This window comes from Micromonospora sp. NPDC050686 (assembly GCF_040654475.1).
GTDB lineage: Bacteria > Actinomycetota > Actinomycetes > Mycobacteriales > Micromonosporaceae > Micromonospora.
Genome location: NZ_JBFAID010000038.1, coordinates 1 through 57,671, shown reverse-complemented (window position 1 = coordinate 57,671; position 57,671 = coordinate 1). Strand labels below are relative to the sequence as shown.

At 74.2% G+C, this 57,671-nt stretch carries 49 protein-coding genes and 1 pseudogene (1 of these 50 running past the window's edge); 16 read left to right on the top strand and 34 right to left on the bottom strand.

Going from position 1 to position 57,671, the window contains the following annotated elements:
• The 5 genes from AB0H57_RS22395 to AB0H57_RS22375 all read right to left on the bottom strand — a co-directional run.
• Positions 1-38 carry the start of a trypsin-like peptidase domain-containing protein gene (locus tag AB0H57_RS22395; protein ID WP_357509376.1) on the bottom strand. It extends 829 nt beyond the left edge of the window, so 38 of the gene's 867 nt are visible here — the first part of the coding sequence; the start codon lies at positions 36-38; its stop codon lies off the left edge, out of view.
• Positions 39-65: 27 nt separating this feature from the next.
• Entirely contained in the window at positions 66-1,025 is a 960-nt protein-coding gene (locus AB0H57_RS22390) for a VWA domain-containing protein (protein WP_357509374.1), read from the bottom strand.
• Complete coding sequence (locus AB0H57_RS22385; RefSeq protein ID WP_357509398.1) at positions 1,022-1,999, bottom strand: DUF58 domain-containing protein; 978 nt, start codon at positions 1,997-1,999, stop codon at positions 1,022-1,024. Before AB0H57_RS22385 ends, AB0H57_RS22390 begins: the two co-directional genes overlap by 4 nt.
• A gap of 38 nt (positions 2,000-2,037) precedes the next feature.
• The gene (locus AB0H57_RS22380; RefSeq protein WP_357509372.1) at positions 2,038-3,087 is read right to left on the bottom strand and encodes a MoxR family ATPase; all 1,050 of its coding nucleotides are present in this window, start codon (positions 3,085-3,087) and stop codon (positions 2,038-2,040) included.
• Between the two features lie 231 nt (positions 3,088-3,318).
• Complete coding sequence (locus AB0H57_RS22375; protein ID WP_357509370.1) at positions 3,319-3,549, bottom strand: hypothetical protein; 231 nt, start codon at positions 3,547-3,549, stop codon at positions 3,319-3,321.
• A gap of 283 nt (positions 3,550-3,832) precedes the next feature.
• Here AB0H57_RS22375 and AB0H57_RS22370 point away from each other — a divergent pair, with 283 nt between their 5' ends.
• Positions 3,833-4,819 (top strand): endonuclease/exonuclease/phosphatase family protein, encoded by a 987-nt coding sequence (locus tag AB0H57_RS22370; RefSeq protein ID WP_357509368.1) that lies wholly within the window; start codon positions 3,833-3,835, stop codon positions 4,817-4,819.
• A gap of 4 nt (positions 4,820-4,823) precedes the next feature.
• Here AB0H57_RS22370 and cimA read toward each other — a convergent pair whose 3' ends face one another.
• The gene (gene cimA, locus AB0H57_RS22365) at positions 4,824-6,443 is read right to left on the bottom strand and encodes a citramalate synthase (protein WP_357509366.1); all 1,620 of its coding nucleotides are present in this window, start codon (positions 6,441-6,443) and stop codon (positions 4,824-4,826) included.
• A 337-nt stretch (positions 6,444-6,780) separates the two neighbouring features.
• On the opposite strand from cimA, the gene AB0H57_RS22360 reads away from it, so the two are divergent.
• From AB0H57_RS22360 to AB0H57_RS22345, 4 genes are all read left to right on the top strand, one after another.
• Positions 6,781-7,341, top strand: a complete 561-nt coding sequence (locus tag AB0H57_RS22360; RefSeq protein WP_357509364.1) for a peroxiredoxin — start codon at positions 6,781-6,783, stop codon at positions 7,339-7,341.
• Between the two features lie 2 nt (positions 7,342-7,343).
• Entirely contained in the window at positions 7,344-7,874 is a 531-nt protein-coding gene (locus AB0H57_RS22355) for a carboxymuconolactone decarboxylase family protein (RefSeq protein ID WP_357509362.1), read from the top strand.
• Between the two features lie 163 nt (positions 7,875-8,037).
• On the top strand, positions 8,038-8,502 hold the full coding sequence (locus AB0H57_RS22350) for a PRC-barrel domain-containing protein (protein ID WP_357509360.1): 465 nt from the start codon (positions 8,038-8,040) through the stop codon (positions 8,500-8,502).
• 75 nt (positions 8,503-8,577) lie between these two features.
• Positions 8,578-9,309, top strand: coding sequence for a tyrosine-protein phosphatase (locus tag AB0H57_RS22345; protein WP_357509358.1), 732 nt, complete (start codon positions 8,578-8,580; stop codon positions 9,307-9,309).
• A gap of 109 nt (positions 9,310-9,418) precedes the next feature.
• On the opposite strand, the gene AB0H57_RS22340 is transcribed toward AB0H57_RS22345, so the two are convergent.
• Entirely contained in the window at positions 9,419-10,519 is a 1,101-nt protein-coding gene (locus AB0H57_RS22340; RefSeq protein ID WP_357509356.1) for a branched-chain amino acid aminotransferase, read from the bottom strand.
• Between the two features lie 238 nt (positions 10,520-10,757).
• The gene (locus AB0H57_RS22335; RefSeq protein ID WP_357509354.1) at positions 10,758-11,789 is read right to left on the bottom strand and encodes a 3-isopropylmalate dehydrogenase; all 1,032 of its coding nucleotides are present in this window, start codon (positions 11,787-11,789) and stop codon (positions 10,758-10,760) included.
• 219 nt (positions 11,790-12,008) lie between these two features.
• Between AB0H57_RS22335 and AB0H57_RS22330 the strand changes: the two genes are divergently transcribed.
• The gene (locus AB0H57_RS22330; protein ID WP_357509352.1) at positions 12,009-12,881 is read left to right on the top strand and encodes an FAD:protein FMN transferase; all 873 of its coding nucleotides are present in this window, start codon (positions 12,009-12,011) and stop codon (positions 12,879-12,881) included.
• Positions 12,882-13,206: 325 nt separating this feature from the next.
• Positions 13,207-13,566, top strand: coding sequence for a hypothetical protein (locus tag AB0H57_RS22325; RefSeq protein ID WP_357509350.1), 360 nt, complete (start codon positions 13,207-13,209; stop codon positions 13,564-13,566).
• A gap of 115 nt (positions 13,567-13,681) precedes the next feature.
• On the opposite strand, the gene serA is transcribed toward AB0H57_RS22325, so the two are convergent.
• The 6 genes from serA to AB0H57_RS22295 all read right to left on the bottom strand — a co-directional run bounded on the left by serA (position 13,682) and on the right by AB0H57_RS22295 (position 21,824).
• Positions 13,682-15,280 (bottom strand): phosphoglycerate dehydrogenase, encoded by a 1,599-nt coding sequence (gene serA / locus AB0H57_RS22320; protein WP_357509349.1) that lies wholly within the window; start codon positions 15,278-15,280, stop codon positions 13,682-13,684.
• A 365-nt stretch (positions 15,281-15,645) separates the two neighbouring features.
• Positions 15,646-16,659, bottom strand: a complete 1,014-nt coding sequence (ilvC, locus tag AB0H57_RS22315; RefSeq protein WP_357509347.1) for a ketol-acid reductoisomerase — start codon at positions 16,657-16,659, stop codon at positions 15,646-15,648.
• Positions 16,660-16,738: 79 nt separating this feature from the next.
• Positions 16,739-17,254, bottom strand: coding sequence for an acetolactate synthase small subunit (gene ilvN, locus AB0H57_RS22310; protein WP_357509345.1), 516 nt, complete (start codon positions 17,252-17,254; stop codon positions 16,739-16,741).
• Positions 17,251-17,373, bottom strand: a complete 123-nt coding sequence (locus tag AB0H57_RS22305) for a hypothetical protein (RefSeq protein WP_357509343.1) — start codon at positions 17,371-17,373, stop codon at positions 17,251-17,253. The genes ilvN and AB0H57_RS22305 overlap by 4 nt, the downstream gene beginning before the upstream one ends.
• Before the next feature lie 3 nt (positions 17,374-17,376).
• A complete protein-coding gene (locus AB0H57_RS22300; RefSeq protein WP_357509341.1) occupies positions 17,377-19,263 on the bottom strand; it encodes an acetolactate synthase large subunit in 1,887 nt (628 codons plus the stop codon).
• Between the two features lie 188 nt (positions 19,264-19,451).
• A complete protein-coding gene (locus AB0H57_RS22295) occupies positions 19,452-21,824 on the bottom strand; it encodes a bifunctional diguanylate cyclase/phosphodiesterase (RefSeq protein ID WP_357509396.1) in 2,373 nt (790 codons plus the stop codon).
• Between the two features lie 129 nt (positions 21,825-21,953).
• Here AB0H57_RS22295 and ilvD point away from each other — a divergent pair, with 129 nt between their 5' ends.
• Positions 21,954-23,801: a dihydroxy-acid dehydratase gene (ilvD, locus tag AB0H57_RS22290; protein ID WP_357509339.1), complete on the top strand. Its 1,848-nt coding sequence runs from the start codon at positions 21,954-21,956 to the stop codon at positions 23,799-23,801.
• Between the two features lie 82 nt (positions 23,802-23,883).
• On the opposite strand, the gene AB0H57_RS22285 is transcribed toward ilvD, so the two are convergent.
• The 4 genes from AB0H57_RS22285 to AB0H57_RS22270 form a co-directional block, all read right to left on the bottom strand.
• The gene (locus AB0H57_RS22285) at positions 23,884-25,548 is read right to left on the bottom strand and encodes a SulP family inorganic anion transporter (RefSeq protein WP_357509337.1); all 1,665 of its coding nucleotides are present in this window, start codon (positions 25,546-25,548) and stop codon (positions 23,884-23,886) included.
• Between the two features lie 152 nt (positions 25,549-25,700).
• Positions 25,701-26,039: a metalloregulator ArsR/SmtB family transcription factor gene (locus AB0H57_RS22280; RefSeq protein WP_357509336.1), complete on the bottom strand. Its 339-nt coding sequence runs from the start codon at positions 26,037-26,039 to the stop codon at positions 25,701-25,703.
• A gap of 86 nt (positions 26,040-26,125) precedes the next feature.
• Positions 26,126-26,953 carry a hypothetical protein gene (locus AB0H57_RS22275; protein WP_357509334.1) on the bottom strand — a complete coding sequence of 276 codons (828 nt, stop codon included), beginning with the start codon at positions 26,951-26,953 and terminating at the stop codon, positions 26,126-26,128.
• A gap of 89 nt (positions 26,954-27,042) precedes the next feature.
• On the bottom strand, positions 27,043-28,275 hold the full coding sequence (locus AB0H57_RS22270) for a transposase (RefSeq protein WP_357509332.1): 1,233 nt from the start codon (positions 28,273-28,275) through the stop codon (positions 27,043-27,045).
• Between the two features lie 30 nt (positions 28,276-28,305).
• On the opposite strand from AB0H57_RS22270, the gene tnpA reads away from it, so the two are divergent.
• Both tnpA and AB0H57_RS22260 read left to right on the top strand, forming a co-directional pair.
• On the top strand, positions 28,306-28,734 hold the full coding sequence (tnpA, locus tag AB0H57_RS22265) for an IS200/IS605 family transposase (RefSeq protein WP_357509394.1): 429 nt from the start codon (positions 28,306-28,308) through the stop codon (positions 28,732-28,734).
• A gap of 443 nt (positions 28,735-29,177) precedes the next feature.
• Complete coding sequence (locus tag AB0H57_RS22260) at positions 29,178-30,197, top strand: LacI family DNA-binding transcriptional regulator (RefSeq protein ID WP_357509330.1); 1,020 nt, start codon at positions 29,178-29,180, stop codon at positions 30,195-30,197.
• A 33-nt stretch (positions 30,198-30,230) separates the two neighbouring features.
• Here AB0H57_RS22260 and AB0H57_RS22255 read toward each other — a convergent pair whose 3' ends face one another.
• Both AB0H57_RS22255 and AB0H57_RS22250 read right to left on the bottom strand, forming a co-directional pair.
• Complete coding sequence (locus AB0H57_RS22255) at positions 30,231-32,387, bottom strand: EAL domain-containing protein (protein ID WP_357509328.1); 2,157 nt, start codon at positions 32,385-32,387, stop codon at positions 30,231-30,233.
• 89 nt (positions 32,388-32,476) lie between these two features.
• A complete protein-coding gene (locus AB0H57_RS22250) occupies positions 32,477-32,803 on the bottom strand; it encodes a hypothetical protein (RefSeq protein WP_357509326.1) in 327 nt (108 codons plus the stop codon).
• 197 nt (positions 32,804-33,000) lie between these two features.
• Between AB0H57_RS22250 and AB0H57_RS22245 the strand changes: the two genes are divergently transcribed.
• The gene (locus AB0H57_RS22245) at positions 33,001-33,390 is read left to right on the top strand and encodes a PH domain-containing protein (RefSeq protein ID WP_357509324.1); all 390 of its coding nucleotides are present in this window, start codon (positions 33,001-33,003) and stop codon (positions 33,388-33,390) included.
• On the opposite strand, the gene AB0H57_RS22240 is transcribed toward AB0H57_RS22245, so the two are convergent.
• Positions 33,384-34,310: a 2-hydroxyacid dehydrogenase gene (locus AB0H57_RS22240; RefSeq protein ID WP_357509322.1), complete on the bottom strand. Its 927-nt coding sequence runs from the start codon at positions 34,308-34,310 to the stop codon at positions 33,384-33,386. The genes AB0H57_RS22245 and AB0H57_RS22240 overlap by 7 nt on opposite strands.
• Positions 34,311-34,422: 112 nt before the next feature.
• On the opposite strand from AB0H57_RS22240, the gene AB0H57_RS22235 reads away from it, so the two are divergent.
• From AB0H57_RS22235 to AB0H57_RS22225, 3 genes are read left to right on the top strand one after another with little or no spacing between them, the layout of a single operon-like run.
• Positions 34,423-36,273, top strand: coding sequence for a SpoIIE family protein phosphatase (locus AB0H57_RS22235; RefSeq protein WP_357509320.1), 1,851 nt, complete (start codon positions 34,423-34,425; stop codon positions 36,271-36,273).
• A 10-nt stretch (positions 36,274-36,283) separates the two neighbouring features.
• Positions 36,284-37,459, top strand: a complete 1,176-nt coding sequence (locus AB0H57_RS22230; protein ID WP_357509318.1) for a PQQ-dependent sugar dehydrogenase — start codon at positions 36,284-36,286, stop codon at positions 37,457-37,459.
• 58 nt (positions 37,460-37,517) lie between these two features.
• Positions 37,518-39,155: a metallophosphoesterase gene (locus AB0H57_RS22225; RefSeq protein ID WP_357509316.1), complete on the top strand. Its 1,638-nt coding sequence runs from the start codon at positions 37,518-37,520 to the stop codon at positions 39,153-39,155.
• A gap of 348 nt (positions 39,156-39,503) precedes the next feature.
• Here the strand turns inward: AB0H57_RS22225 and AB0H57_RS22220 are convergent, their stop codons facing one another.
• The 6 genes from AB0H57_RS22220 to ligA form a co-directional block, all read right to left on the bottom strand.
• Positions 39,504-41,861, bottom strand: a complete 2,358-nt coding sequence (locus AB0H57_RS22220) for a transketolase C-terminal domain-containing protein (RefSeq protein ID WP_357509314.1) — start codon at positions 41,859-41,861, stop codon at positions 39,504-39,506.
• A gap of 144 nt (positions 41,862-42,005) precedes the next feature.
• On the bottom strand, positions 42,006-43,499 hold the full coding sequence (gene gatB / locus AB0H57_RS22215) for an Asp-tRNA(Asn)/Glu-tRNA(Gln) amidotransferase subunit GatB (protein WP_357509312.1): 1,494 nt from the start codon (positions 43,497-43,499) through the stop codon (positions 42,006-42,008).
• A 314-nt stretch (positions 43,500-43,813) separates the two neighbouring features.
• Positions 43,814-45,289, bottom strand: coding sequence for an Asp-tRNA(Asn)/Glu-tRNA(Gln) amidotransferase subunit GatA (gene gatA / locus AB0H57_RS22210; RefSeq protein ID WP_357509310.1), 1,476 nt, complete (start codon positions 45,287-45,289; stop codon positions 43,814-43,816).
• Positions 45,286-45,591, bottom strand: coding sequence for an Asp-tRNA(Asn)/Glu-tRNA(Gln) amidotransferase subunit GatC (gene gatC, locus AB0H57_RS22205; protein WP_222953153.1), 306 nt, complete (start codon positions 45,589-45,591; stop codon positions 45,286-45,288). Before gatC ends, gatA begins: the two co-directional genes overlap by 4 nt.
• Positions 45,592-45,903: 312 nt before the next feature.
• On the bottom strand, positions 45,904-48,492 hold the full coding sequence (locus AB0H57_RS22200; protein ID WP_357509308.1) for a bifunctional diguanylate cyclase/phosphodiesterase: 2,589 nt from the start codon (positions 48,490-48,492) through the stop codon (positions 45,904-45,906).
• Between the two features lie 181 nt (positions 48,493-48,673).
• Positions 48,674-50,809: an NAD-dependent DNA ligase LigA gene (ligA, locus tag AB0H57_RS22195; protein ID WP_357509306.1), complete on the bottom strand. Its 2,136-nt coding sequence runs from the start codon at positions 50,807-50,809 to the stop codon at positions 48,674-48,676.
• 167 nt (positions 50,810-50,976) lie between these two features.
• Here ligA and AB0H57_RS22190 point away from each other — a divergent pair, with 167 nt between their 5' ends.
• A complete protein-coding gene (locus tag AB0H57_RS22190; protein WP_357509304.1) occupies positions 50,977-51,477 on the top strand; it encodes a type II toxin-antitoxin system PemK/MazF family toxin in 501 nt (166 codons plus the stop codon).
• Between the two features lie 46 nt (positions 51,478-51,523).
• Positions 51,524-51,868 carry a hypothetical protein gene (locus tag AB0H57_RS22185; RefSeq protein WP_357509302.1) on the top strand — a complete coding sequence of 115 codons (345 nt, stop codon included), beginning with the start codon at positions 51,524-51,526 and terminating at the stop codon, positions 51,866-51,868.
• On the opposite strand, the gene AB0H57_RS22180 is transcribed toward AB0H57_RS22185, so the two are convergent.
• The 7 genes and pseudogenes from AB0H57_RS22180 to AB0H57_RS22150 all read right to left on the bottom strand — a co-directional run.
• Positions 51,862-52,902 carry an ADP-ribosylglycohydrolase family protein gene (locus AB0H57_RS22180; RefSeq protein ID WP_357509300.1) on the bottom strand — a complete coding sequence of 347 codons (1,041 nt, stop codon included), beginning with the start codon at positions 52,900-52,902 and terminating at the stop codon, positions 51,862-51,864. The two genes, AB0H57_RS22185 and AB0H57_RS22180, sit on opposite strands and share 7 nt — an antisense overlap.
• A 37-nt stretch (positions 52,903-52,939) precedes the next feature.
• Positions 52,940-53,308 carry a VOC family protein gene (locus AB0H57_RS22175; RefSeq protein ID WP_357509298.1) on the bottom strand — a complete coding sequence of 123 codons (369 nt, stop codon included), beginning with the start codon at positions 53,306-53,308 and terminating at the stop codon, positions 52,940-52,942.
• Positions 53,309-53,347: 39 nt separating this feature from the next.
• Entirely contained in the window at positions 53,348-54,352 is a 1,005-nt protein-coding gene (locus tag AB0H57_RS22170) for a methionine synthase (RefSeq protein WP_357509296.1), read from the bottom strand.
• A 132-nt stretch (positions 54,353-54,484) separates the two neighbouring features.
• Complete coding sequence (gene mnmA / locus AB0H57_RS22165) at positions 54,485-55,558, bottom strand: tRNA 2-thiouridine(34) synthase MnmA (RefSeq protein ID WP_357509295.1); 1,074 nt, start codon at positions 55,556-55,558, stop codon at positions 54,485-54,487.
• Positions 55,559-55,596: 38 nt separating this feature from the next.
• Positions 55,597-56,772 (bottom strand): cysteine desulfurase family protein, encoded by a 1,176-nt coding sequence (locus AB0H57_RS22160; protein WP_357509293.1) that lies wholly within the window; start codon positions 56,770-56,772, stop codon positions 55,597-55,599.
• A gap of 71 nt (positions 56,773-56,843) precedes the next feature.
• Positions 56,844-57,011 (bottom strand): annotated as a pseudogene (locus AB0H57_RS22155) (class F sortase); the annotation flags it as partial.
• Positions 57,012-57,425: 414 nt separating this feature from the next.
• The coding region (locus AB0H57_RS22150; protein WP_357507483.1) for an electron transfer flavoprotein subunit alpha/FixB family protein at positions 57,426-57,671 on the bottom strand (246 nt) is incomplete at its 5' end.

Below are 57,671 nucleotides of genomic sequence, written 5' to 3'. Positions count from 1 at the left end.
GGCCCGCGGGGTTCACCCAGTCCGGTCTGCACGGCCATACTCGCTCCTCACGTGTCGGTTGCCGGTCAGGGCAGTCGGGAGAACCAGCGCATCGAGCCGGCGGCGGCACCCATGGCGAACACCAGCCCGAGGCCGATGAACCGGGCGGAGATGTCCTGGCGTTCGGTGCGGTAGCCCACCGAGCTGCCGATGTCGTCGTAGACGGCGCGCAGCTCCTGGCGGTTGGTGGCCTCGTGGAAGCCGCCGCCGGTCTCCTCGGCCACCGCCCTGAGGGTCTGCCCGTCGACCGGCACCTGGATGGCCCGGCCACCCCGGTCGACGGAGCCGGTCGGCGTGCCGAAGGAGATGGTGTGTACCGGCACCTTGACGCCCACCGCCGAGGAGGCCGCCTCCATCGGGTCCATGCCGGAGGTGTTGGCGCCGTCGGAGAGCAGGATGATCCGGGCCGGTGGCGGCTGCTTCGCGGCCTTCCCGTCCAGGCTCCGCACCGCGCCGAGCGAGGTGCTGATCGCCTCGCCGATGGCGGTGCCCTGCACCCCGGTCATCCCCTCGGCCAGCCGATCGATCCCCTCGTGCAGCGCCTCCCGGTCGGTGCTCGGCGGCACCACCACCGCGGCGCTGCCGGCGAAGGCGACCAGCCCCACGTTGAACTCGTCCGGCAGCCCGTCCACGAACCGCCGGGCCGCGTCCTTCGCCGCCCCCAGCCGGTCCGGCTCCACGTCGGTGGCGAGCATCGAGGTGGACACGTCCACGGCGACCATCACGGTGGCCCGTTCCCGGGGCACCCGGACCTCGGCGGTGGGCCGGGCGAAGCCGACCACGAGCAGGGCCAGCATGGCCAGGAAGAGTCCCGCCGGCACGTGCCGGCGCCAGGCGGGCCGGTCCGGCGCCACCCGGTCCAGCAGCCGCAGGTTGGTGAAACGGACCGCGTACCGGCTGCGCCGGCGCTGCATCCGGAGGTAGCCGAAGACCAGGGCGGCCACCCCGAGCAGCAGCCAGAGGCGGGCGGGTGACTGCCAGTTCACGCGGCACCTCCCCGGGCCGCGCCGGCCGGGGCGGTGGCCAGCCGGCGTTGGGCGTGCACGTGCCGGACGATGTCGGCGGTCCAGTCCCGGTCGGTGCGCAACGCGAGGTGGCCCGCACCGCAGCGGCGCAGCAGCCGGCGTACCTGGTCGCGCTGGGCGGTGGCCGCGGCCGCGTACCGCTCGCGCAGGCCCGGGTCGCCGGTCCACACCTCCCGCCGGCGGCCGGTCTCCGGGTCGGTCAGGGTGATCAGGCCGACGTCCGGCAGCTCCCACTCCCGCGGGTCGGTGACCTCCACGGCGAGCACCTGGTGGCGGGCGGCGAGCCGGCGCAGCGCCGGTTCCCAGGGGGCCGGGGCGGCGGGGTCGTCGGGCAGTTCGTCGAGGAAGTCGGAGACCAGCACGACCAGGCCGCGCCGGGTGGCCACCCGCTGCACCGCGGCGAGCGCGTCGACGAACCCGGGCGGCGGGCCGGCCGCGCCGGCCGGCTGGTCGGCGGCCGGTCCGCCGGTGCGCGGCGCGTCCAGCAGCGCGCGCAGCAGCCCGAGCAGATGGGTACGCCCGCCCCGGGCCGGGAAGCGGCGCAGCCCGGCCGGGCCGAGCACCTGCGCGCCGAGGCGGTTGCCGGTGCCGGCGGTGAGGAAGCCGACGGCGGCGACGGCGGCCACGGCCAGCTCCCGCTTGTCCAGCTCGGCGGTGCCGAACTCCATGCTGGGGCTGGCGTCCACCAGTAGCCAGGTGGTCAGCTCCCGGTCCGCGTCGACCTCCCGTACGTGGGGCACGGTGGTGCGGGCGGTGACCGCCCAGTCCATCCGGCGTACCTCGTCCTCCCCCGGCCGGTACTCGCGGCTGCCCGCGGCCTCGCTGCCGGGGCCGGGCAGCAGGCCGTGGTGCTGGCCGTGCAGCAGCCCGTCGAGCCGCCGGGTCACGGTCAGCTCCAGCCGGCGCAGCCGTTGGTTCGGGGTGAGCGCGGCCAGTCCCGGGCCGGCCGGCGCGGGCGGCGCCGGGCGGCGCCTCACGCCGCCGCCAGGTCGGCCGGGTACTCGGTGTGGACGGCGGCGACGCGGGGCGGCGGAACCGCCTCGACCAGCCGCCGGACCACGGTGTCGGTGGCCACCCCGTCGGCCACCGCGTCGAAGGTGAGCACCAGCCGGTGGGCCAGCACGTCCACCGCCAGCTCCCGGACGTCCTCCGGGATCACGTAGTCCCGGCCGCGCAGCAGGGCCTGCGCCCGGGCGGCGGCGACCAGGCCGAGGGTGGCGCGCGGGCTGGCCCCGTACGCCAGTTGGCCGGCCACGTCGGGCAGCCCGAACCGGCCCGGGTCCCGGGTGGCGAGGATGAGCCGCACCACGTACTCGGCCACCGCGTGGTGCACGAAGACGTGCTCGGCCCGGCGTTGCAGGTCGCGCAGCCGGGCCGGGTCGAGCACCTGGCGCGCGGTGGGCCGGTCGCTGCTCATCCGGTAGAGGATGGCCAGCTCGTCGGCGTCGCTCGGGTAGTCGACCACAACCTTCATCAGGAACCGGTCCCGCTGTGCCTCCGGCAGCTGGTAGACCCCCTCCGACTCGATCGGGTTCTGGGTGGCCAGCACCAGGAACGGTTCGGGCACCGGCCAGCTCCGGCCGCCGATGGAGACCTGCCGTTCGGCCATCGCCTCCAGCAGCGCCGACTGGACCTTGGCCGGCGCCCGGTTGATCTCGTCGGCGAGGACCAGGTTGGCCATGACCGGGCCGAGTTCGATGTCGAAGCTCTCCTTCGACGCCCGGTAGATGCGGGTGCCCACGATGTCGGAGGGCACCAGGTCGGGGGTGAACTGGATCCGGGAGAAGGTGCCGCCGACCACGGTGGCGAGGGTCTGCGCGGCGAGCGTCTTGGCGACGCCGGGCACCCCTTCCAGCAGGCAGTGCCCACTGGCGACGAGGGCGGTGAGCAGGCGTTCGACGAGCCGGTCCTGCCCGACGATCACGCGTTTGACCTCGAAGAGGGTCTGTTCCAGCTCGGCGCCGGCCGCATCGGCCTCGGCCGGGGTGGGCAGGCTGGCCAGGGTGTCCGAGATGTCCGTCACGGTGCTTGCTTCCCGCGCCGGACGGCGACAAACGTCGGATTGTCAGCGCCGGACCGGGCCGTTCACCGCCAATCCGCCGCACTTCCCCCGTCCGGGCTCGAAGGCCGCGAGGCGGTGCGGAAGCGGACGCGCGGGACGGTGAGCGCCGGCCCCCGGGTGGCAACGCCGACGCCCGTGACGACCTGCACGCCCTGCTACCGGACCCGGTGACCGGCGCTCACCGCCCGGGTGTCAGCTGTGGACCACCAGGTGGAAGCCCAGGTTCGCGGGCGTCCCGGCGGAGTTGTACGGCTGCACGTAGACCGCGTTCGGCGTGGGCTGGCCGACGGCGAGGCCCCTGCGCGGCGCGACCGAGGCCTGGCCGGGCGGCGGCACGTTGTCCGGGTCGAGGGTGCCGACCGTGCCGCTGGCCGAGACCACCGCCCACGCCACGGTGCCGGGGCTGGTCGACAGGGTGCTCACCCCCGACAGCGCGACCCGCGTGGCCGACGGGCCGGCAGAACTGCGGCGAAATGAGCGAGACGGCACCGGACAATTGCGAGAGAAAATTGCCTCCGCCCTGCGATTTCCAGGCACTGTGGCCAGGTGGGACGCCGCATCGGGAAAAGCCCCGAGTCTGCGGTCGACCAGGGCCCCAACAAGCACCTCAGGTCGATCTGAGAAATTGCGAGTAGGTCGCGCTTCCACCATTCACGAATGGTTTTCGGTCCACCCGCTCGCAGCGTCGTCCGCTACGGTGACCGGCATGATCACCGAGACCGCGCGGCCGGTCGCGCCGGCCCGCCGGGGCGCCACCGTGCTCGGTTGGCTCGCCGTGGCGCCGGGCGTCGCCTGGGCGGCGGTCCGGCTGCCCGGGGTGGAGCGGGGGCCGCTGGTGCAGGCGGTGGCCTTCACGCCATACGTCGCGGGGTGGAGCCTGGTCGCGTTGCTGGCCGCGCTCGCCCTGCGGCGCCGGTGGGCGGCGCTGGTCGCGGGGGTCACCGCGGTCGCGCTGGTCGGCGTGGTCGCGCCCCGCACGCTGCCGGACCACGGCCCGGCCGCCGGCGGCCCGGCGGTACGGCTGCTCACCGCCAACCTGCTGCACGGCGCCGCCGAGCCCCGGGCGCTGGTCGAGCTGGTCCGCCGGCACCGGGTCGACCTGCTGACCGTGCAGGAGTTCACCCCGGCCGCCCAGGCCGGGCTGGACCGGGCCGGGCTCGCCACGCTGTTGCCCTACCGGCAGCTCAACCCCGAGGACGGCACCACCGGCTCCGGGCTCTACTCCCGCTTCCCGCTGGCCGAGCCGGGCCTGCGGCGCAACCGGGGCTTCGCCTTCACCCAGGCGTACGCCACGCTGACCGTGCCCGGCGCGCCGCCGGCGCGGGTGGAGTCGGCCCATCCGGCGGCGCCCTGGTCGGTCGCGGTGGTCGACGAGTGGCGGACGGACCTCGCCGGGCAGCCGCCGGCCACCCCCGACGGGCCGCTGCGCATCCTCGCCGGCGACTTCAACGCCACGCTCGACCACGCGCCGCTGCGCGCCCTGCTCGCCACCGGGTACGTGGACGCGGCCGACGCGGTCGGGGCCGGGCTGGTCGGCACCTGGGGCCCGTACGACGGCGACCCGATCCCACCGGTGACCATCGACCACGTGCTGGTCGACCGCCGGATCGCGGTCCAGGCGGTCACCGTGCACGCGCTGCCGGACAGCGACCACCGGGCGGTGCTCGCCACCCTCCGCCTGCCCGCCCGGTGAGGTGTCAGGCGGGGACCCCTCCGCTACCGAATGCGTTGACCGGGGGCCCCTCCTTGCGCAGGCCGTAGGTGAGCGCGTCGACCAGGGCGTGCCAGGACGCCTCCACCACGTTGGGGTGCACGCCCACCGTGGTCCAGTCCCGGCCGGTGCCGTCGGCGGTCTCCACCAGCACCCGGGTCACCGCCCCGGTGCCGTGGCTGCCCTCCAGGATGCGGACCTTGTAGTCGGCCAGCTCGAAGTCGCGCAGCTCGGGATAGTGCCGGGCCAGCCCGACCCGCAGCGCCTCGTCCAGGGCGTTGATCGGGCCGTTGCCCTCCGCGGTGGCGATCACCCGCTCGCCACGTACCCGGATCTTGACGGTGGCCTCGGAGACCACCGCGCCGTCCTCGCGGTGCTCGACCAGCACCCGGTACGACTCCAGGGCGAACGGCCGGGGCGCCGCCCGGCCGGGCAGCTCCGAGCGGACCAGCAGCTCGAACGAGGCGTCGGCGGCCTCGAACGACCAGCCGTCCGCCTCCAGTTCCTTGACCCGGCCGGTGACCCTGGACAGCGCCTCCGGATGGCCGGCCAGGTCGAGCCCCAGCTCGCGGCTCTTCAGCTCGACGCTGGCCCGGCCGGCCATCTCGGTTACCAGGATCCGCATGTCGTTGCCCACCACCGACGGATCGACGTGGTTGTAGAGCAACGGGTCGACCTTGATCGCGCTCGCGTGCAGCCCCGCCTTGTGGGCGAAGGCCGCTGCCCCGGCGTACGCCTGGTGGGTGTCGGGGGCGATGTTGGCGATCTCGGCGATGGCGTGCGAGACCCGCACCATCTGCTCCAGGCAGCCCGCCGGTAGGACGGGCATCCCGAGCTTGAGCTGGAGGTTCGCCACGACGGCGAAGATGTCGGCGTTGCCGGGGCGCTCGCCGTACCCGTTGGCGGTGCCCTGGACGTGCCGCACGCCGGCCTCCACCGCGGCGATCGTGTTGGCGACGGCGCAGGCGGTGTCGTTCTGGGCGTGCATGCCGAGCAGTTCCGGAGCGATCCCGGTCCGCGCGGCCAGGTCGCCGAGCACGGCGGTGACCTGCGAGGGCAGCATGCCGCCGTTGGTGTCGCAGAGCACGAACCGCTCGGCCCCGGCGGCCAGCGCGGTCTGCACGACCTCGACCCCGTACGCCGGGTCGTGCCGGTAGCCGTCGAAGAAGTGCTCGCCGTCCACGAACACCCGGCGCCCCTGCCGGACCAGGTGGGCCACGGTGTCGTGGATCATCGCCAGGTTCTCCGCCGGGGTGGTCCGCAGGGCCCGCTCGACGTGCCGCAGGTCGGCCTTGGCGACCAGGGTGACCACCGGGGTCTCGGCGTCGAGCAGGCCGCGCACCTGCGGATCGGCCTCGACGGCGACGCCGGCCCGGCGGGTGGCGCCGAACGCGGCGAACACCGCGTGGCGCAGGTTCAGCTCGGTACGCGCCCGGCGGAAGAACTCGGTGTCCTTGGGCACCGCACCGGGCCAGCCGCCCTCGATGAAGCCGACCCCGAACTCGTCGAGCAGGCGGGCGACCGCCAGCTTGTCGACCACCGAGTAGCTGAGCCCCTCGCGCTGCGCGCCGTCGCGCAGCGTCGTGTCGTACACCTGGAAGGCCATGGGGGTCCCTTCTGTCTTCGTCCCGGGGCAACAAAAAGACCCCCCGCGGATGCGGGAGGTCTGCGCGTCGGCGGAGGGAGGCCGGCGCGCTAGGTGCCAATAATCAGGACGGTGCTGGTCACGATGGGTAGTCTGCCAGGCCGCGGCGATTCTGGGAGAACTAATCCAGATACCGGGACGGTGGGTCGCGGCAGGGGCCCGGCAAACGGCCGGCCACCTGCCCCGACCTTATGATCCACTTCACAAGTCACCCGGCCGCCGGCACCGGGAAACCCGACTGAGGAAGTATCTGGAACCGATCCAGTTAACGGCCTCGTGCCGCTGTCAAGGAGGACCCGTGCTCACTGTCGGTGACCGCTTCCCCGAGTACGAACTCACCGCCTGCGTCTCCCTCGACGCCGACAAGGCGTTCGAGACGATCAACCACAAGTCCCACGAGGGCCAGTGGCGCGTCGTCTTCTTCTGGCCGAAGGACTTCACCTTCATCTGCCCGACGGAGATCGCCGAGTTCGGCCGGCTCAACGGCGAGTTCGCCGACCGGGACGCCCAGGTGCTGGGCGTGTCGGTGGACAACGAGTTCGTCCACTACGCGTGGCGCAAGGACCACCCCGACCTGCGCGAGCTGCCCTTCCCGATGCTGAGCGACCTCAAGCGCGAGCTGACCGCCGCCTGCGGCGTGCTGGGCGAGGACGGCGTGGCCCAGCGGGCCACCTTCATCGTCGACCCGAACAACGAGATCCAGTTCGCCATGGTGACCGCCGGTTCAGTCGGCCGCAACGTCTCCGAGGTGCTTCGGGTGCTCGACGCGCTGCAGACCGACGAGCTGTGCCCGTGCAACTGGAACAAGGGCGGCGAGACGCTGGACGCCAATGCGCTGCTCGCCGGCGCCGGGGCCTGACGATGGGCCTGGACGCGGTCAAGGCAGCTCTGCCCGAGTACGCCAAGGACATCAAGCTCAACCTCGGCTCGACGGTCGGCACCTCGACGCTCAAGCCCGAGCAGGCCTGGGGCATCGCCCTGGCCTGCGCGGTCGCCGCGCGCAACCCGGTGCTGCTCAGGGAGATCGCCGACGAGGCGGCGGCCCACCTGACGCCGGAGGCGGTCGAGGCCGCCAAGGGCGCCGCCACCATCATGGCGATGAACAACGTCTACTACCGGGCCAAGCACCTGATCGGCGACGAGCAGTACGCCTCGATGCCGGCCCGGCTGCGGATGCAGATCATCGCCCGGCCGGGCGTGGACAAGGGCGACTTCGAACTCTGGTGCCTCGCCGTCTCGGCGATCACCGGCTGCGGGGTCTGCCTCGAGTCGCACGAGAAGACGCTGCGGGCCGCCGGCTTCACCCGGGAGCAGGTGCACGAGGGGCTGCGGATCGCCGCCGTCGTGCACGCCGCCGCGGTGGCGCTGGACGCGCAGGCCGCGCTGGCCTGAGCCGTACGCCCCTGGTGGGCCGGTGACCGCCGTCCGCGGTCGCCGGCCCACCGGCGTTCACACCCGGACGTGTGTAGAACACGGCCGGGCCGGGTATCTCTTATGCGGACACAGAAGACCTTCTCTCCCATAACGACTATGACAGTCGAGGCAGGAGTTACCCATGGACAGGCTCGATCCGCAGCACCCGAACGCCATTCCCGAGTCCACCATCGACGGCGGGCAGGGCGGCTACGCCGCCGGCACGCCGGGCGGCGCCTTCGACCCGTGGCGCTACCGGGACGAGGCCGGCGTCGCCGGCGCCGACCTGGTCGGCTACAAGGTGGAGGCCACCGACGGCCACATCGGCAAGATCGACCGGGCCAGCCACGACGTGGACGACAGCTACCTGGTCGTCGACACCGGCCCGTGGATCTTCGGCAAGAAGGTCATGCTGCCGGCCGGCACGGTCAACCGCGTCGACCACGACGAGAGCAAGGTCTACGTCGACCGGGAGAAGGACCAGATCAAGGCCGCCCCGGAGTACGACGAGACCAGCCACACCGACCCGGCGTACCGGGACAAGCTCGGCGGCTACTACGGCGAGAACTACTCGGCGCTGCCGCCGGACGCTCCGGGCCGGGTCTGACGGTGACCCGCCCGGGCCACTGAACCGGGCGCCCGGCCGGTGGGACCAGTTCCCACCGGCCGTTACCGTGTGCGGATGGACGCCATCGACGCCGATCGCAGGTTGCCGTTCACCACGATGTTCAACTTCCGGGACCTCGGCGGCCTGCCCGCCCGGGACGGTCGCCGCGTCCGCCGCCGGCGGCTCTACCGCTCGGACTCCCCGCACCGGATCGACGGCACCGACCTCGACGCCTTCGCCGCGCTCGGCGTCCGCACCGTCATCGACCTGCGCCGCCCCGCCGAGGTGGAACGGGACGGGCGGGTGCCGGAGCTGCCCCGGCTCGCGTACCGCCACATCCACCCGGAGCACGTCGACTGGAGCGCCACCCTGTACCAGCCGGGCACCGACCTCGCCCGCTACCTCGCCGACCGGTACGCCGCGCTGGCCGAGACCGGTGCGGCGGGGCTGGCCGAGGCGGTCGGGCTGATCGCCGACGCGGCCAACGCCCCGGTGCTGGTGCACTGCGTCGCCGGGAAGGACCGTACCGGCGTCGTCTGCGGCCTGACCCTGGCGGCGCTCGGCGTGCCCGACCCCGACATCGCCGCCGACTACGCGCTCAGCGCCGAGGGCCTCGAACGCTTCCAGGCCTGGTACGCCGGCATGGGCGGGGTGCTGGGACTGCCCCCGCTCACCACCCCCGCCGCCGCGATGGCGCTCTTCCTGGCGGAGCTGCGCGAACGGTACGGCTCGGTCGAGGACTACCTGCGGCAGGCGGGGCTGACCGACCGGCAGCTGGCCGCACTGCGCGAGCACCTGCTGGACTAGCGTCCCCGCACCGCCCCCGCGGCATCCCGGGCGGCGCGGCGCGGGGACGGGCGTTAAGAAGGGGCCCCTCCCATACAGAATGCGTTGAGAAGGGGCCCCGCCTTGCATCTCAGAGGACGATGTGGTGCACCCAGCCGTGGGGGTCCTCGGTCTCGCCCCGCTGGATGGCCACCAGCCGCTGGCGCAGGGCCATGGTGGACCGGCCCGGCTCACCGCCGCCGATCAGGAACTCGCCGTCGGGGAACCGGACCCCGCCGATCGGCGTGACCACCGCGGCGGTACCGCAGGCGAAGACCTCGCGCAGCCGGCCGCTCGCCGCGTCGGCCTGCCAGTCGGCGAAGCTGACCGGCTGCTCGCGCACCTGGTGGCCCGACTCGGCGGCCAGGGTGAGGATCGCGTCCCGGGTGATGCCGGGCAGGGTGGTGCCGGTCAGCGGCGGGGTGACCAGGGTGTTGTCGTCGTAGACGAAGAAGACGTTCATGCCGCCCAGCTCGTCGACGAAGCGGCGCTCGACCGCGTCCAGGAAGACCACCTGGTCGCAGCCGGCGTCGATCGCCTCGGCCTGTGCGGCGAGCGACGCGGCGTAGTTGCCGCCGCACTTGGCCGCGCCGGTGCCGCCGGGCGCGGCCCGGGTGTAGTCCGGGGAGACCCAGACCGTCACCGGCTTCACCCCGCTGGCGAAGTACGCCCCGGCGGGCGAGGCGATCACCGCGTAGAAGTACTCGTTGGCCGGGCGGACGCCGAGGAAGACCTCGCTGGCGAACATGAACGGCCGCAGGTAGAGGCTGCCGTCCGGCCCCTCGGGGATCCAGTCCCGGTCGATGGTGACCAGTTGGCGCAGCGACTCGACGAAGGTCTCCGGCGGCAGCTCCGGCATGGCCAGCCGCTTCGCGGAGGCGACAAACCGGGCCGCGTTCGCCTCGGGCCGGAACATGGTGACCGACCCGTCGGCCGTGCGGTAGGCCTTCAACCCCTCGAAGATCTCCTGCGCGTAGTGCAGGACGGCGCTCGCCGGGTCCATCGGGATCGGGGCGCGGGCCTCGACCCGGGGGTCGTACCAGCCCTTGCCCTCGGCGTACCGGATGGTCACCATGTGGTCGGTGAAGACCCGCCCGAAGCCCGGGTTGGCCAGCAGGGCGGCCCGGTCGGCGGCGGATACCGGCGCGGGATTCGGACGGATCTCGAAATCGAGCTTGTCACCACCGCTCATCGCGCTGACCTCCCTGCTGTCGGAACGGCATGCGGACGCGCACGCCGGCATCTCTGGTGCCAGAAACTTACCCCGAACGGTCGTTCAGCGGATAGCTCCGCCCCGCGGATCGACCGGCCCGGATGGGTGGACGGACGGGCCCTCGGCGGCCGGGTTGGGGCTTGCCCTGCCGGCCGGGTCCGCGCCCGCGACGGGCAGCGGGTGGCCGGCGGCGGCGCTGGTCGGCCGCGGCCGGCGGTCAGGCCACCGCGTACCCGGCGAGGCGGTCGCCCACCTCGGCCGTGCGCAGCGGTACGCCCGGTACTCGACCGGCCAGCTCGGTGCCGACGGCGGCGGTGACCCGGGCGGCGGCCTCGGCGTGGCCCAGCTGGTCCAGCAGGAGCGCGGCGGAGAGCACCGCGGCGACCGGGTCGGCCAGGCCCTGGCCGGCGATGTCCGGGGCGGAGCCGTGCACCGGCTCGAACATCGACGGGAAGCGCCCCTCCGGGTTGATGCAGCCGCTGGCGGCCAGCCCGATGCCGCCGGTCACCGCGGCGGCGATGTCGGTGAGGATGTCGCCGAAGAGGTTGTCGGTGACCACCACGTCGTACCGCTGGGGCTGGGTGACCAGGAACATCGCGGCGGCGTCGACGTGCTGGTACTCGGTGGCCACGTCCGGGTGCTCGGCGGCGACCGCGTCGAACGCCCGCGCCCAGAGCGACCCGGCGTGGGTCAGCACGTTGGTCTTGTGCACCAGGGTCACCTTGCGCCGCTCGCGGCGGGCCGCCCGGGCGAAGGCGTCCCGGATCACCCGCTCGACGCCGTGCCGGGTGTTCAGGCTCTCCTCGGTGGCCACCTCGGCCGGGGTGTCACGGTGCAGCACCCCGCCGGCGCCGGCGTAGAGCCCCTCGGTGCCCTCGCGCACCACGACCAGGTCGACCTCGCCCGGCTTGACGGCGCCCAGCGGGCCGGCCACCCCGGGCCAGAGCCGGGACGGACGGAGGTTGACGTACTGGTCGAAGGCGAAGCGGAGCTTGAGCAGCAGGCCCCGCTCCAGCACGCCCGGCGGCACGGTGGGGTCGCCGACCGCGCCGAGCAGGATCGCGTCGTGCCCGGCCAGCTCGTCCAGGACCGAGTCGGGCAGCACCTCACCGGTGCGGTGGTAGCGCGCGGCGCCGAGGTCGTACTCGGTGGCCTCGACGCCGGGCAGCACCGCGTCGACGACCTTGCGGGCCTGCGCGACCACCTCGGGTCCGATCCCGTCGCCGGCCACCACCGCGATCCGTGCCACCTGCCGCTCCCTCGCTCGTCGCTTCCGGCCACGGTACGTCGCCGTCCCGCCTCCCGGTACGGAGCGTCCATCATATGGGAGGGGCGAATGCACAGCAGGCTCCCAGGTGGCATTCATGGGCCGGTCAACTCCGCTGCTTAGGCTCGTCGGTGAGCGGGTCGCGGGGGCCCGTGACCGGACCGCCGCACCGCTGCGGCGCGTCGGCGAAGGAGCGCTGCGATGCGGATGGACGAGCAACCACGGACGACCTGGACGACGGACCGCCCGGTGAACCGTTGGGTGGCCCAGCCCGCGTACCACGGCCGCCGGCCCGACCTGCGCCTCGGCGGCGGCAACCAGCACGTGGAGCGGATCGTCGGTCCGGCCGGTGACCGGCTCGCCGTCCACTACCCGGTGCGCACCGCCACCGCCGAGTACACGATCCTGCTCAACGCCCCGGAGTGGTTCGGTCACAAGGCGGTCGGGGACGCGCTGCGCGACGCCGTCGCCGAGCTGCGCGCGATCGACCTGACCTACGGGCCGACCCGGCCGGAGAGCCTGGTCTCCCGGCTGCGCCGGGGCGAGGTCAGCCCGGACTCGTACCCCCCGTTGGCCGACCTGGTGGACCGGTGCGCCGCGATGCGCGCCGCCACCGACGGCTGGTTCGACGCCTGGGCGGTACCCGGCGGGTTCGACCCGAGCGGTCTGCTCGGCGGCTGGGCGGTGGAGCGGGCCGCGGCCCGGCTGCGCGCCGCCGGCATCCACGACTACGCCGTGCTCACGGGCGCCGACCTGGTGGTACGCGGCCACGCCGCGCACGGGGGCCCGTGGCGGGTGGCGGTGCACCACCCCACCGACGGCCGACGTCCGCCACTGGTGTTGGAGATGACCGCGGGCGCGGTCGGCACCTCGGGGGTCAGCGGGCGGCGGGGGCACGTGGTCGACCCGCACACCGGGGAACCGGCCGAGCACCTGGTGGCGGCGACCGTGGTCGGGCCGGACCTGGCCGTCGCCGACGCCTACGCGACCGCCCTCTACGCGGCCGGACCGGCGGGACTGTCCTGGTTCCACAGCGGTTCCGACTATCGCGCGCTGCTCGCCGACCGCCGCTGACCGGCGCCGACTGCGGACCCCGGTCCGGTCGGCGATCGGCCCCCACGGTCTCGGCAAAAACCGTGGGAGCCGGTCAGCGACGAGTGCGCGTGGCTCGCGCAACCGAGGGGTGCGGACCGGTGGCCGAACGTCAGGCCGCGCCACCCGAAGACGGGCCCGACGTCGCATTCAGCCGGCGACCGCCCCCGTACGCTAGCGAATCGACGCAACTCGACGCAAGAGTCTCCACACCGGACCGTCCGGTCATCACGTTTCCGTTACCTGACAGTCGACCAGCGGCGGGGCGGTTTTTGCCGGACGGTCGACGGATGGCACCCTGTCCGCCGTGAGTTTCGATCTGAGCGTGTGGGCCCTGCCGGACGGGGCCACCCCGGCGGACGTGCGGGTCGCCGTGGAACAGTGCCGCGCGGGCCGGCACACGGACCGCCACCCCGACCCGCGGGTCGTCGGCTTCTACCGGGCGATCACCGCCAACTACCCGGACCGACCGTCCCGCCCGGACACCCCGTGGGAGGTCGCCCCGCTGCACGCGGCCGGCGACCACGTCGAGATGAATCTCTTCCCCACCTGCACCGACCAGGTGCTGCTCGACATCGAGCGGCTGGCCGGCGAGTACGACCTGATGCTGTTCGACGCCCAGGACGGCTCGGTCTACCCGCCGCCGTCCCGCGCCGCCACCGCCTGACCGCCCGGCGGTCGCTCACGCGCCGTCCATCCACGTCGGAGCCAGCGGCCCGGCGGGACGTACGGCGCGGGGGCTCGGCCTGCCGGCCGAGCCCCCGCGATCCGTCCCCGATGGACTACTCGTCGCGCAGGTCCGCCGCGCTGGCCGAGGTCGCGCCGATCGAGTCGGCCGCCTCGGTGAGCAGGTCCGCGCCGAGTGCCTGGTCGACGGTGAGCGTCATCAGCGTCTCGCCGCCGGCCTCCCGGCGGGCGACCTGCATCGCCGCGATGTTGACGCCGGCCGCGCCGAGCAGCGTGCCGACGGTGCCCACCACACCCGGCCGGTCCGCGTAGCGCAGGAAGACCAAAATGCCCTCCGCGCCGATCTCCACGTCGAAGCCGTCCACCTCGGTCAGCTTGATGACGTCCCGGGCGCCGGCCTGGGTCACGGTGCCGGAGACGCTGACCGTGCGACCGTCGGGCAGCGCGCCCCGGACGGTCACCAGGACCGGGTCCTCCAGGGTCTCGGTCCGGGTGTCCAGGGCGACCTCGACGCCCCGGTCGGCGGCCAGGTGCGGCGCGTTGACGTAGGTGACCTGCTCCTCCACCACCGAGCTGAACAGCCCCTTGGTGGCGGCGAGCTTGAGCACCGACACGTCATGGTTGACGATCTCGCCGCGTACCTCGACGGTGACGGCGGCGGCCACCCCGCCGGCCACCGCGGTGAAGGCCCGGCCGAGCTTCTCCGCCAGCGGCAGCAGCGGCCGGACGTCCTCGGCGACCACGCCGCCGGCCTGCACGTTCACCGCGTCCGGCACGAACTCGCCCTGCAACGCCAGCTTGACGCTCTTCGCCACGGCCAGGCCGGCCTTGTCCTGCGCCTCGTGGGTGGAGGCGCCCAGGTGCGGGGTGGCCACCACGTTGTCGAAGGCGAACAGCGGCGAGGAGGTGCACGGCTCCTTGGCGTACACGTCGACGCCGGCGCCGGCGACCCGGCCCTCGGCGATCGCGTCCGCGAGGGCCTGCTCGTCGACCAGGCCGCCCCGGGCGGCGTTGACGATCCGCACGCCGGGCTTGACGACCGCCAGCTCCTTCTCCCCGATCAGGCCGACGGTCTCCGGCGTCTTGGGCAGGTGGATGGAGATGAAGTCGCTCTCCCGCAGCAACTCCTCCAGGCCGACCAGGCGCACCCCGAGCTGCGCGGCCCGGGCCGGCTGGATGTACGGGTCGTACGCGATCAACCGGGTGCCGAACGCGGCGATGCGAGACGCGAAGAGCACCCCGATGCGGCCGAGACCGACCACGCCCACGGTCTTGCCCTGGATCTCGACGCCGGTGTACTTGGACCGCTTCCACTCGCCCGCCTTGAGCGCGGCGCTGGCGCTGGCGGTGTTCCGGGCGACGGCCAGCAGCAGCGCGACGGCCTGCTCGGCGGCGGAGACGATGTTGGAGGTGGGGGCGTTGACGACCATCACACCCCGGGCGGTGGCCGCCGGCACCTCGACGTTGTCCAGGCCGACGCCCGCCCGGGCGACCACCTTCAGGCGCGGCGCCGCGGCGATCGCCTCGGCGTCGATCTGGGTGGCACTGCGTACGATCACCGCGTCGGCCGCGGAGAGCGCGGAGAGCAGGGCCGGGCGGTCGGTGCCGTCGACGTGGCGCACGTCGAAGTCGTGCGCCAGCACCTCGATGGCGGCGGGAGCGAGTTCTTCGGCGATCAGTACGACAGGATTCATCGGTCCTCGTAGACGCTCGTTCTGGTCGGCCTGGTGTGCCGGGACGCCGCGCTGCGCCCGGCGCTGATCCGTGCCGTGGCCGTCAGGTGCCGGCTGAGGCACCTACAGGCGATCGTAGGGGGCACACCGGGCGACATGTCCCGGACCGGGAGGTGAGGGCCCTCACACGGGGTGGTCGCACGTCGGACATCCCCCGTTCACCGCGCCGGGCCCGCCGGTCCGGGCCGAGGCGTCGGTCACCCGGTCCCACCAGGTGAGCCGGGGACGTCATGGCGGGCGGGGCGCCGGACGTGCGCGGCCCGCGACCCGAGCCGGGGAGAGCGTCGGGTCGCGGGCCGCGGGGCCCCCGTGCCGGGAACGTCGCCTCAGGCGGTCTCGGTGATCGGCCGGTCCACCCAGCTCATCATGGCGCGCAGCTTCTGGCCGGTCTCCTCGATCGGGTGCGCCGCGCCCTCGGCCCGCCACTTGGCGAAGTTGGGGCGGCCCGCCTCGTCCTCGGCCACCCACTCGCGGGCGAACTCGCCGGACTGGATCTCGCCGAGGATCTTGCGCATCTCCTCCTTGACCCGGGCGTCCACGACGCGGGGGCCGCGGGAGAGGTCGCCGTACTCGGCGGTGTCGGAGATGCTGTAGCGCATCCGGGCGATGCCGCCCTCGTACATCAGGTCGACGATGAGCTTCAGCTCGTGCAGGCACTCGAAGTAGGCCACCTCGGGGGCGTAGCCGGCCTCGGTGAGCACCTCGAAGCCGGTCTGCACCAGCGCCGCCGCGCCGCCGCAGAGCACCGCCTGCTCACCGAAGAGGTCGGTCTCGGTCTCCTCGGTGAAGGTGGTCCGGATGGCGCCGGCCCGGGTGCCGCCGATCGCCTTCGCGTACGCCAGGGCGAGGGCGAAGGCGTTGCCGCTGGGATCCTGCTCGACGGCGACCAGGCAGGGCACGCCCTTGCCGTCGACGTACTGGCGACGGACCAGGTGGCCGGGGCCCTTCGGGGCGACCATCGCCACGTCCACATCGGCCGGCGGCTTGATCAGGCCGTACCGGATGTTGAAGCCGTGGCCGAAGAAGAGCGCCTTGCCGGGGGCCAGGTTCGGGGCGATCGCCTCGGCGTAGAGCCCCCGCTGGGCGGTGTCCGGGGCCAGGATCATGATCACGTCGGCCTCGGCCGCCGCCTCGGCCGGCGTGAGCACCCGCAGGCCCTGCTCCTCGGCCTTCGGGCGGCTCCTCGAACCCGCCGGCAGGCCGATCACCACGTCGACGCCGGAGTCACGCAGCGACAGCGCGTGGGCGTGCCCCTGGCTGCCGTACCCGATCACCGCGACCTTGCGGCCCTGGATCACGCCCAGGTCGGCATCGTCGTCGTAGTACACCTCAACGCTCATGGACTTCCCTTTCGTACGGCGGCCCGGGCGGCCCGTCGTGGATCTCTCGGTTGGCGGCGGCGCGCGGGCGCCGTCGGGTTCAGGCGGCGCGCAGCGCGGGACCGGCGGTGATCGACCGCGAGCCCCGCCCGATCGCCACCAGTCCGGACTGGACCATCTCCTTGATGCCGAACGGCTCCAGGTCGCGCAGCAGCGCGTCGAGCTTGTCCGGGGTGCCGGTGGCCTCGATGGTCAACGTGTCCGGCGCGACGTCGACCACCCGGGCGCGGAACAGGCTGACCGTCTCCAGCACCTGCGCGCGGGCGGTGCGGTCCGCGCGGACCTTCACCAGCAACAATTCCCGGGCCACCGACACCTGCGGGTCCAGCTCGACGATCTTGAGTACGTTGACCAGCTTGTTGAGCTGCTTCGTCACCTGCTCCAGCGGGGACGACTCGGCGTTGACCACGATGGTGACCCGGGAGACGTCCGGGTTCTCCGTCTCGCCGACGGCGAGGCTGTCGATGTTGAAGCCGCGCCGGGAGAAGAGCCCCGAGACCCGGGCCAGCACGCCCGGCTTGTTCTCCACCAGCACGGAAAGCGTGTGCATAGTCATGGCTGTGTCTCCTTTGTCATGCCCTCATGGCCCTCGCTGCGCTCGGTGCATTCGGTCATGACCGGCACCTTCTCCGTCATGCCCTCATGGCCCTCGCTGCGCTCGGTGCATTCGGTCATGACCTAGATGTCATCCTCGTCGAAGGCCGGGCGGACACCCCGGGCGAACATGATCTCGTCGTTGCTGGTGCCGGCGGCCACCATCGGCCAGACCATGGCGTCCTTGCCGACCACGAAGTCGATGACGACCGGGGCGTCGTTGATCGCCATGGCGGCCTCGATCGTCCGGTCCACGTCCTCGGCGGTCTCGCAGCGCAGCCCGACGCAGCCCAGCGCCTCGGCGAGCTTCACGAAGTCGGGGATGCGGTGCTTGTGGGTGCCGAGCTCGGTGTTGGAGTAGCGCTCGTTGTAGAAGAGGGTCTGCCACTGCCGGACCATGCCGAGGTTGCCGTTGTTGATCACGGCGATCTTCACCGGGATCCCCTCCAGGGCGCAGGTGGCCAGCTCCTGGTTGGTCATCTGGAAGCAGCCGTCGCCGTCCACCGCCCAGACCACCGTGTCGGGCTTGCCGACCTTGGCGCCCATCGCCGCCGGCACCGCGTAGCCCATGGTGCCGAGACCGCCGGAGTTCAACCAGGTGTACGGCTTCTCGTAGGAGATGAACTGCGAGGCCCACATCTGGTGCTGGCCCACCCCGGCCACGTAGATCGCGTCCGGGCCGACGATCTCGCCCAGCCGCTTGATGACGTGCTGCGGGCTGAGCGTGCCGTCGGCCGGCTCCTCGTACCCGAGCGGGTAGCGCTGGCGCAGGTCGTCGAGCTGGGTCCACCAGTCGCCCAGGTCGGCCCGGTGGCCGGCGGACTGCTCCACCGTCACCGCGGCGATCAGCTCCTCGATCACGTGCCGGGCGTCGCCGACGATCGGCACGTCCGCGTGCCGGTTCTTGCCGATCTCGGCGGGGTCGATGTCCGCGTGCACCACCGTGGCGTCCGGGGCGAACGAGTCCAGCTTGCCGGTCACCCGGTCGTCGAACCGGGCGCCGAGCGCCACGATCAGGTCGGACCGCTGCAGGCCGTACACCGCGGCGACGGTGCCGTGCATGCCGGGCATGCCCAGGTGCTGGGGATGCGAGTCGGGGAACGCGCCCAGCGCCATCAGGGTGGTGACCACCGGGATGCCGGTCAGCTCGGCCAACCGGCGCAGGCTCTCCGTGGCGCCGGCCTTCAGCACGCCGCCGCCGACGTACAGCACCGGGCGGCGGGCGGTGGTCATCAGCCGGGCCGCCTCGCGGATCTGCTTGCCGTGCGGGTGCAGGGTCGGCCGGTAGCCGGGCAGGTCCAGGGTCGGCGGCCAGGCGAAGCTGGTCGGCGCCTGGAGCACGTCCTTGGGGATGTCGACCAGGACCGGGCCGGGCCGGCCGGTGGCGGCCAGGTGGAACGCCTCGGCCAGCACCCGCGGGATCTCCTCGGCGGTCTGGACCAGGAAGTTGTGCTTGGTGATCGGCAGGGTGATGCCCTGGATGTCCGCCTCCTGGAAGGCGTCCGTGCCGATCGAGGGCCGCGCCACCTGCCCGGTGATCGCGACCAGCGGCACCGAGTCCATGTACGCGTCGGCGATCGGCGTGACCAGGTTGGTGGCGCCCGGCCCGGAGGTCGCCATGCAGACGCCCACCTTGCCGGTGGCCTGGGCGTACCCGGTGGCGGCGTGCCCGGCGCCCTGCTCGTGCCGGACCAGGATGTGCCGGACGGTGGAGTCGTACAGCGGGTCGTACGCGGGCAGGATCGCGCCGCCGGGAATGCCGAAGACCACGTCGACGCCGAGCGCCTCCAGGGACCGGACCAGCGAGCCGGCGCCGGAGAGCGGGACCGGGCCGGTCTGCCGTACCGCCGGCGTGGCCGGGACGGCGGTCGTACGCGGGGCCGGGGCCTGCTCGGCGGCGCCGGAGTGCTCGGCGGCGGCGCGGGCCCGGCGGGCGGAGTGGGCGAGGGTCTCGGGCGTGGGTCTCGTCATGGCGGTTGCGACCTTCGACTGAAGTGATGGGGCTGACGCAGGCGGTGCGAGGCGGGTCGGGCCCGCCCCGGCGGGTTATCGGCGGCAACAAAAAAGCCCACGTGCAGAACGCACGGGGCCAGCGCACTCTCGACGAGGGAGAGTGCGCTCAGGTAAGTACTCGCGGCGACCACTGGGACGACATGCGGTCAAGCCTGACGCATCTCACGCGATGAGTCAACTGATCCCACATTTTGGTTCACGGAGTGCGACGGATCACCCGGACGGGTGCCCACGGCACGCGGTTCCACCTGCGAAGATCCGCTTCCCGCCGGCTCGCCGGCGCGCTGGGCGGGCAGTGCCGGCAGCGGCGCCGGCCGGGCGCCCGGCGAGGTGGCCGCATCCAGCATCGCCTCCAGGTGCTCGCCCGGCACGCCCCAGCCGAACAGCGCGCCCTGCCCGAACCGGCAGCCGGCGGCCACCACCGCGGCCAGCTCGGTCGGCGTGGTGACCCCCTCGGCGATCACCTCCAGCCCGAGCTGGTGGCCGAGCCGCATGACGATGTCCACCATCGGGGCGAACGCCGGGCCGTCCCGGTCCACCGGACGCACCGGCTCGTGCTCGGCGACCAGCCCGTGGTCGATCTTGAGGATGTCGATCGGCAGCCGGCGCAGCTGACCCAACGACGAGTAACCGGCGCCGAAATCGTCCAGGGCGATCCGCACGCCCGTGCGGCGCAGCGCGGTCAACCGCCGGATCAGCTCGTCCAGGTCGGTGGCGACCGCGTGCTCGGTCACCTCCAGCACCAGCCGCTGCGGCGGTACGTGGTGGGCGCGCAGCGCCTCGGCCACCTGTACGACGTACTCCGGGGCGTGCAGCTCGCGCGGCGAGACGTTCACCGAGACCCACACGTCGTGCCCGTCGGCCAGCCAGCGGGACAGCTGCCAGCAGGCCTGGTGCAGCACCCAGGCGCCGAGCGTGGCGATCATGCCGCACTCCTCGGCGAGCGGGATGAACTCGTCCGGCCGTACGTTGCCCAGCTCCGGGTGGCGCCAGCGCAACAGCGCCTCGGCGCCGACCGGGCGCACCGACGGCAGCGAGGCCACCGGTTGGAAGGCCAGCCGCAGCTCGTCGCGCTCGATCGCGCCGCGCAGCTCGTGCTCCAGCGTGGTACGCCGGCGCAGCAGCCGGTCGTACGCCACGTCGTAGCGCTCGATCCGGTTCTTGCCGCGCTGCTTGGCGTAGCGCAGGGCCAGGTCGGCGTTGCGCTGGAGCAGCTCGACGTCCGGGGCGTCGGGCTGGCCGGCCACCCCGATGCTGACCGAGAGGAAGACCGGCCGGTCCGGTTGCTCGTACGGGAGGGCGAGCAGCCCGAGCAGCCGCTCGGCGACCGGGTCCGCCTCGGCCGGGCGCCCGTGCACCAGCACCGCGAACTCGTCGCCACCGAGCCGGGCGGCCAGGTCGCCGGGGCGCAGGTTGCCGCGCAGCCGCCGGCCCACCTCCTCCAGCACCGCGTCGCCGACGTCGTGCCCCTGCATGTCGTTGACGTTCTTGAAGCCGTCCAGGTCCAGCACGAGCAGCACGCAGGGGACGCCGGCCTCGGCACACCGGTGCAGCGCCCGCAGCAGGCCACGCCGGTTCGCCAACCCGGTCAGCGGGTCGGTGTGCGCCAGCTCGCGGAAGTGCCGTTCCCGCTCGGCCAGCCGGTCGGCGTACCCGCGCACGTCGTTGAGGGTGAGGTATTGCCGGGCGACCAGGGCGAAGCCCTCCAGGCTGCCGGCGACGATGGCCGCCAGGGCGAAGCCGCCGCCCTGCGCCACGTGGTAGATCGCCGAGGCGGCCATGCCGAACATCGGCACGAAGGCGTACCCGCCGTCCCGGCCGATCGGATCGACGTCCAGCTGGCCGGCCGGTCCCACCCGGCGCACCGCGACCGCGCAGGCCGCCAGGCCGGCCGCGGCGACCGCCCCGGCGGCGACGACCACCGCCGGCCCGCCGGCGCAGAGCGCGCCGGCGACGGTGAGGGCGGCCCAGGTGACCACCGAGCCGCCCGCGCCCAGCAGGGCCAGCCGGCCCCGCGGCGCGGCGGAGCGCAGGACCACGATCAGGGCGAGCCCGGTGGTGAGCGCCGCGCTGACCGAGGCGAGCAGGATCGGCGGGCACCCGTCCGGGGTGGCCCCGCCGAGCAGCCGGGTCGGCTCGGCGCAGAGCACCCAGCCGACGAACCAGAGCGCGGTCGCCACGACCACCCCGTCGAGGACCAGCCGGGCGGTCACCGCCCGGCTGGTGGCGGCGCCGGGCAGCCGGAGCAGGCCGGCGCAGAAGGCCAGGCCGCCGAGGGCGCTGCCGGCGGCGATCACGGTGGCCCAGGCCGTACGCATGCCCTGCCGCTCGCCCCAGCCGTCGGCGGCGGCGAGCGTGACCGCGAGCCCGACCACCAGGCTGACCAGCGCGACCCCCGCCGCGACGGTGAGCAGCAGGTGGGCCGAGCGGTGCGCGCCGGCCCGGCGGCCGGTGGACCGGGCCTGCACGGCGACGGAACCGGCGGCGGCCAGCCCGCTCAGCACCGCTGCGGTGACCATGCTCGGCGGGGGCTGCACGCCCTCAACTGTGCCGGATGAGCGCCGCTCGTGGGGCACCGGGTGTGCAACTGTTGGGACACGGGGCGCGTGGGGTCGGCGCCCCGGCCCGGCGGTGCAAGACTGGTAGTCATGCCTGAGCTGCGGTCGAAGACCTCCACCCACGGTCGGACGATGGCCGGCGCCCGGGCCCTGTGGCGGGCCACCGGGATGACCGACGACGACTTCGGCAAGCCGATCGTCGCCATCGCGAACAGTTTCACCCAGTTCGTCCCCGGTCACGTACACCTCAAGGACATGGGCGGCCTGGTCGCCGACGCGGTGGCCGAGGCCGGCGGCGTGGGCCGGGAGTTCAACACCATCGCGGTCGACGACGGCATCGCGATGGGCCACGGCGGGATGCTCTACTCCCTGCCCAGCCGGGAGCTGATCGCCGACGCGGTGGAGTACATGGTCAACGCGCACTGCGCGGACGCCCTGGTCTGCATCTCCAACTGCGACAAGATCACGCCGGGCATGCTGCTGGCCGCGCTGCGGCTGAACATCCCGACCGTCTTCGTCTCCGGCGGCCCGATGGAGGCCGGCAAGACGGTGGCGATCGAGGGCGTGGTGCACTCCAAGATCGACCTGATCGACGCGATGATCGCCTCCTCCAACGAGGCGGTCACCGACGACCAGCTCGGCGAGATCGAACGCTCCGCCTGCCCGACCTGCGGCTCCTGCTCCGGCATGTTCACCGCCAACTCGATGAACTGCCTCACCGAGGCGATCGGTCTGGCGCTGCCCGGCAACGGCTCGACGCTGGCCACCCACGCCGCCCGCCGGTCACTCTTCGTCGAGGCCGGCCGCACCGCCGTGGAGATCGCCAAGCGCTGGTACGACCACGACGACGCTGCGGTCCTGCCCCGGACGGTGGCCTCCCGGGCCGCGTTCGAGAACGCCGTCGCGCTGGACGTGGCGATGGGCGGCTCGACCAACACCATCCTGCACCTGCTCGCCGCCGCCCGCGAGGCCGAGCTGGACTTCTCCGTCGCCGACATCGACGCCATCTCCCGCCGGGTGCCGTGCCTGGCCAAGGTCGCGCCGAACTCGCCGCAGTACCACATGGAGGACGTGCACCGGGCCGGTGGCATCCCGGCCATCCTCGGTGAACTGGACCGCGCCGGCCTGCTGCACCGGAACGTGCACGCGGTGCACTCCCCCTCGCTGGCCCAGTGGCTGACCGACTGGGACGTCCGGGGCGGTTCACCGAAGCCGGCGGCGGTCGAGCTGTTCCACGCCGCGCCGGGCGGGGTGCGCACCACCGAACCCTTCTCCACCAGCAACCGCTGGTCGTCGCTGGACACCGACGCGGCCGGCGGCTGCATCCGGGACCGGGAGCACGCGTACACCGCCGACGGCGGGCTGGCCATCCTGCACGGCAACCTGGCGCCGGACGGCTGCGTGGTCAAGACTGCCGGGGTGCCCGAGGAGTGCCTGACCTTCCGCGGCCCGGCCAAGGTGTACGAGTCGCAGGACGACGCGGTGACGGCCATCCTCGCCAAGCAGATCGTCGCCGGGGACGTGGTGGTGATCCGGTACGAGGGCCCGAGGGGCGGGCCCGGCATGCAGGAGATGCTCTACCCCACCTCGTTCCTCAAGGGCCGGGGGCTGGGCCGGGCCTGCGCGCTGCTCACCGACGGCCGGTTCTCCGGTGGCACCTCCGGCCTCTCCATCGGGCACGTCTCCCCCGAGGCCGCCTCCGGCGGGCTGATCGCCCTGGTGCAGGACGGCGACGAGATCGTCATCGACATCCCTGGCCGGTCGATCTCACTCGACGTGGCACCCGACGTGCTGGACGCCCGCCGGGTGGCGCAGGAGAAGCGGGACCGGCCGTACACGCCGGTGGACCGGCAGCGCCCGGTGTCCGCGGCGCTGCGCGCGTACGCGTCGATGGCCACCTCGGCCAGCGACGGCGCGTACCGGCGGGTGCCGGAGTAGCAGCCGCTGAGGAAAGACCTCCGGCGCGTGGGGCGCCCCGGTCATCACCCGGCACGCCGGCCGGCCCGACCGCCCTGCCCGATCAGGCCGGGGCCTGCGCGAGGACGATCGTCCGGGCGTGCCGGATGGCGGCCGGGGTGTCCGGGAAGACCAGTCCCTCCCGGCGCAGTTCGTCGGCCACGCCGAGGGCGCTGAGCACCTGGTCGTGGCCGGGGGTGATGCCGGAGAGCAGGACGGTGACGCCCCGGCCGCGCAGCCGGTCGACGGCGTCGCCGAGCACCTGGGCGCCGGTGGCGTCGACGGTGGAGACGCGGGACATCCGCAGGATCACCACCCGGACGTCGGCCACCTCGGCCAGTTCCAGCAGGAAGGTGTGCGCGGCCGCGAAGAAGAGCGGCCCGTCCAGCCGGTACGCGACGATGTGCTCGGCGAGCAGCGCGTGCTCCTCGGCGCTGTGCTCGCCGGGGTCGAGGGGCACCTGCTCGAGCTTGGCGCTGCGGGCCACCGCCCGCAGGGCGAGGACGACCGCCACGGCGAGCCCGACCGCCACCGCGGTGACCAGATCCCAGATCACGGTGACCGCGAAGGTCAGCACCAGCACCACGGCGTCGCCCCGGGTGGCCCGCAGCAGCGCCCGCAGCGACCCGGCCTCCACCATCCGGACGGTGGTGGCGAGCAGCACTCCGGCCAGGGCGGCGAGCGGGATGCGGCCGACCAGCGGGGCGGCGGCGAGCACGATCGCGGCGAGTGCGGCGGCGTGGGTGAGCGCGGCGAGCTTCGAGGAGGCGCCGGCGCGCACGTTGACCGCCGTCCGGGCGATGGCGGCGGTCGCCGGGATGCCGCCGAAGATCGGGGATGCCAGGTTGGCCAGGCCCTGCCCGAAGAGTTCCCGGTCGGGGTCGTGTCGCTGGCCGACGGTCATCCCGTCCGCGACGGTGGCCGAGAGCAGGCTCTCCAGGGCGGCGAGGGCGGCCACGGCGAGGGCGCTGGGCAGCAGCGTGCCGACCGCGCCGAGGTCGAGGAAGCCCAGCGACGGCGCGGGCAGCCCCTGCGGCAGGGCGCCGATCCGGACCAGGTCGATCGGGGCCACCTCGGCGAGGACCGTGGCGGCGGCCACCCCGAGCAGGGAGAACGGCACCGCGGGCCGCCACCGGGCGCCGAGCAGCATCAGCGCCGCCACGCCGAGCGCCACCGCGACGGCGGCGGGCCGGGGGTGTACGGCGAAGCGGGCGACCGCGTCGGCGGCCACCGCCCAGACCTTCTCGCCGTGGGCGTCGGTGACGCCGAGCGCCGCCGGCACCTGTTGCAGGGCGATGACCACGGCGATGCCGGCGGTGAAGCCCTCGATCACCGGGGTCGGCAGGTAGCGGACGTACCGGCCGAGGCGGGCGAGGGCGAGGGCGATCAGGATCAGCCCGGCCAGCGCCCCGACCATCAGCACACCCTCGGCACCGAAGCGCTGCACCACCGGCACCAGGACCACGGTCATCGCGCCGGTCGGGCCGGAGACCTGCAGGTTGGAGCCGCCGAAGACGGCCGCGACGGCCCCGGCGACCACGGCGGTGACCAGGCCGGCCGGCGCGCCGAGCCCGGAGGTGACGCCGAAGGCGAGTGCCAGGGGCAGCGCCACCACGGCCACGGTGAGGCCGGCGAGCAGATCACGGCGGGGCGAGCGGCGTGCGGCCGTCCAGTCGTCCTGGCCGGGCAGCAGACCGCCGACCTGCTCCCCGATCAGCCGCACGGCCACGCCGACACGACCACGGCGAGCGGTGGCGGCGCCACCCTGACCGCGCTTCCCGCCGAGCGGACGGGGTGCTGAGCCAGCGCCGGCGGCCGCCCCGGCAGCGGCGGAAGGGCGCCCGGCGTCCGGGATCGCCTCCTGGCCGGGCGCCGGCAACTTCACCGGTCGGTCCCGGAGGCGCGCAGCTCGTCGAGGAGGGCGTCCCGGTCGGTGAGGACCGCGCCGAGGATGCGCCGGCCGGCGGCGAGCAGGTCGGCCACGTCGGGGGTGCTGAGCGCGTACACGACCAGCGCGCCGTCGCGGTGGGAGGTGACCATGCCGGCCCGGCGCAGCACCGCGAGCTGCTGGGAGAGGTTGGACGGCTCCACGTCGATGGCGGTGAGCAGCTCGCGGACCGGTTTCGGCCCGTCCTGGAGCAGTTCGAGCACCCGGATGCGGACCGGGTGGCCGAGGGTGCGGAACAGCTCCGCCTTGGCCTGGTACAGCGGCACCGACAACGTGAGCTCCCTCCCGAACACTCCTGAAGACTTTAGCACTTGCGAAAATCTTCAAGTCCGCGGCGCGAGATGGGCGGCCCCTCCTCTCAGATGTCGTTGACGCAGCGCAGGACCGGACGGGCGGTGAGGGCGGTCGGGTCGAGCGGGGCGGCCGCGAGCACGGTGAAGGTGGCCGACTCCCCGGGCAGCAGGGTGACCAGCGCCTGGTCCACCTCGGCGGACGGGTCGAGGCGGTCGGGGAAGAGGGTCAGGTCGCGCAGCACCGTCCGCGCGGTGACCCGGACCCGCTGGCCCTGGCCGGTCGGCTCGACCGTCGCGTCCCACTGCGCCGCCGGCCAGTCGACCTCCCGGTCCTCGGCGAAGAACCACAGCGCGCGCTCCGCGCCGTCCCCCGCCTCGGCCACCAGCAGCTCCCGCCGGGCGTCCTCCGGCCCGGCCAGGTCCGCCGGCAGCGCCAGCACCACCGAGGAGTACGCGGGAACCTCCACCGCCACCGAGGTCTTCGCCCTCGGCTCGCCGGTCAGGGTGAGCCGGGTGACCGTGGCCGCCGCCCGCCACGCCTCGGCGGTCTCGTTCACCGCCACCAGGGCCGGCCCGCCGTCGCGCGGCTGCACGGTGAGCAGCCGGTCGGCGTACGCCCGGCGCAGCGCGTACCACAGGGGTTTGCGCCGGCCGTCGCCGTCCACCGCGGACCAGGAGGTGACCGGCCAGCAGTCGTTGAGCTGCCAGACGATGGTGCCCATGCAGACCGGCCGGTGCGACCGGAAGTGTTCCACGCCGAGCTGGATGGCGCGGGCCTGGTTGAGCTGGGTGAGGTAGTGCCAGTCGTCGAAGTCGGCCGGCGCCGGCAGGTGCGCGTCGAGCCCGCGCCGCAGCTTCAGGTCGCCGTCGATCGCCTTCTGGTGGTGGGTCATGCCCGGCGAGTCGTGGGCCAGCGGTTCGTCGGAGAGGGCACGGCGCAGGGTGGCGTACGCCGGGGGCGCCTGTTGACATCCTCCTCGTCCTAAAGGACGAGGGTTCCCTCCACGCTGCGGGTGGACCGCGCGGCGTCCGGGTGGGTTACCGCTTCGCCGCGCGGTGCCGGGACGAGTCCCGGTCTTACCTGCGCTCCACGGTCGTTTGAGTTGTCCGCCTGTCCGGCGGCCAACACGTTGATGGCGGCGTTGACGTCCCGGTCGTGGACTGCTCCGCAGGAGCAGTCCCACGCTCGGACGTTCAGGACAATCTTGTCGTTGACGCGGCCACACTGCGAGCACATCCGGGTGGACGGGAAGAACCGATCTACCCGGCCGAACGTGCGGCCGTGGCGTACCGCTTTGTACTCCAGCATCGCGGTGAAGCTGGCCCAGCCCGCGTCGTGCACGGACTTGGCGAGCCGGGTCCGGCCGAGACCGGTCACGCACAGGTCCTCGACGTACACCGCTTGGTTGTCGCGGATGATCCGTGTCGAGAGCTTGTGCTGCCAGTCTCGCCGGGTGTCGGCCACCCGGGCGTGCGCCCTGGCGACCTGGACTACGGCTTTCCTACGGCGGTTGCTGCCCTTGCGCTTGCGCGAGAGAGCCTGTTGCAACCGCTTGAGCTTGCGGGCCGCGCGGCGCAGGAACTTCGGCGCGGCCACCTTCGTGCCGTCCGACAGCACCGCGAAGTGCGTCAGGCCCAGATCGATCCCGACCTCCGAGTCCAGCTCGGGCAGCGGCTCGTCCGTGGTCTGGACGACGAACGAGGCGAAGTACCGCCCGGTCGCGTCCCGGATGATCGTCACGCTGGACGGGTCCGAGGGCAGGGTCCGTGACCAGCGCACGGACACGTCGCCGATCTTCGGCAGTCGCAGGCGGCCGTTGTCGAGGACCTTGAACCGGGCGTTCCTGGTAAACCGGATGGCCTGCTGGCTGTCCTTACGCGACCGGAACCGGGGCAGGGCCACCTTACGGCCCCTGCGCTTGCCCGAGATCGAGGTGAAGAAGTTGCGGTAGGCGGTGTTCAGATCCGCAAGGGCCTGCTGCAACACCACGGCCGACACCTCGCCCAGCCACGCCCGATCCGGGGTCGCCCTGGCCCGCGTGATGACCCGCTTGGACAGCTCAGCGTCCGAGACGTACTTCTCGCCCGCCTCACGGGCCTGCTGGCGCAGCCTGAGCCCGTCGTTGAACACCACCCGCGCGCACCCGAACGCCTTCGCCAGCGCGTTCTGCTGGCCAGGCGTCGGATAGACGCGGAACTGGTAACGGAGCTGCACATCGGACAGTCTCCCATTGGCCTATGACAGATTCCGGGAACGTCCAAATCCGGCAGGCATCGCGTCGACGCGCTGCACGCCCATCTGGTTTTCGTGACGATATTCCGGCACAACGTGTTCACCGGCCGGCACCTGACCCGGACGGCGACGATCATCCGGGACGTCTGCACCAACTTCGAGGCCGAACTGGTCGAGTTCAACGGCGACAACAACCACGCACACCTGCCGGTCAACTACCCGCCCAAAATCGCCGTGGCCCGCCTGGTCAACAGCCTCAAAGGCGTCTCCTCGCGCCACCTACGGCAGGAGCTCCCCGACCTCGCACCCCACTACTACCAGGCCAACAAGCTGTGGTCAGGCTCCTACTTCGCCGGGGCCGCCGGCGGCCCACCGCTGAACGCCGTGAAGCAGTACATCGAACACCAAAACCGCCCCGATCAAGGCACTCCTCGGGCCTAGCGGCCCTCCCAGCACGGGCCTTCACCCCCGGCCTGAAGGCCGGAGCACTAGCCCGCATTCCGGTAGCGCACGTCGAAGCGGTACAGCCGGTTGCGCCAGGTCAGTCGCCGTTCGTCGGCCCCGGAGCCGCCGGCCCCGCGCGGGACGCGGAACGGCGGCCGGGCGGCGCGGGCGCGGCACGCGTGGTGGACATGGTCAACTCCGTGGCCCTGCCGTAACCGTCGAGACCAGGTGGGAGCGCGATCATGCGTGGTGGAGCGCTTTTCCGCGCAGCCGTGAACGGCAGGGTCCGCAGCGGCGGCCGGGGCAGGCCGTACGCTTAACCGCGCAAGTTGCCGTCTCGATCAACGCCCGGCCGGCTTGCGCTAGCGTGAATGGCCGCCGGTGACCCCGGCGGCGCGATCGATCCGCCCCCCGGGGCCGGACAGTGGAGGAGCACGCCGTTGAAGCGGCCGACCATCGCCGATGTCGCCCGGCGCGCCGGGGTCTCCAAGGGCGCGGTGTCGTACGCGCTGAACGGCCAGCCCGGCGTGTCCGAGGCCACCCGCCGGCGCATCCTCGCCATCGCCGAGGAGATCGGCTTCAGTCCGAGCAGCGCCGCCCGGGCGCTCTCCGGCGCCACCGCCAAGGCGGTCGGACTGGCGCTGTGCCGACCGGCCCGGATCCTCGGCATCGAACCCTTCTTCATGGAGCTGATCAGCGGCGTCGAGTCCGAACTGTCGGCCCGCTCGTACGCGCTGACCCTCCAGGTGGTGGCCGACCAGGAGGCGGAGATCGCGGTCTACCGCCGCTGGTGGGCCGAGCGCCGGGTGGACGGGGTGTTCGTCTGCGACCTGCGCACCGACGACCAGCGGGTGCCGGCGCTGGAGGAACTCCAGCTCCCGGCCGTGGTGATCGGCGCCCCGGGGCACACCGGCAGCCTGGCCAGCATCTGGTCCGACGACGCGGCCGCGCTGGTGGAGACGGTGGAGTACCTGGTCGCCCTCGGCCACCGGCGGATCGCCCGGGTGGGCGGGCTGCCGTCGCTGCTGCACACCGAGATCCGTACCGACGCCTTCGCCGAGGTCTGCGCCCGGCTGGGGCTGGCCGAGGCCACCACCGTCTGGTCCGACTACACCGGCGAGGAGGGCGGCCGGGCCACCCGCCGCCTGCTCAGCTCGACGCAGCGCCCCACCGCGGTCATCTACGACAACGACGTGATGGCGATAGCGGGCCTCTCGGTGGCGCAGGAGATGGGCCTCCAGGTGCCCGGCGACCTGTCGATCGTGGCGTGGGACGACTCCCCGCTCTGCCAGCTCGTGCACCCGCCGCTGACCGCGCTCGGCCGGGACATCCCGGCGTACGGGGCGCACGCCGCCCGGCAACTGCTCGCGGTGATCGCCGGCGAGCGGGTCAGCGGGCTCCAGGACGAGACCGCGCACCTCACCCCGCGCGGCAGCACCGCCCCGCCCCGGGCCCAGTGAACCGGTTCAGTGACCACGCCCCGCCGGCCGCAATCACCGGGACGCGGACGGAAACTCCTCCAGGTACGCCTCGACCCGCTCAGCGGTGGCCGGCCGGGCCAGCACGAAGCCCTGCCCGTACCGGCAGCCGGCCCGGCGCGCCCGCTCCACCTGGGCCGGCGACTCCAGCCGCTCGACCGCCACCACCGCCCCCAGCCGGTCGGCCAGGCTGACCACCACGTCGAGCAGCGGGCGCTGCCGGTCGTCCGCCGCGCCCAGCACGTCCGGGTCCACCTTCAGCAGGTCGATCGGGAGCCGGCGGAGCTGCACCAGCGAGGCGTGCTCGGCCCGGAAGTCGTCCAGCGCGATCCGCACCCCCAGCGACCGCAGCCCGGCCAGCCGGGCCACCACCACGGACGGATCCGCGGCGGAGAGCGGCTCGGCCACCTCGATCACCAGCCGCTCGCCGGGCACGCCGTACTCGGCCAGCACCGCCGCGGTCCGCTCGACGAAGTCCGGCCCGGTCAGCTCCGCGGGCGTCACGTTCACCGCCATCCAGAGCGGCGAGCCCGCCTCCGCCCAGTCGGCGAGCTGCCGGCAGGCCCGGCCCAGCACCCACCGGCCCAGCTCACCGGCGAGCCCCAGGTCCGCGGCGACCGGCAGCAGCTCGGCCGGGAGCACGGTGCCCAGCGACGGGCTGCGCCAGCGCAGCAACGCCTCGGTGCCCACCGGGCGGCCGTCGGTCAGCCCCAGCACCGGCTGGTAGACCAGGTCCAGCTCGCCCCGGGCCACCGCGCCGGGCAGCTCCCGTTCCAGGTCCAGCCGGCGGACCAGCTGCTCCTCCAGGTAGCCGTCGTACCACTCGAGCCGGTTGCGGCCCAGCTGGGTGGCGCGACGGCGGGCCAGGTCCGCCTGGCGCAGCACGTCATCCGGCCCGGCGTCGGTGAGCTCCGCCAACCCGATGCTGGCGGCCAGCCGCACGGCGCTGCCGGGCAGCGGGTACGGCTCGGCCAGCGCGGTCAACAGCCGGGCCCCCAGCGCGTACGCCAGCACCGGGCCCGCGCTGGTGACCACCGCGAACTCGCTCGCACCCAGCCGGGCCACCAGGCCGTCCGCCCCGACCTCGGCCCGCAGCCGCTCGGCGGCCTGGACCAGCACCGCGTCCCCGGCGGCCCGGCCGCTGGTGTCGTTGACCCCGCCGAGGCCGGGCAGGTCCACCACGAGCAGCGCGCCGGCGGGGCGGCCGGCGGCCAGCACCCGCAGCAGCTCCACCCGGTTGGCCAGGCCGGTGAGCTGGTCGGTCGCGGCGAGCCGGTGCACCGCCCGCTCCAGCCGCCGCCGCTCACCCACGTCCCGTACGTGCAGCACCAACGCGCCCACCTCGGCCACGCCGCGCTGGTCGGTCACCGTGGACTCGGTCTCCCGCCAGCCGCCGTGCCCGTCGCGCAGCCGGGCGGCCAGCAGCGGCGGCGGGGTGCCGGCGAGCACCCCGGCCAGCAGCTCGGCCGCGCGCGCGGCGTCCGCCGGATGCAGCAGGTCGGTCACCGGACGGTCCAGCACGTCCGCGTCGGTGAGCCCGAACAGCCGGGCCGCGGCCGGGGACTGCCAGCGCACCCGCAACGCCTCGTCCAGCAACAGCACCAGGTCATGCCCGCCGGAGACCAGCGCCCGGAAGTGGGCCTCCTGGGCGCGCAGCCGCTCGGCGTACCGCCGGGCGTCGGCGGCGGAGAGGAGTTCCCGGGCCACCAGTGGCGGGATGACGGTCAGGCCGAGCAGCACGGCCGGCGGGTCCAGCTCCCCCACCACCCACCCGTGCCAGCCGGCGGCCAGGGTGGCGACCGCGGCGGGCGCGGCCACCACGGGCCACCCCGGCCCCGCCGACCGGGGCGGGTCGCCGTCGGCCAGCCGGCCGGCCCCGGCCGCGACGGCCAGCGCGCCGACCAGCACCGGCGGCACGGCGAGCAGCGCCGCCCGGTCCGGCGCCCGGACCACCAGCAGCACCAGCAGCATGCCGAGGCCGAGCAGGGTGGCCGCCGCCCCGGCCCGGCACAGCGCCGCACCGGGCCGGCGCCGCCGGTCGGCCAGCGCGCCGCCGGCGAGGACGGCCAGCGGACCCGCTCCGGCCACGGCCAGCTCGCGCACCCCGGCCGGCAGCTCGCCGGGCGGCAGCAGGACCCAGCCGGCGAAGGCCAGGCTCGCGCCGAGGCTCACCACGTCCACGGTCCGCCGCAGCCGGACCCGCCGGGCCGGCCGGGAGCGCCCCGGCAGCAGGATCAGCGCACCGGCGTGCAGCAGGCCGGTCAGGACCAGCCCGCCGGCGACGACCGCGGGCCGGTGCGCCGGACCGACCAGGGACGGCAGCGCGGTGGCCAGCCGACGCGCCGGCGCGTGGCCCGGCGCCGGGCGAGCCGGCCGCCCGCCGGGGGCGCCACGCCACGGGCCGCCAGCCCGGACAGCCGTACGCCGGCCAGCACGGCACCGGCCGCACCGGCGAGCGCGACCGCGGACAGCGGCGGGACCAGCCCGGCCGCCGAGGTGAGCAGGAGCAGGGCCGCCACCGCCACCACGACCGCCTCCGGCAGCGGCGGTCGGTGGTCGGTCTCGCGGCGGGGGTACGCGACGGGCACGGCGGTCGCCTTCGTGGAGGGGGCACGGGGCGGTGTGACGGGCACGGGGTTGCGGACCCGGCACGCTCACCGTGCCAACGATCCGGGCGGCCGGCGGTTACGCGGCAAATTCGGTGAGCCAGGTCACCCGATGGCGCCGGTCACCCCCTCTGCCGCCCGAGGCCGGCGGCCGGCGTCCGGGGTGGGATCATTCTCGGGTGAGTCGCGCCGACACCCTCCGCTTCCGGCACAACCAGGCGATCCTGGTCGCCGCGATCGTCGCCCTCGTCGGCGCGCTGCCGCTGGCCACCGCCCGGTGGTATCTGCTGCCCGTGCTCCTCGTGCCGCTGGCCGTCGCGCTCTGGGCGGCCCGGGCGGGCACCGACGCCGACCGCACCGAGCTGCGGCTGCGGGCGCTCACCGGGCAGCGCCGCATCCCCTGGGACCGGGTCCGCGAGCTGACCACCGACGCCCGGGGCCGGGCGGTCGTGCGGCTCGCCGACGGCGGGGAGTTCGTGCTGCCGGCGGTACGCCGCGGCGACCTGCCCCGCCTCGTGTCGGCCACCGGCCAGCGCCTCCCCGACGCCGACGCCGGACCCGGTCAGTAGCCGTCGACGACGACGTTGTCCAACGGCTCACCGGCGACGAACCGGCCCAGCTGGGCGCCCACCAGCCGGTACGCCCGCGGCAGCAGCCCCCGCACCGAGCCGGCCACATGCGGGGTGAGCAGCACGTTCGGCAGCTCCCACAGGGGATGGTCGGCCGGCAGCGGCTCCGGGTCGGTGACGTCCAGGGCGGCCCGCAGCCGCCCGGTGGACAGCTCGGCGACCAGCGCCGACGTCCGGGCCACCGGGCCACGGGCGGCGTTGACCAGCAGCGCGCCGTCCGGCATGGCGGCGAGGAACTTCTCGTCGACCAGGCCGCGGGTCCGGTCGGTCAGCGGCACCAGCACCACCACGACGTCGGCCTCCGGCAGCAGCCGCGGCAGCTCGTCGACCGGGTGCACCCCCTCGTTGGGGCGGGCGGTCCGGGCGACCAGGGTGAAGTCGACCTCGAACGGTGCCAGCCGGTCGCGGACCGCCCGACCGATCGACCCGGCGCCGACGATGAGCACCCGCTTGCCGGCCAGCTCGTCGGTCGGGGTGACCTCGGCGTAGGCCCACTCCCGGCGGGCCTGCGCCCGGGCCAGCGCGGGAAAGCCGCGCAGCTGGGACAGGATCGCGGTGACCACCCACTCGGCGGTGGCCGAGTCGTGCACGCCCCGGCCGTCACAGAGGGTGACGCCGGGTCCGACCCGGCCGGCCCAGACGTCCGCGCCCGCCGTGAGCAACTGCACCACCCGCAGGTCGGGCAGCCGGCGCAGCAGGCCGGTCACGTCGCCGGAGGAGAGGAACGGCGGCACCCAGAACCGCACGCCCGCCGGGTCGGACGGCAGCCGCTCCAGGTCGGCCGCCACCTCCACCGTGACGTCGGCGGGCACCTCGCCGAGCAGTTCGCGACCGGCCTCATGGGGGATCCACACCTTCACGTCAGCCGACGATAGCGGTCCCGCCGGACCGCGTCCCATGAGGCACCGACGTCGAGCAGGTATAACGGAGGGTCGGAACCATCATCCAACGCCGCGGCCGAGAAGGAGGCTCATGGCCCACGCCTCTCCCGCCCGCGGGGCCGGCCCGCCCCGGGCCCCGGACCCGGTGCTGGCCGACCCGGACCGGCTGCGCGCCCTCAGCGAGACCGGCCTGGACAACCGCCCCGACGAAGCCTTCGACCGGTTCGCCCGGCTGGTCGGCGCGCTGCTCGACGTGCCGGTCGCGTTGGTCTCCCTGGTCGACGCCGACCGGCAGTTCTTCCCCGGGGCGGTCGGCCTGCCCGAGCCCTGGGCCGAGCAGCGGCAGACCCCGCTGAGCCACTCGTTCTGCCAGCACGTGGTCGACATCCGGATCCCGCTGGTGCTGCCGGACGCCCGGCTGTCCCCCCGGGTCCGCGGCAACCTCGCGATCACCGACCTGAGCGTGGTGGCGTACGCCGGCATGCCACTGACCGACCTCGACGGTCGGGTGCTCGGCTCGCTCTGCGCGATCGACAGCAAGCCGCGGGACTGGACGGCCGACCAGCTGCGCACCCTGTCGGACCTGGCCGCGGCCTGCTCCTCCGAGCTACGGCTGCGGATCGCTCTGGAGAGCGCGGAGGACGCCCGGCGGCGGGCCGAGGAGGCCCACGAGCGGCTCGCCATGCTGGCCGGGATGAGCGAGACCATCACCGGCACCCTCGACGTGGCGACCTCGATCCGCCGGCTGAGCCATGCGATGGTGCCGCTGCTGGCCGACTGGTGCCTGGTGACGCTGGCCGACCGCAACGGCGAGCCGCGTACCGTCTCGGCCGTGCACCGGGACGAGGCCCGGGCCGACGAGGTCGCCCGCTTCGCCGAGCTGATGACGACCGGCCTGACGTCCCGCTCGATCACCCGCTCGGTGCTGCGCAGCGGCCGGCCGGTGCTGGTCAGCGCCGGCACGGTCGCCGACGTGGAGCGGGGCAGCAGCGTGCCGGAGCTGCCCGCCCTGGCCGAGCGGCTCGGCTTCGCCTCCCACCTGAGCGTGCCGATCACGGCGGCCGGGCTCGGCGCCGTGATCGGTTGCATCACCCTGGTCAACGGGCCCGGGCGGCGGCCCTTCGACGCGCGCGACCTCTACACCGCGCAGGACATCGGCCGCCGGGCCGGCCAGGCCGTGGACAACAGCTGGATGTACGGCGAGCAGCGACACGTCGCCGAGGTGCTCCAGCACAGCATGCTCCCCGCGCTGCCGCAGCCGCCGGGGTTGCAGGTGACCGCCCGCTACCTGCCGGTGGCGGACCGGGTCGAGGTCGGCGGCGACTGGTACGACGCGTTCGTGCAGCCCGACGGGGACGTGATCGCCGCGATCGGCGACGTCGCCGGCCACGACATCGAGGCGGCGGCGACCATGGGTCAGCTGCGCAACCTGGTCCGGGGCAACGCCTTCGGCCGTACCGATTCGGTGGCCGAGCAGATGACCCGGCTGGACGAGATGATCCGCGGGCTGCGGATCCCCACCGTCGCCACCGCCGTGCTGGCCCGGCTGCGCCGCGACGCGGCCGGGGGCCTGGCGCTCACCTGGTGCAACGCCGGCCACCCGCCACCCCTGCTGGTGCGGGTCGGGGGCGAGGTGGAGATCCTGTCCGGACGGCAGGAGGGGCTGCTCGGCCTGGCCCGCCCGTCCCGGCGGAGCGACCGGCAGGCCACCCTGGCGCCCGGCGACACGCTGCTGCTCTACACCGACGGGCTGATCGAACGGCGGGACCGGCCGCTGGACGAGGGCCTCGACGAGCTGGTCGGACGGCTCGCCGGCGGCGACCGGCTCCCGGTGGCCGAACTCTGCGACCGGCTGGTCACCGCCGTGGACCGGCGCGAGGACGATCTCGCGCTGCTCGCCATCCGGCCCGCTGATCCCGCCCCCCGTCCGGCGGCGGGCTAGGCTGGGCCGAGTGAGCGCCCGCCCGCCGTACTCCCGTCCCGGCCGCCTCCGCGCGGCGCTCGCCGCGTCCTGCGCGACGCTGCTGCTGGCCACCGCCGGATGCAGCTTCGGCGACCCGCCGCCGGACCCGGCCGGCGAGCCGCCCACCTTCCCCACCCCGTCGGCGACGCCCGGGCAGGGCGGCGTCGGGCAGGAGGTGGTCGCCACCGTGCTGGCCAAGGGGCTTCGGGTGCCGTGGGCCATCGCGTTCCTGCCGGACGGCGGCGCGCTGGTCACCGAGCGGGACAGCGGGCGGATCCTCAAGGTCGGGCCGGAGTCCGGGCCGCAGGGGCTGACCGTCACCGTGGTGCAGACCCTGTCGGAGGTGGCCGCGGCCGGGGAGGGCGGGCTGCTCGGCATCGCGGTCTCCCCGGCGTACGCCGAGGACCGCACCGTCTTCGCCTACTTCACCGGTGACGCGGACAACCGGATCGTGCGGTTCCCGCTCGGCGGCAAGCCGGTCCCGGTGCTGACCGGCATCCCCAAGGCCGGCAACCACAACGGCGGCGGGCTCGGCTTCGGCCCGGACGGTTTCCTCTACGCCAGCACCGGCGACGCGGGCGAGCAGGACGCCGCGCAGGACCGGAAGAGCCTGGCCGGCAAGATCCTGCGGCTCACCCCCCAGGGCCGGCCGGCCCCCGGCAATCCCTTCCCCGACTCGCCCGTCTGGTCGCTGGGACACCGCAACGTGCAGGGCTTCGCCTGGGACGGCGGCAAGCGGATGTACGCGGTGGAGTTCGGCCAGACCACCTGGGACGAGATCAACCAGATCGTCAAGGGCGGCAACTACGGCTGGCCGGTGGTCGAGGGGCGGGGCGGGGACAAGCGGTACCGCGACCCGATCGTGCAGTGGCGGACCTCGGAGGCCTCCTGCTCCGGGCTGGCCGCCACCCAACGCCTGCTGATCACCTCCTGCCTGCGCGGCAAGCGGCTCTGGCTGGTCGAGCTGACCGACACCGGCGGGGTGCTCGGCCAGCCCCGGGAGCTGCTCACCGACCGGTACGGGCGGCTCCGGGCGGCGGCGGCCGCGCCGGACGGCTCGGTCTGGGTCAGCACTTCCAACCATGACGGCCGGGGCGATCCGGTCCCGGAGGACGACCGGATCCTGCGCCTGGTGTTCGGCGAGGGCGGGGCCGGGCGCAGCTGAACGGTCGGCTTCCTACGGGTTTGCCAAGATCCTTCAACGGGCAGGTCAGAATCTCAGCATGGACGGTCAGGAGAACGAGCGGCGCGAGACCGGGGGCGAGCGCACCCCGGCGGCCGGGCGCACCCGGCGCTGGATCGGCCGGGTCCGGCGGCCCGGGCGGCCGAGGCGCGACAGCGGGTGGCGCCGGCTCGGGGTGGCGCTGGCCGTCCTCGCGGTCACCTTCGGCGGGGTGGTCGCCGGCACGTACGCCGGTGGGCATATCTTCACCGACATCGGGCCGTTCCGGGCCGAACTCAGCCTGCGCCCCGCGCTGACCGGCAGCACCACCGTCGACATCCCCCCGCTGGGCGCGCTGATCCTGGACAGCCACGACGGGCCGACCCACCTGACGGTCCAGTTGGGCGCGCTGGACCAGGGCCGTACCGAGGCGTTGATCGATGATCCGGCGAGCATCAGCCGGGCCAGCCAGTCTGCCGTCCAGGACGTCCGGGCCGGGGTGCTGCGCCTGGGCCTGCGTACGCTGGCCTGCGCGGTGCTGGCCACCCTGCTGCTGGCGGCGCTGGCCTTCCGCGACACCCGGCGCACCGCCTGGGCCGGCGGGCTGGCGCTGGTGATCACCGGGGGCAGCCTGGGGCTGGCCGCCGGCACCATGCGACCACAGGCCATCGAGGAACCTCGCTACGAAGGGCTGCTGGTGAACGCGCCGGCGATCGTCGGTGACGCCCGGCGGATCGCCAACGACTACACCAAGTACGCCGAGCAGCTCCAGCGCCTGGTCGGCAACGTCAGCAAGCTCTACACCACCGTCTCGGCGCTGCCGGTCTACCAGCCCGCGCCCGGCACCACCCGGGTACTGCACGTGTCGGACATGCACCTGAACCCGACCGGCTGGCAGCTGATCCGCACCGTGGTCGACCAGTTCGGCATCAACGTGGTGATCGACACCGGGGACATCACCGACTGGGGCAGCGAGCCGGAGGCGTCGTTCGTCAACTCCATCGGCGTGCTCAAGAAGCCGTACGTCTACATCCGGGGCAACCACGACTCGCCCCGGACGGCCGCCGCGGTGGCCGCGCAGCCCAACGCGATCGTGCTGAACAACTCGACCGTCACCGTCGACGGGCTGACAATCGCCGGCATCGGCGACCCCCGGTTCACCCCGGACAAGAACACCTCGCCGGCCGGCAGCGACCTCACCCCGCAGGTGGCGAACCAGGTGATCTCCACGGGCGAACAGCTCGCCGCGACGATCGCCAGATCGCCGCGCCCGGTGAACATCGCGCTGGTGCACGACCCGGCGTCGGCCGGCCCGCTCTCCGGCGCCTGCCCGCTGGTGCTCGCCGGGCACACCCACGCCCGGCAGGTGTCGAAGCTGCCGGAGGTGCCCGGCAAGAAGCCCACCACGCTGATGGTGGAGGGCTCCACCGGCGGGGCCGGGCTGCGCGGCCTGGAGGGCGAGAAGCCCACCCCGCTGTCGATGACGGTGCTCTACTTCGACCAGGAGAAGCAACTCCAGGCGTACGACGACATCACCGTCGGCGGCACCGGGCAGGCCCAGGTCAACCTGGAGCGGCACGTCATCAAGAACCCGGCCGAGGGTGACGCGGTGCCGGTGACGCCGACGCCGACCCGGGGCGGCTCCGAGTCACCGGTCCCCCCGAGCGGCACGGCGCCGAGCCCGACCGCCACCCGCTGAGCCGTCGTCCCACCCCACCCCCGGCCCGCCCCGCACCGTCACCCTCCGCCATCAGTCCCGACCTTCACTCCGGCCGGCGCCCACCCCTTCGGCCGCCTTTGCTCTGCTTCAGCGGACGCAACAGTTACCGCTTGCAGTCGGGCAGGAGCGAGGGTGAGGCGCTCCGCACCTGGTCAGAGCCGGTGTTGCGGGGGGTGAAGCAGAGCAAAGGCTCGACGAGGGCAGTGCGGCGGAGCCAGGACGATCACGCTCCGCAACGATCACTTCCCGTGACAGCCGCCCGGCACGAACGTGGCCAGGGACGCCCGCACGGCCTCGGGGACGGCAGTCAGCGCAACGACAGGGCGGTCAGCGCAGCGACAGGGCGGCCAGGGCGGCGTTGACGATGCTTCCGGGCAGCAGGTCGTGCAGCTCGTACAGCTCGCGGACGCTGCCCGACTGGCCGAACTCGTCCACCCCGAGCGGGACCGCCGGGGCGGCCAGCGCCGAGCCGAGCCAGGCCATCGCGTGCGAGGCCGCGTCGTGCACGGTCACCACCGGCACCCGCTGGGCGAAGGCGGAGCGCAGCGCGCCCGGCACGCTCGGCACGGTCGCCGTCCGCACCCCCTGGCGCAGGGTCCGCTGCCAGGCCCGGTAGAGCCGATCCAGGCTGGTCACGTCGACCACGTGCGCCGCGACGCCCTCCTCGGCCAGCTCCGCCGCCGCGGCGAGGACCTCCGGCAGCACCGCGCCGGAGGCCGCCAGCTGCACCTGCGGGGCGTCCACCAGATCCGGGTACGCCTGGTGCGCGTCCACCAGGCGGTACGCCCCGGCGACCACCTGCCGGCGCAGCACCGCGTCGCCGATCCGGGCCCGCGCCGCCTCGAACGGCGCCTGGTCGACCGGACGGGTGCTGAGCCGGAAGTAGTACGCGCCGTCCTCGGCGGGCGCGGCCGTGGTGGCGGGCGCCCCGCCGCCGGCGATCTGCCCCAGCGCGTCGCAGAGCAGCCAGTCCAGGCTGGCGGCGTACGCGGGCTCGACGAAGGTCACCCCGGGTAGCTCCAGGCCCACGCTGGCGGTGATCGTGGACTGGTGGGCGCCACCCTCGGGGGCCAGGGTGATGCCCGACGGGGTGCCGGCCACCACGAACCGGGACCCCGAGTAGGTGCCGTAGAGGAACGCGTCCAGGCCGCGCAGCACGAACGGGTCGTAGACCGTGCCCACCGGCAGCAGCGGCTGCCCGGACAGGTCCCACGACAGCCCGAGCTGGCCAAGCAGCAGGAACAGGTTCATCTCCGAGATGCCCAGCTCGATGTGCTGCCCCGCCGGGCTCTCCGTCCAGCGCAGCATCCGGTCCTCGGACCAGGAGCGCTGCTCGGTCGGGGCGAACACGCCGGTCTTGTTGATGAACCCGGCCAGGTTGGTGGAGGTGGCCACGTCCGGCGCGGTGGTCACCAGGTAGGGCGCGACCTGCGGATCGCGGGCCAGGTCCACCAGCACCCGGCCGAAGACCTCCTGGGTGGAGACCGGCTTGTTGACGCGTACCCGGGTGGTTTCCGGAACGGCGACCCCCAGCGCCCGCTCGCGCGGCGCGCGGGACAGCGCCTCCCGGCGCTCGCCGGCCCGGATGCCGGCCGGGGACGCCGGGTCGAGGCGGTCCCACTCGGTCTCCGCGGTCAGGCCCAGCTCGGCCCGGAACGCGTCGACCTGCTCCGTGGTGAGCAGCGCCGAGTGGTTGCGCGGGTTGCCGGCGATCGGCAGGCCCCAGCCCTTGACCGTGTACGCGAAGACCACGCTGGGCCGGTCGGTGACGGCGTCGCACTGGGCGTAGGCGTCGAGCAGCGCCTCGGCGTCGTGCCCGCCCAGGTCGGTGACGAGCGGGCCCAGTTCGTCGTCGGGGATGCCGGCGATGAACTCCGCGATCCCGGCCGGCGCCCCGTCCAGGAACTGCTTGCGCAGGGCCGGCCCGGTCAGCCCGAACAGCGACTGGTACTGCTCGTTCGGCATCAGGTCGATCCAGTCGCGCAGCGCCGCGCCGCCCGGCCGGGCGTACGCCTCGGCCAGCTTGCGGCCGTACTTGACCTCGACCACGTGCCAGCCGGCGGCCTCGAACTGACCCCGCCACTGATTGATCCGGATGCCCGGGACGACCCGGTCCAGCGACTGGCGGTTGAAGTCGACCAGCCACATCACGTTGCCCAGCCCGGTGGTGGCCGGGTCGGCGACCGCCTCCCAGATGTTGCCCTCGTCGAGTTCGGCGTCGCCGATCAGCGCGACGAACCGGGAGTGCGGGCGCTCGCCGAAGTGCGCGTCGACGTAGCGGCGGGTGACCGCGGCGAACAGCGGCGCGGCGGCGCCCAGGCCGACCGAGCCGGTGGAGAAGTCCACCTCGTCCGGGTCCTTGGTCCGCGACGGGTACGACTGGAGCCCGCCCCGCGCCCGCAGCTTCGGCAGGTACGACCGGTCGAGGTTGCCCAGCAGGTACTGGATGGCGTGGAAGACCGGCGAGGCGTGCGGCTTGACCGCGACCCGGTCCTCGGCGTCCAGGTGGGCGAACCAGAGCGCGGTCATCGCGGTGACCAGCGAGGCGCTGGACGCCTGGTGGCCGCCGACCTTCACCCCGTCGCCGGTGTCCCGGTCGTGGTTGGCCGCGTCCACGATCCGGGTGGCGAGCCAGAGCACGCGGCGCTGGATCTCGTCGAGGACGTCGAGGTCGTGCTGCTTCACGGGTGACTCCATCCGGGCGTCGCCGTTGACGCCCTCGCGAGGGGATGCGGGTGCAAGGCGGGGCCCCCGCTCAACGCATTCGGTATAGGCGGGGGCCCCGCCTATCGCATTCTGCAAGTAGGCGGGGGCCCCGCTTAACACACGTCAGGCGCCGAGGCGGGCCAGGATCAGCTCGCGGACGGTCTTGGCGTCGGCCTGGCCGCGGGTGGTCTTCATGACCGCGCCGACCAGGGCGCCGGCCGCCGCGACCTTGCCACTGCGGATCTTGTCGGCGATGTCCGGGTTGGCGGCGATCGCCTCGTCCACGGCGGCGGTGAGCGCGCCGGTGTCGGAGACCACCTCAAGGCCCCGGTTGGTCATGATCTCGGTCGGCGAGCCCTCGCCGGCCACCACGCCCTCCAGCACGGCACGGGCCAGCTTGTCGTTGAGCTTGCCCGCGTCGACCAGCCCCTGCAGCTCGGCCACCTGGGCCGGGGTGGCCCCGATGTCGGCCAGCTCCACGCCGGTCTCGTTGGCCCGGCGGGACAGCTCACCCAGCCACCACTTGCGGGCGGCGGCCGGGGTGGCGCCGGCGGCCACGGTCGCCTCGATCAGCTCGACCGCACCGGCGTTGACCACCGACTGCATGTCCAGGTCGGACAGGCCCCAGTCCTGCTGGATCCGCTTGCGGCGCAGCCGCGGCAGCTCCGGCAGGGCGGCCTTCAGCTCGGCCACCCACGCGGTGTCCGGGGCGAGCGGGACCAGGTCCGGCTCCGGGAAGTACCGGTAGTCGGTGGCGGTCTCCTTGGACCGGCCGGGAGTGGTGTCGCCGGTGTCCTCGTGGAAGTGCCGGGTCTCCTGGGTGATCCGGCCCCCGGCGTCGAGCACGGACGCCTGGCGCAGCATCTCCGAGCGGACCGCCCGCTCCACCGAGCGCAGCGAGTTGACGTTCTTGGTCTCGGTCCGGGTGCCCCACTCCTCGCCCGGCAGGTTCAGGGAGGTGTTGACGTCACAGCGCAGCGAGCCCTCCTCCATCCGGACGTCGGAGACGCCCAGCGAGCGGAGCACGTCGCGCAGCTCGGTGACGTACGCCCGGGCGATCTCCGGCGCGAGCGCGCCGGTCCCCGGGATCGGCTTGGTGACGATCTCCACCAGCGGGATGCCGGCCCGGTTGTAGTCGACCAGCGACTCGGTGGCGCCGTGGATGCGGCCGGTGGCGCCGCCGACGTGCAGCGTCTTGCCGGTGTCCTCCTCCAGGTGCACCCGCTCGATGCCGATCCGCACCAACTCGCCGTTGACCTCGACGTCCAGGTAGCCGTCGACGCAGAGCGGCTCGTCGTACTGGCTGATCTGGAAGTTCTTCGGCATGTCCGGGTAGAAGTAGTTCTTCCGGGCGAACCGGCACCACTCGGCGATGGAGCAGTTCAGCGCCAGCCCGATCTGGATGGTCGCCTCGATGGCCGCCTTGTTGGCAACCGGCAGCGAGCCGGGCAGTCCCAGGCAGACCGGGCAGACCCGGGTGTTCGGCTCGCCGCCGAAGTCGGTCGGGCAACCGCAGAACATCTTGGTGTTCGTGCCCAGTTCGACGTGGGTCTCCAGGCCGATCACCGGTTCGAAGCGCGCGACGACCTCGTCGTACGCGGGCAGTGTCGTCGTCATCTGAGCTCCAGGCGCGATCCGGACAGAACCGTTCCAGCCTAATGGGGCTGCCGGTGATCATCGCGCCCGGGTTTCGTCCCGCCCGCCGGCCCTCGGCGTGGCCGCGCCGGCGCCCGGGTAGGGATCGACCACGACGAACCCGCGGACCGCCTCGCTGCTGCTCTCCCGGTCGTGGCTGCTGGCGCGCGACGCGGGCGTCGTCGTCCGGGTGGTGGCGGCGGTCGGCGTGCTCTGTGCGGTGGTGCTGCTCCGGTCGCAGGGCTGGCGCCGGCACGTCCCGCGGGGCGGCCGGTGGCCGCCCCGCGGGGGCAGGATCACAACGCCGGCGGGGTGAGCGTGCCGACCACGGACTCCAGGGCGGCGGCCACCCGGTACATCCGGTCGTCCGCCATCGTCGGGGCCATCACCTGCAGGCCCACCGGCAGCCCGTCGGCCAGCCCGCACGGCACCGAGATGCCCGGGCCGCCGTACAGGTTGGTGGGGATGGTGAACAGGTCCGCCAGGTACATCTGGTACGGGTCCGAGGTGCGCGCGCCCATCTCGAACGCCACGAACGGCGTGGTCGGCGAGATGAGGGCGTCCACCTGCTCGAACGCGGCGGTGAAGTCCCGGGTGATCAGCGTCCGGACCTTCTGCGCCTGGCCGTAGTAGGCGTCGTAGTAGCCCGAGGAGAGCGCGTACGTGCCGAGCATGATCCGGCGCTTGACCTCGGGGCCGAAGCCGGCGTCCCGGGTCAGCGACATGACCTCCTCCAGCGACCGGTTGCCGTCGTCGCCCTCGCGCAGGCCGAACCGGACCCCGTCGAAGCGGGCCAGGTTGGAGGAGCACTCGCTCGGCGCGATCAGGTAGTACGCCGGCAGCGCGTACCGGAAGTGCGGGCAGGAGACCTCGACGATCTCGGCGCCCAGCTTGGTCAGCGCCTCCACCGCGTCCCGGAACGCGGCCAGCACGCCCGGCTCGGCGCCCTCGCCGGAGAACTCGGTGACCACGCCCAGCTTCACACCGGTCAGGTCGCCGGTCGCGCCGCGCCGGGCCGCGGCCACCACGTCCGGCACCGGCTGCGGGACAGAGGTGGAGTCGCGCGGGTCGTGGCCGCCGATCACCTGGTGCAGCAGCGCGGCGTCGAGCACCGTACGGGCGCACGGGCCGGGGGTGTCCAGCGAGGAGGAGAACGCCACCAGGCCGTACCGGGAGGTGCCGCCGTAGGTGGGCTTCGCGCCGACGGTGCCGGTGACCGCGCCGGGCTGGCGGATCGAGCCGCCGGTGTCCGAGCCGATGGCCAGCGGCGCCTCGCACGCGGCCAGCGCGGCGGCGCTGCCGCCACCCGAGCCGCCCGGGATCCGGCCCAGGTCCCACGGGTTGTGGGTCGCGCCGTACGCGGAGTATTCCGTGGAGGAGCCCATCGCGAACTCGTCCATGTTGGTCTTGCCGAGCATCACCGTGCCCGCCTCGCGCAACCGCTGCACGATCGTCGCGTCGTACGGCGGGCGCCAGCCCTCGAGGATCTTCGACCCGACGGTGGTCGGCACGCCCTTGGTGGTGAGCACGTCCTTCACGGCGACCGGCACGCCGGCCAGCGGGCCGAGCTGCTCGCCGGCGGCCCGGCGCTCGTCGACCGCCCGGGCGGCGGCGAGCGCGCCCTCGGTGTCGACGTGCAGGAAGGCCCGCACCCGGTCGTCGACCGCGGCGATCCGGTCCAGGTGGGCCTGGGTCACCTCGACCGCCGAGGTCTCGCCGTCGGCGACGAGGGCGGCGATCTCGGTCGCCGTCTTCTTGATCAGCTCGCTCATGACGCCACATCCTCGTCCAGGATCCGCGGGACGCGGAACCGCTGCTCCTCGGCGTCCGGCGCACCGGACAGCGCCTCGGCGGGGGTCAACCCCGGCACCACCACGTCCTCGCGGAGCACGTTCGTCAGCGGTACGGAGTGGGAGGTCGGCGGGATGTCCGCCGCGGCGACCTCGCCGACCTGCGCGACCGCCTGGAGGATCACGTCGAGCTGGCCGGCGAAGGTGTCCAACTCCTCCTCCGTCACGGCGAGCCGCGACAGTCGCGCCAGGTGCGCGACCTCCTCGCGGGAGATGGCGGCCATCGGTGCCCCCTTCGTGGCTGTCCTGCTGGAACTTCCGGTCACGCCGACCGCGCGACGGTCGGGCGATGACGCGCGGTGACCGGAGCGAGTCTATTGTCCCGCGCTCGCGCCGGGTCCTCCGACTCCCCCTCCCCGGGTCGCCATGCCGGGCGGGCGCCCGCCACGGCGGGCATCCGCGAGCGCCGGCCCGGTGCGGCGAAGCCGAGCAACCTGCGGCGACAACGCCGTCAGGCTTGACCCGGCGCGGGCGGGCTGCCCGGAGCCCCTGACGTGGTGCGCCTCGTCGGTTCTGCCGACCGCGGCTGGTCCGGCTCAGCGGGTGGGGCGGCGGCGGCCCTGTTCCTCGACCGGCACCGTCGGGCGCACCGGCCGGTAGCGGGCCAGCCACCCGGTCAGCTCCTCGGCGGGCATCGGCCGGGCGTAGAACCAGCCCTGGGCCACGTCGCAGCCGGCCGCGTGCAGCAGCCGCCAGGTCCGCTCGTCCTCCACGCCCTCGGCGACCACCCGCAGGCCGAGCGCGCCGGCCAGCTCGATCATCGACCGGACGATGGCCGCGTCGTCGGCGTCCTCGGCCATGCCCAGCACGAACGACCGGTCCACCTTCACCTCCGACAGCGGCAACCGGCGCAGGTGCTGCAACGACGAGTAGCCGGTGCCGAAGTCGTCCAGCGCTATGCCCACCCCGATCCGGTGCAGCCGGGAGATGGTGGCGAGCACCCGGCGCGGGTCGGCCATCAGCGCCCCCTCGGTGATCTCCACCTGGAGCCGGTCGGGCCGTACGCCGAAGCGGGTGAGCCGGTCGTCGATCTGGTCGGCGACCTCGCCGGTGTGCAGGTCCCGGACGCTGACGTTCAGCGCCGCCCGCAGGTCGGTGCCGGCGGCGGTCCACTTGGCGAGCTGCTCGACCACGTCGTCGACCACCCGGCGGGTGAGCAGGCGCATCACGGCGCTCTGTTCAGCCACCTGGATCAGTTCCCCCGGGTCGACCATGCCGCGCCGGGGGTGCCGCCAGCGCAGCAGCGCCTCCACGCCGACCACCTCGCCGGTGGCGATGGCGATCTGCGGCTGGTAGTACATCGTGATCTCGCCGACCTCGGCGTCCGGCCGCCGCTCCTCGACCCCGGCGGCCGGCACGGCCCCGGCGGCCGGTCGGTCGGTGACCGGGTCCGCACCCGCCCCAGAAGGGGTGCCGCCCGCTCCGGTCGGGGCAGCTTCCGCGCCGGCGGGCGGGGCGCCCTCGGCGGCCCGACCGACCTCGACACCGGCCGACGGTGCAGCCGCCGAGCCCGCCACGCGGCGCCCGTCGCCGTCCGGGGTGACGTCGGTCCCGGCGCCGACGTCGTCGGCCGCTCCGTTGGCGCGGGCCGCGGCCCGGCGGCGGATCGGGTCGGCCCCGGTGACGATCCGGTTGATCAGCTCGTCGGTGCCGGCCAGTTCCACCGGGTCCCGGCGGCGACGGCTCCACCGGCGGGACGAGGCCGGCGGGGCGGTCGGCACCACGTCGGCCCCGGCGGGCAGCACCACGTCGGTCCCGGCGGGCAGCGCCGCGCCGTCCCCGCCCCGCACCCCGCCGGTACGCTCGCCGTCGCCGGCCGGGCCACATTCCAGCACCCGCCGCAGGTCGGCCAGGAGGGCCAGCCGCTCGGCCGAGTTGTGGTCGGACTCCGGCGTGTAGACGGCGATGGTGTCGTTGCGGTGCTTGGCGTCGTACATCGCCACGTCGGCGTGCCGCATCAGGGTGGCGTAGTCCTCGCCGTGGTCCGGGAAGACCGCGATGCCGATCGAACCACCGACGTCCAGCGGGAGCCCGTCCAGCGAGACCGGCTCCACCAGCGCCCGGACCACCCGCTCGGCGAGTTCCCGCGCGTGGTCGGGCCCGCCGAGCCGGGTACTGACGATGGCGAACTCGTCCCCGCCGAGCCGGGCGAGCAGGTCCCCGGGGCCGACCGCGTCGGTCAGCCGGGCACTCACCTCGACCAGCAGCCGGTCCCCCACCGCGTGCCCGAGCGCGTCGTTGACGTGCTTGAACCGGTCCAGGTCGATGAGCAGCAGCGCCAGGTGGGCGTCCGGGTCGCCCCGGGCCACCCGTTCCGCGTGCAGATGCACCTGCTCGACGACCTCCGCCAGCAGCGCCTTGCGGTTCGGCAGGCCGGTGAGCGGGTCGAGGGAGGCGAGCTGCTCCTGCTCGGCGGAGAGCCGGGCCATCCGGTAGACCGCGAAGAGCGGCACCAGCACCAGCGGGATCAGCGCCGCGCTGGCCCGGGCGGCGGCGACCAGCACCGGGGCCAGCAGCAGCAGCGACCCGGTGGAGTGCAGCTCGTACGCCAGCCCCTGCCGTACGCCCGGCCACCACCGCTCGCCGAAGCGCAGCCGTATGGCGGTGCTGACCAGGCCGTAGTTGACCAGGAACCAGGCGGCGGTGGCGCCCCCGACGGCCGCCACCTCCGTCCAGTGCAGCCGGACGCCGTCGAAGAGTTCACCCGGGCCGAGCCGGGTGACCAGGTACGCGGCGGCGAGGGCCATCGCGTACTGGGCCGCGTTGAAGCCGGTACGCCAGACGGCGTGCCGCATCCGCCAGCCGGAGACGGCCACCGCCACCGCCTGCACCGCCACCGCCGGTCCCAGACCCCAGCCGAGCAGGATGGCGAAGGTGAAGCAGGTGGAGAGGAAGACGGCGGAGGACTCCCGCCGCCCGGGCGGTACGAAGGGCCGCGCGTCACAGGCGACGGCGAGCGCCGCCATCGTCCAGAACGCCGCCGGCAGGTCACCCAGCCGGCCGGGCAGGGCGGCCACCGGGCCGGCCGACACCAGCACGGCCAGCGCGCCGACCCCGAGCACGAACCCGAAGAACGGCGTCGCCCGCCCCGGTGGCACCGAGTTTCGGGGGTCGCCGGTCTCCATCGCACCTCCCGCGGCAGGATCGCGGCGGGCCGGTCCGCCCGCCATGCCCCCATGAAAGCCCTGACGGGTTGATTTCCCGATGCGACAGTCACGAATCGGTCGTAGTCGTAATTAAGTTGGTATACGCCACCGCAGCGCCGGGCGCGACCACCTCGACGCCGGACCGGCCACACCCGGGGGATCAGCCCTCGACGGTGGCCACCTCGCGGGCCGCCTCCGGACCGCCGTCGAGCAGCACCTGGAAGCCCGCCTCGTCGAGCACCGGCACCTTGAGGCTGGCCGCCTTGTCGGCCTTGGAACCCGGATTTTCCCCCACCACCACGAAGCCGGTCTTCTTGGAGACCGAGCCACTCACCTTGCCGCCCCGGCTCTGGATCGCCTCCGCCGCCTGGTCCCGGGAAAAACCGGCGAGGGTGCCGGTCACCACCACGGTGACCCCCTCCAGCGGGCGCGGCCCCTCCTCGCCGGCCTCCTCCGCCATCCGTACGCCGGCCCGGTGCCACTTGTCGACCACCTCGCGGTGCCAGTCGACGGCGAACCACTCCTTGATGCTGGCGGCGATGGTCGGGCCGACACCGTCCACCGAGGAGAGCTCCTCCTCGGTGGCCGCCTCGATCGCGTCGATCGAGCGGAAGTGCCGGGCCAGGGCCTGCGCGGCGGTGGGCCCGACGTGCCGGATGGAGAGACCGACCAGCACCCGCCACAGGTCGCGTTCCCGGGCCACGGCGAGGTTGTCCAGCAGCTTGGTGGCGTTGCTGCCCAGGCTGCCGTCCTTGTTCACGAAGAACGGGGAGTTGGCGAGCTGGTCGGCGGTGAGGCCGAACAGGTCGCCCTCGTCGTGGATGATCTCGGCGTCGAGCAGCGCGGACGCGCCCTTGTAGCCGAGCACCTCGATGTCGAAGGCGCCCCGGCCGGCCAGGTGGAACACCCGCTCCCGCAGCTGCGCGGGGCAGCTGCGGGAGTTCGGGCAGCGGATGTCGACGTCGCTCTCCTTCGCCGGGGCGAGCGGGGTGCCGCAGGCCGGGCAGGAGGTGGGCATCACGAACGGCCGGGCGTCGGCGGGGCGCAGGTCCGTCACCGGGCCGAGCACCTCGGGGATGACGTCGCCGGCCTTGCGCAGCACCACCGTGTCGCCGATCAGCACGCCCTTGCGCTCCACCTCACGCGCGTTGTGCAGGGTGGCCAGGGCGACCGTGGACCCGGCCACCCGCACCGGTTCGAGGACGGCGAACGGGGTGACCCGGCCGGTCCGGCCGACGTTCACGTCGATGTCGAGCAGCTTGGTGGTCACCTCCTCCGGCGGGTACTTGAAGGCGATCGCCCAGCGCGGCGCGCGGCTGGTCGAGCCGAGCCGCCCCTGGATGGCGACCGGGTCGACCTTGACCACCACGCCGTCGATCTCGTGCTCGACGTCGTGCCGGTGCTCGGCGTACCAGGCGATGTATTCCGCCACCCCGGCCAGGTCGGGCACCACGCGCCAGCGGTCGCTGGTCGGCAGCCCCCACGCCTTCAGCGCCGCGTACGACTCGGACTGGGCGGTCGGCTGGAAGCCCCTGCGGGCGCCGATGCCGTGCACCACCAGGCGCAGCGGCCGGGAGGCGGTGATCCGCGGGTCCTTCTGCCGCAGGCTGCCGGCGGCGGCGTTGCGCGGGTTGGCGAACGGCGCCTTGCCCTGCTCGACCAGGCCGGCGTTCAGGTCGGCGAAGGCGGCCACCGGGAAGTAGATCTCGCCGCGCACCTCAAGGAAGCCGGGCACGTCCGGGAAGTCGTCGGACGGGGTGAGCCGGGCCGGCACGTCGGCGATGCTGCGCACGTTGGCGGTCACGTCCTCGCCGGTGCGGCCGTCGCCGCGGGTCGCGGCCCGGACCAGCCGGCCCTTCTCGTAGGTCAGGTTGATCGCCAGCCCGTCGACCTTCAGCTCGCACAGGTAGGGCACCGGGCCGCCGGCGTCCCGCTCGACCCGCTCGGCCCAGAGCGCCAGTTCCTCGTCGGCGAAGGCGTTGTCCAGCGAGAGCATCCGCTCGGCGTGCGCGACCGGGGTGAAGTCGGTGGAGAAGGTGCCGCCGACCCGCTGGGTCGGCGAGTCCGGCGTGCGCAGCGCCGGGAACTCCGCCTCCAGCGCCTCGAGCTCGCGCAACTGCCGGTCGAAATCGGCATCGGAGATGGTCGGCGCGTCGAGCACGTAGTAGCGGTACTGGTGCTCGGTGAGCTCCTGGCTGAGCGTGGCGTGCCGCTCCCGCGCCTCGGGGGTCGGCTCGGCGCCCGCCGCCGCCTCCTGGGCGGGGCTGACCTCTTGAGATATCGCTTCTTCGGACACCGCTGACCTCCGTGATCACGCTACCGGAGCACCGTATCGGTCGGGTGGGACAACCCGCGTCCCCGCCCGCCGCGCCCACCGGGCGAGCGGGCGTGGACCGTGCGAGGATCGCCGCACGCCGGCGGTTCGCCGGGCGCCGACCGGCGGTGGAGAGGCGGGAGTACGGGATGCCCGAGTGGCTGTGGTGGGGACTGCTGATCGTCCTGGCGGTCGCCGCCGGCTGGGCGTGGAACGCGTGGCGCGGACGGGGTGGGGCCGGCCCGCGTACCGGCCCGGAGCGGGACCGGCCCGCCCGCGACCGGCGCCGGCCGACCGCGCCGCCGCGACCACGGACCCCGGCCGGTACGCCCCGGCCCGGCGAGATCTGGTGGGCCGACGTCCCGTACGCCGACGGCAGCGGCTCGAAGGTGCGCCCCTGCCTAGTGCTGCGGGCCGGCACCGGCGACGCCGAGGTGCTCAAGATCACCAGTCAGGACAAGAGCGGCCGGGACGACCACGTCCGCATCCCCACCGCCGAGTGGGACCCGGGCGCGGAACACGACAGCTGGCTCGACCTCGCCGAGCCGCTGCCGGTGCCGCGCACCGCGTTCGAGAAGCGGGCCGGGAGCTGCGACCCGCAGCTGTGGCGCCAGGTCCGGCGGCTGCACGCTCGGCGGAGCCCCGCCTGACCGGGCGGGCCTGCCGGCACCGCCCCGATTCCGCGATGCTGGTGCCGTGACCCGGCCCACCACCGCACCGCTCGGGTGGCCGCGTCGGCTGGTGGCCGCCACCGTGTCGCTCGCGGCCCTGCCGCTGCTGCCGCTCCTCGGCTACCGGCTCGCCTGGTTCGCCCCGTACGCCGACCCGGGGGTCACTGTCCACGCGCCGGGCGCGGCACCGCCACCGCCACACGCCACCACCGTCTGGTACGCGCTGCTCGCCACCGTGGTCACCACCACCATCGCCCTGGCGCTCGCCTGGCGCCGGTTGCGCCACCCCGCCCCCGCCTGGTGGCTGCTCCCGACCGGCGCGCTGGCCTGCCTCGGCTGCGCCACCCTCCTGGCCGACCGCCTCTACTGACCGACCCCGCCGGTCGGCACGGTGTCGCCCGGCCGGTCCCAGCCCGCGGCGAGCGTGGCGAGCTGGTCGGTGTACTCGATGCGGGCGGCCCACCCTTCGGGCCAGCCGGCCAGGCCGTGCGCGGCACCGACGAAGGCCCCGGCCAGAGCGGCGATCGAGTCCGAGTCGCCGGCCGTGGTCGCGCCCCGGGCCAGCGCCGCCACCGGGTCGTCGGGGTGGCGCAGCGCGCAGAGCAGCCCGGTGGCCAGCGCCTCCTCGGCCACCCAGCCCTCCCCCGTGTGCCGGCACGGATCGCCGCCGTCGTCGGCCCGGCCCAGCGCGTCGTCCAGCCGGGCCAGCGCGTCGAGGCACTCGTCCCAGCCGCGGGCGATGAACTCCTCCGGCGTGCGCCCGCCGCAGCGCTGCCACAGGTCGCCCAGCCAGTCGGCCCGGTAGACGGTGCGCTGCGCGTGGGCCCGGGCGACGAGCCGTTCCGGCAGGTCGGTGAGCGCCGCGCCGTCGCACAACAGCCGGACGGCGTACGCGGTCAGCTCGCTGGCCGCCAGGCCGGTCGGGTGGCCGTGGGTCAGGCCGGCCTGGAGCTGCGCCAGCCCGGCCAGGGTGTCCAGGTCGGTGTCGAGCAGCCCGACCGGGGTGACCCGCATGTTGGCGCCGCAGCCCTTCGAGCCGGCCACGCTGGCCTCCTGCCAACGGACGCCCCGGGCCAGCTCCCCGCAGGCGCGCAGGCAGGTCATGCCCGGGGCGCGGTTGTTGTCCGGGCTGACCGACCACTCGACGAAGCGCCGCCGCAGCAGCGGCTCGATCTCGGCCGGGGTGTGCCCGGAGGCGTCGTGCAGCGCCCAGGCCACCGCGAGCGCCATCTGGGTGTCGTCGGTGACCAGGGCGGGCGCCCCGACCAGCTCCCGGGGGCCGGCCGGGCCGTACCGGCGGACGATCTCGGCCACGGTCAGGAACTCGGTGGGCCGGCCCAGCGCGTCGCCGTAGGCGAGCCCGAACAGCGAGCCGGCGGCCCGGCGGGGTGCGAAGTCGATCACTCCATGATCATGCCCGGCCGGGTCAAGCCCGCCCCGGTCAGTCCCAGCAGAGGCAGAACGGATGGCCGGACGGATCGGCGTAGACCCGCCAGCCCTCCCCCTCGCCCGGCAGCCGGCGGGCCCCCAGGCCGAGCGCCTTCTTCTCGGCGACATCGATGTCGTCCACGGTGACGTCGAGGTGGAACTGCTGCGGCCGGCTCGGGTCGGGCCAGGCGGGTGGGCGCAGGTCGAGCGCCTTCTGGAAGGCGATCCTCGGCTGGTGCCCAGGCGGCCCGCCGAGCACCACCCAGTCGTCGCCGTCGGAGCCCTCCTCGACCAGCGGGAGGCCCAGCAGCTCGGCGTAGAAGGCCGCCAGCCCACGCGGATCGGGGGTGTCGATCACCACTGAACGCAGTCGTCCAACCATGCCGGCCATCCTGCCCGCCGGGTACGACAGGGAAACCCGTCAGTCCTCGGCGAGCCGCCGGCCGGCGTCCCGGCAGGCGGCGAGCACCGCCCGGGCGTACGCCGGGGTGGCCCCGGCCAGGCCGCAGGCGGGGGTGACGACCACCTGCTCGGCGAGGCGGCGGCGCGGGAACCCCAGGCGGTCCCAGAGTTCGCGTACCCGGTCGGCGACCTGGGCCGACGTCGGCGCGCGACCGGCCGGCGGCGGCAGCGCCGGAGCGGCGCCGGCCAGCAGGCCGAGCCCGGCGTCGATGGCCTCGCCCAGCGGGTCGAGGTCGCGGAGCAGGCTCAGGTCCAGGGCGACGCCGACCGCGCCGGTGGTGCGGATCAACTCCAGCGGGACGTCCCGCGCGCAGCAGTGCACCACGGTCGGCACCCCGGCCGCCTCGATCACCTGGCGCAGCAGCGCCCGGGCCACCTCGGGCTCCACCGCCCGGTGGGTGCCGAAGCCGCTCTCGGTGGGCACCCGACCGGCCAGCACCGTGGGCAGCGACGGCTCGTCGACCTGGAGCAGCACCGCCGCCCGGGGCAGCCGGCGGGCGAGCGCCGCGACGTGTTCCCGTACCCCCTCGGCGAGCGAGCCGGCGAGGTCGCGGACCGCGCCCGGGTCGCGCAGCAGCCGGCCGCCGATCGGCAACTCCAGCGCGGCGGCCATGGTGAACGGGCCGGCCACCTGCGTCTTCACCGGGCCGGCGTACTCCTCGGCCTGCTCGGCGAGCTGGTCCAGGTCGCGTTCCATCAGGTCCCGGGCGCGGCGCAGGTCCCGGCCGGGACGCGGCGCGATCCGCCACCGCGCGGCGTACAGCTCGACCGGCAGCTCGACCAGCAGGCCACCGGTGCGCCCCACCAGGTCGGCGCCGGGCCCACGGGCCGGCAGCTCGGGCAGGTGCGGCAGGTCGGGCAGCTCGCCGAGGACGATCCGCTGCGCCTCGGCGATGTCGGTGCCGGGCAGGGAACCGATGCCGGTCGCCGCACCGGCGGGCCAGGGCCAGGACTGATCAGTCACGGCCGAAGACTATCCGCCCCCGTCCGTCCCCTCCCCCAGGGACGCCACACCCCCACCCGACCTGCCACACATGTGGCCATCCCCGTCACGCGACAGCCCCACCCGCCGCACACCGGGCCATTTTCCGCGCGGTCAGCCGGTGATGGTGGCCGAGCCGAGCACCACGTCTCCGGCCGGATCCGGCCGGTATGCCACGATCGCCTGCCCCGCGGCGACACCGCGCAGCGGTCGGCGCAGCTCGGCGCGCAGGCCGTCGGCGTCCAGCGACACCGCGGCCGGGACCACGTCGCCGTGCGCCCGCAGCTGCACCTCGCACTCGATCGGCCCGGCCGGCCGCTCGCCACCGGTCCACACCGGGCGCGCCGCCCGCACCGACGAGACCTCCAGCGCCTCGGCCGGGCCGACCGTCACCGTGTTGGTCTTCGGCGTGATGGAGAGCACGTACCGGGGGCGGCCGTCCGGGGCGGGGCGCTCCAGGTGCAGGCCCCGCCGCTGGCCGACGGTGTACTGGTACGCGCCGCTGTGACTGCCGACCTTGGCGCCGGTGAGCGCGTCGACCACGTCGCCGGGCGCCTCGCCGAGCCGGTCGGCGAGGAAACCCCGGGTGTTCCCGTCGGCGATGAAGCAGATGTCGTGCGAGTCGGGCTTGTCGGCCACGGCCAGGCCGCGCCGGGCGGCCTCCTCGCGTACCTGGGCCTTCGTCGAGTCACCGAGCGGGAAGATCGACCGGTCCAGCTGCGCGCGGGTGAGCACGGCGAGCACGTACGACTGGTCCTTGGCCGCGTCGACGCTGCGGCGCAGCAGGCCGTCCGCGCCGAGCCGGGCGTGGTGGCCGGTGACCACCGCGTCGAAACCCAGGGCCACGGCCCGGTCCAGCACCGCCGCGAACTTGATCTTCTCGTTGCAGCGCAGGCAGGGATTCGGGGTACGGCCGGCCGCGTACTCGGCGACGAAGTCGTCCACCACGTCGGCGTGGAACCGGTCGGCCATGTCCCAGACGTAGAACGGGATGCCGAGCACGTCGGCGGCCCGCCGGGCGTCCCGCGAGTCCTCCAGGGTGCAGCAGCCCCGGGCCCCGGTGCGGTACGTCTGCGGGTTGCGGGCCAGCGCCAGGTGCACCCCGGTCACGTCGTGCCCGGCGTCCACGGCGCGCGCCGCCGCCACCGCGGAGTCCACCCCGCCCGACATCGCCGCCAGCACCCTCACCAGCGCCCTCCCTTCGTCCGCACCGAGCGTATCCGGCGTCAGCGGGGGGTGCGCAGGGCGGCGGCGCGGCGGGCCCGGTCCACCGCGGCCGGCAGGGCGGCGATCAGCGCGTCCACGTCGGCGGGCGTGCTGGTGTGGCCGAGCGTGAAGCGCAGCGACGAGCGGGCCCGGTCGTCGTCGGCGCCCATCGCGAGCAGCACGTGCGACGGCTGGGCCACCCCGGCCGAGCAGGCCGAGCCGGTCGAGCAGGCGATGCCCTGGGCGTCGAGCAGCAGCAGCAGGGCGTCGCCCTCGCAGCCGGGGAAGGAGAAGTGCGCGTTGCCGGGCAGCCGGCCGGCCGGGTCGCCGTTGAAGACCACCTCGGGCACCGCCTCACGCACCCGGCGCACCAGGTCGTCGCGGAGGGCGGACACCCGGGCGGCGTACTCCTGCTGGCCCTTGACCGCGGCCTCCACCGCGACCGCGAAGGCCACGATGCCGGCGGTGTCCAGCGTGCCGGAGCGGACGTCGCGCTCCTGGCCGCCGCCGTGCAGCAGCGGCGTCGCGGCCACGTCCCGGCCCAGCAGCAGCGCCCCGACGCCGGCCGGCCCGCCGAGCTTGTGCCCGGTCACGGTGAGCGCGGACACCCCACTGGCGGCGAAGTCGACGGGGACCTGCCCCACCGCCTGGATCGCGTCGGTGTGGAACGGCACCCCGTGCTCGGCGGCGACGGCGGCCAGTTCGGTCACCGGCTGCACCGTGCCGACCTCGTTGTTCGCCCACATCGCGGTGACCAGGGCCACCCGGTCGGCGGACGCGGCCAGCTCGGCGCGCAGCCGGGCCGGGTCGAGCCGGCCGGCGCTGTCCGCCGGCAGCCAGCTCACCTGGGCGCCCTCGTGGTCGACGAGCCAGTCCACCGCGTCGAGCACGGCGTGGTGCTCCACCGCGCTGGAGATCACCCGGTCATGGTCCGCGCCGGCCGCCCGCCGGGCCCAGAACACGCCCTTCACGGCGAGGTTGTCGCTCTCGGTGCCACCGCCGGTGAAGATCACCTCGGAGGGACGGGCGCCGAGCGCGGCGGCGACCCGCTCCCGGGACTCCTCCACTCGCCGGCGGGCCCGCCGGCCGGCCGCGTGCAGCGACGACGCGTTGCCGACCTCGCGGGCCGTGGCGACGTACGCCTCCAGTGCCTCGTCGAGCATCGGAGTCGTCGCCGCGTGATCCAGGTATGCCATCACGTTCAGCGTACTGACCGGGCCCATCGGGTGCCGGAGGGGATCCGGCACCCGGGACCGCTCGGGGAGGGTCAGGCCGGCACCGCGGTCAGCACGACGTTGTCCCGGTAGTGGCGGGTCTTCGGGTCGAACGGCCCGCCACAGGTGATCAGCGTGAGCCGGGGCCGGCCGTCCCGGGCGAAGTACCGGTCCAACGGGATCCTCGTCTTCGCGTACTCCTCCCGGGCCACCACGCGGTAGCGCAGGGGCGGAGACCCGGGTGCCGCGGCCCGGTCCGGCCGCCCGGCCCCGGCGGACCCGCCGTTGGCCGGGCTGGGCGACCACCGTGGTGACGGCCGCGGCCGCCGCCGCGGTCGCGGTGGTCGGCAGTTCTCGATCGGTGTGCTGCGCGCCGCGTCCGGGGATGTGCTCCTCCCTTGCCACCGAACGTGGACCTTCAGGCATACTCAGTTGTCGACGTTTCGCCGAGCGTTACGACAACCAGCCCGCCCACTCCGGCGACAGCCTGCTGAGGGGCAGCCTGACGGGCTGATCGGCGGGCCGGCTCAGCTCCCCGGCCCGCCGATCAGCTCCCTTTCCCGCCGCGGGGAAAGGGGACGAGACGACCGAAGCCGCCACCCCGAACACCGGGCGGCGGCTTCGTCGTGCCGGGGTCACTTGCGCTTACGGATCTCCTCGGCGGCCTGTGGGACGATCTTGAACAGGTCGCCGACCACGCCGTAGTCGGCGAGTTCGAAGATCGGTGCTTCGGCGTCCTTGTTGACCGCGACGATGGTCTTCGAGGTTTGCATGCCGGCCCGGTGCTGGATCGCGCCGGAGATACCCAACGCGACATACAGCTGCGGGGAGACGGTCTTGCCGGTCTGGCCGACCTGGAACTGGTGCGGGTAGTAGCCGGA

Coding starts and splice junctions, on each gene's coding strand:
- ilvC (WP_357509347.1), bottom strand. CDS start 16,659: ATGAGCGTTGAGGTGTACTACGACGACGATGCCGACCTGGGCGTGATC.
- AB0H57_RS22190 (WP_357509304.1), top strand. CDS start 50,977: ATGCCCGAGTGGCTGTGGTGGGGACTGCTGATCGTCCTGGCGGTCGCC.
- AB0H57_RS22370 (WP_357509368.1), top strand. CDS start 3,833: ATGATCACCGAGACCGCGCGGCCGGTCGCGCCGGCCCGCCGGGGCGCC.
- gatA (WP_357509310.1), bottom strand. CDS start 45,289: ATGAGCGAGCTGATCAAGAAGACGGCGACCGAGATCGCCGCCCTCGTC.
- ilvN (WP_357509345.1), bottom strand. CDS start 17,254: ATGACTATGCACACGCTTTCCGTGCTGGTGGAGAACAAGCCGGGCGTG.
- AB0H57_RS22225 (WP_357509316.1), top strand. CDS start 37,518: ATGGACGGTCAGGAGAACGAGCGGCGCGAGACCGGGGGCGAGCGCACC.
- AB0H57_RS22330 (WP_357509352.1), top strand. CDS start 12,009: ATGCGGATGGACGAGCAACCACGGACGACCTGGACGACGGACCGCCCG.
- AB0H57_RS22200 (WP_357509308.1), bottom strand. CDS start 48,492: ATGGAGACCGGCGACCCCCGAAACTCGGTGCCACCGGGGCGGGCGACG.
- AB0H57_RS22340 (WP_357509356.1), bottom strand. CDS start 10,519: ATGAGCGGTGGTGACAAGCTCGATTTCGAGATCCGTCCGAATCCCGCG.
- AB0H57_RS22235 (WP_357509320.1), top strand. CDS start 34,423: ATGGCCCACGCCTCTCCCGCCCGCGGGGCCGGCCCGCCCCGGGCCCCG.
- AB0H57_RS22175 (WP_357509298.1), bottom strand. CDS start 53,308: ATGGTTGGACGACTGCGTTCAGTGGTGATCGACACCCCCGATCCGCGT.
- AB0H57_RS22355 (WP_357509362.1), top strand. CDS start 7,344: ATGGGCCTGGACGCGGTCAAGGCAGCTCTGCCCGAGTACGCCAAGGAC.
- AB0H57_RS22300 (WP_357509341.1), bottom strand. CDS start 19,263: ATGACGAGACCCACGCCCGAGACCCTCGCCCACTCCGCCCGCCGGGCC.
- AB0H57_RS22305 (WP_357509343.1), bottom strand. CDS start 17,373: ATGACCGAATGCACCGAGCGCAGCGAGGGCCATGAGGGCATGACGGAG.
- serA (WP_357509349.1), bottom strand. CDS start 15,280: ATGAATCCTGTCGTACTGATCGCCGAAGAACTCGCTCCCGCCGCCATC.
- gatB (WP_357509312.1), bottom strand. CDS start 43,499: ATGACGACGACACTGCCCGCGTACGACGAGGTCGTCGCGCGCTTCGAA.
- AB0H57_RS22350 (WP_357509360.1), top strand. CDS start 8,038: ATGGACAGGCTCGATCCGCAGCACCCGAACGCCATTCCCGAGTCCACC.
- AB0H57_RS22295 (WP_357509396.1), bottom strand. CDS start 21,824: ATGGTCACCGCAGCGGTGCTGAGCGGGCTGGCCGCCGCCGGTTCCGTC.
- gatC (WP_222953153.1), bottom strand. CDS start 45,591: ATGGCCGCCATCTCCCGCGAGGAGGTCGCGCACCTGGCGCGACTGTCG.
- cimA (WP_357509366.1), bottom strand. CDS start 6,443: ATGGCCTTCCAGGTGTACGACACGACGCTGCGCGACGGCGCGCAGCGC.
- AB0H57_RS22345 (WP_357509358.1), top strand. CDS start 8,578: ATGGACGCCATCGACGCCGATCGCAGGTTGCCGTTCACCACGATGTTC.
- AB0H57_RS22160 (WP_357509293.1), bottom strand. CDS start 56,772: ATGGCATACCTGGATCACGCGGCGACGACTCCGATGCTCGACGAGGCA.
- AB0H57_RS22275 (WP_357509334.1), bottom strand. CDS start 26,953: ATGACCCACCACCAGAAGGCGATCGACGGCGACCTGAAGCTGCGGCGC.
- ilvD (WP_357509339.1), top strand. CDS start 21,954: ATGCCTGAGCTGCGGTCGAAGACCTCCACCCACGGTCGGACGATGGCC.